The 57671-nt window shown below is 53.9% G+C and carries 52 protein-coding genes, 1 tRNA gene and 2 rRNA genes (1 of these 55 running past the window's edge); 28 read left to right on the top strand and 27 right to left on the bottom strand.

Features of this window, described 5'->3' with window-relative positions; all coding sequences use genetic code 11:
• Window positions 1–1300, top strand: the 3' portion of a protein-coding gene (gene gltD / locus EQV24_RS12170) for a glutamate synthase subunit GltD (RefSeq protein WP_013098959.1). The gene continues 119 nt to the left of window position 1, outside the view; only the last 1300 of its 1419 coding nucleotides appear in the window; the start codon falls outside the window, past its left edge; the stop codon is at window positions 1298–1300.
• Window positions 1301–1330: 30 nt separating this feature from the next.
• On the opposite strand, the gene EQV24_RS12165 is transcribed toward gltD, so the two are convergent.
• From EQV24_RS12165 to zapE, 9 genes are all read right to left on the bottom strand, one after another.
• A complete protein-coding gene (locus EQV24_RS12165; RefSeq protein ID WP_013098960.1) occupies window positions 1331–1882 on the bottom strand; it encodes a membrane protein in 552 nt (183 codons plus the stop codon).
• Window positions 1879–4305 carry a fimbrial biogenesis outer membrane usher protein gene (locus EQV24_RS12160; protein ID WP_130626644.1) on the bottom strand — a complete coding sequence of 809 codons (2427 nt, stop codon included), beginning with the start codon at window positions 4303–4305 and terminating at the stop codon, window positions 1879–1881. The genes EQV24_RS12165 and EQV24_RS12160 overlap by 4 nt, the downstream gene beginning before the upstream one ends.
• A 6-nt stretch (window positions 4306–4311) precedes the next feature.
• The gene (locus EQV24_RS12155; protein WP_038420707.1) at window positions 4312–5019 is read right to left on the bottom strand and encodes a fimbria/pilus chaperone family protein; all 708 of its coding nucleotides are present in this window, start codon (window positions 5017–5019) and stop codon (window positions 4312–4314) included.
• Between the two features lie 110 nt (window positions 5020–5129).
• Window positions 5130–5801 (bottom strand): DUF1120 domain-containing protein, encoded by a 672-nt coding sequence (locus tag EQV24_RS12150; protein WP_038983653.1) that lies wholly within the window; start codon window positions 5799–5801, stop codon window positions 5130–5132.
• A 421-nt stretch (window positions 5802–6222) separates the two neighbouring features.
• Window positions 6223–6720 (bottom strand): ClpXP protease specificity-enhancing factor, encoded by a 498-nt coding sequence (gene sspB, locus EQV24_RS12145; RefSeq protein ID WP_130626643.1) that lies wholly within the window; start codon window positions 6718–6720, stop codon window positions 6223–6225.
• 5 nt (window positions 6721–6725) lie between these two features.
• On the bottom strand, window positions 6726–7364 hold the full coding sequence (gene sspA, locus EQV24_RS12140) for a stringent starvation protein SspA (protein WP_013098965.1): 639 nt from the start codon (window positions 7362–7364) through the stop codon (window positions 6726–6728).
• A 308-nt stretch (window positions 7365–7672) separates the two neighbouring features.
• Window positions 7673–8065: a 30S ribosomal protein S9 gene (rpsI, locus tag EQV24_RS12130; protein ID WP_000829818.1), complete on the bottom strand. Its 393-nt coding sequence runs from the start codon at window positions 8063–8065 to the stop codon at window positions 7673–7675.
• 15 nt (window positions 8066–8080) lie between these two features.
• Window positions 8081–8509 (bottom strand): 50S ribosomal protein L13, encoded by a 429-nt coding sequence (gene rplM, locus EQV24_RS12125; protein ID WP_013098967.1) that lies wholly within the window; start codon window positions 8507–8509, stop codon window positions 8081–8083.
• A 289-nt stretch (window positions 8510–8798) separates the two neighbouring features.
• Complete coding sequence (gene zapE / locus EQV24_RS12120; RefSeq protein ID WP_045902598.1) at window positions 8799–9923, bottom strand: cell division protein ZapE; 1125 nt, start codon at window positions 9921–9923, stop codon at window positions 8799–8801.
• 189 nt (window positions 9924–10112) lie between these two features.
• Between zapE and zapG the strand changes: the two genes are divergently transcribed.
• The 3 genes from zapG (at window position 10113) to degS (ending at window position 13212) form a co-directional block, all read left to right on the top strand.
• Complete coding sequence (gene zapG / locus EQV24_RS12115) at window positions 10113–10511, top strand: Z-ring associated protein ZapG (RefSeq protein WP_008502832.1); 399 nt, start codon at window positions 10113–10115, stop codon at window positions 10509–10511.
• A gap of 172 nt (window positions 10512–10683) precedes the next feature.
• Window positions 10684–12051: a serine endoprotease DegQ gene (gene degQ, locus EQV24_RS12110; protein WP_130626642.1), complete on the top strand. Its 1368-nt coding sequence runs from the start codon at window positions 10684–10686 to the stop codon at window positions 12049–12051.
• 93 nt (window positions 12052–12144) lie between these two features.
• A complete protein-coding gene (gene degS, locus EQV24_RS12105; protein ID WP_013098970.1) occupies window positions 12145–13212 on the top strand; it encodes an outer membrane-stress sensor serine endopeptidase DegS in 1068 nt (355 codons plus the stop codon).
• Window positions 13213–13263: 51 nt separating this feature from the next.
• On the opposite strand, the gene mdh is transcribed toward degS, so the two are convergent.
• Window positions 13264–14202, bottom strand: a complete 939-nt coding sequence (mdh, locus tag EQV24_RS12100; protein ID WP_130626641.1) for a malate dehydrogenase — start codon at window positions 14200–14202, stop codon at window positions 13264–13266.
• Between the two features lie 397 nt (window positions 14203–14599).
• Between mdh and argR the strand changes: the two genes are divergently transcribed.
• From argR to yhcN (EQV24_RS12085), 3 genes are all read left to right on the top strand, one after another.
• On the top strand, window positions 14600–15070 hold the full coding sequence (gene argR, locus EQV24_RS12095; protein WP_013098972.1) for a transcriptional regulator ArgR: 471 nt from the start codon (window positions 14600–14602) through the stop codon (window positions 15068–15070).
• Between the two features lie 375 nt (window positions 15071–15445).
• Window positions 15446–15709 (top strand): peroxide/acid stress response protein YhcN, encoded by a 264-nt coding sequence (gene yhcN, locus EQV24_RS12090; protein WP_013098973.1) that lies wholly within the window; start codon window positions 15446–15448, stop codon window positions 15707–15709.
• Between the two features lie 109 nt (window positions 15710–15818).
• Window positions 15819–16085 carry a peroxide/acid stress response protein YhcN gene (gene yhcN, locus EQV24_RS12085; protein WP_130626640.1) on the top strand — a complete coding sequence of 89 codons (267 nt, stop codon included), beginning with the start codon at window positions 15819–15821 and terminating at the stop codon, window positions 16083–16085.
• Window positions 16086–16152: 67 nt separating this feature from the next.
• On the opposite strand, the gene EQV24_RS12080 is transcribed toward yhcN (EQV24_RS12085), so the two are convergent.
• From EQV24_RS12080 to aaeX, 5 genes are all read right to left on the bottom strand, one after another.
• Window positions 16153–16425: a barstar family protein gene (locus EQV24_RS12080; protein ID WP_130626639.1), complete on the bottom strand. Its 273-nt coding sequence runs from the start codon at window positions 16423–16425 to the stop codon at window positions 16153–16155.
• Between the two features lie 45 nt (window positions 16426–16470).
• The gene (locus tag EQV24_RS12075; protein WP_130626638.1) at window positions 16471–17925 is read right to left on the bottom strand and encodes an NAD-dependent succinate-semialdehyde dehydrogenase; all 1455 of its coding nucleotides are present in this window, start codon (window positions 17923–17925) and stop codon (window positions 16471–16473) included.
• A gap of 88 nt (window positions 17926–18013) precedes the next feature.
• Complete coding sequence (gene aaeB, locus EQV24_RS12070) at window positions 18014–19981, bottom strand: p-hydroxybenzoic acid efflux pump subunit AaeB (RefSeq protein WP_013098977.1); 1968 nt, start codon at window positions 19979–19981, stop codon at window positions 18014–18016.
• Between the two features lie 5 nt (window positions 19982–19986).
• Window positions 19987–20919, bottom strand: a complete 933-nt coding sequence (aaeA, locus tag EQV24_RS12065) for a p-hydroxybenzoic acid efflux pump subunit AaeA (RefSeq protein ID WP_013098978.1) — start codon at window positions 20917–20919, stop codon at window positions 19987–19989.
• Window positions 20920–20926: 7 nt separating this feature from the next.
• The gene (gene aaeX / locus EQV24_RS12060) at window positions 20927–21130 is read right to left on the bottom strand and encodes a p-hydroxybenzoic acid efflux pump operon protein AaeX (protein WP_003860416.1); all 204 of its coding nucleotides are present in this window, start codon (window positions 21128–21130) and stop codon (window positions 20927–20929) included.
• A 178-nt stretch (window positions 21131–21308) separates the two neighbouring features.
• On the opposite strand from aaeX, the gene aaeR reads away from it, so the two are divergent.
• Window positions 21309–22235, top strand: a complete 927-nt coding sequence (aaeR, locus tag EQV24_RS12055) for an HTH-type transcriptional activator AaeR (protein ID WP_013098979.1) — start codon at window positions 21309–21311, stop codon at window positions 22233–22235.
• A gap of 49 nt (window positions 22236–22284) precedes the next feature.
• On the opposite strand, the gene tldD is transcribed toward aaeR, so the two are convergent.
• The 8 genes from tldD to csrD form a co-directional block, all read right to left on the bottom strand.
• Window positions 22285–23730, bottom strand: a complete 1446-nt coding sequence (gene tldD, locus EQV24_RS12050; protein WP_130626637.1) for a metalloprotease TldD — start codon at window positions 23728–23730, stop codon at window positions 22285–22287.
• Between the two features lie 84 nt (window positions 23731–23814).
• Window positions 23815–27615 carry an AsmA2 domain-containing protein YhdP gene (gene yhdP / locus EQV24_RS12045; protein WP_058684304.1) on the bottom strand — a complete coding sequence of 1267 codons (3801 nt, stop codon included), beginning with the start codon at window positions 27613–27615 and terminating at the stop codon, window positions 23815–23817.
• Between the two features lie 41 nt (window positions 27616–27656).
• Complete coding sequence (gene rng / locus EQV24_RS12040) at window positions 27657–29126, bottom strand: ribonuclease G (RefSeq protein WP_014833490.1); 1470 nt, start codon at window positions 29124–29126, stop codon at window positions 27657–27659.
• Window positions 29116–29709: a nucleoside triphosphate pyrophosphatase gene (locus EQV24_RS12035; protein WP_038420713.1), complete on the bottom strand. Its 594-nt coding sequence runs from the start codon at window positions 29707–29709 to the stop codon at window positions 29116–29118. The genes rng and EQV24_RS12035 overlap by 11 nt, the downstream gene beginning before the upstream one ends.
• 9 nt (window positions 29710–29718) lie before the next feature.
• Entirely contained in the window at window positions 29719–30207 is a 489-nt protein-coding gene (gene mreD / locus EQV24_RS12030) for a rod shape-determining protein MreD (RefSeq protein ID WP_013098985.1), read from the bottom strand.
• Complete coding sequence (mreC, locus tag EQV24_RS12025) at window positions 30207–31211, bottom strand: rod shape-determining protein MreC (protein ID WP_013098986.1); 1005 nt, start codon at window positions 31209–31211, stop codon at window positions 30207–30209. Before mreC ends, mreD begins: the two co-directional genes overlap by 1 nt.
• Before the next feature lie 61 nt (window positions 31212–31272).
• Entirely contained in the window at window positions 31273–32316 is a 1044-nt protein-coding gene (gene mreB, locus EQV24_RS12020; protein WP_000913396.1) for a rod shape-determining protein MreB, read from the bottom strand.
• Window positions 32317–32598: 282 nt separating this feature from the next.
• On the bottom strand, window positions 32599–34539 hold the full coding sequence (csrD, locus tag EQV24_RS12015) for an RNase E specificity factor CsrD (RefSeq protein ID WP_023620882.1): 1941 nt from the start codon (window positions 34537–34539) through the stop codon (window positions 32599–32601).
• A 181-nt stretch (window positions 34540–34720) separates the two neighbouring features.
• Here csrD and EQV24_RS12010 point away from each other — a divergent pair, with 181 nt between their 5' ends.
• The 13 genes from EQV24_RS12010 to EQV24_RS11950 all read left to right on the top strand — a co-directional run bounded on the left by EQV24_RS12010 (window position 34721) and on the right by EQV24_RS11950 (window position 46772).
• Window positions 34721–35695 (top strand): MDR family oxidoreductase, encoded by a 975-nt coding sequence (locus EQV24_RS12010; RefSeq protein WP_023620881.1) that lies wholly within the window; start codon window positions 34721–34723, stop codon window positions 35693–35695.
• Between the two features lie 77 nt (window positions 35696–35772).
• On the top strand, window positions 35773–36774 hold the full coding sequence (msrP, locus tag EQV24_RS12005; RefSeq protein ID WP_040021899.1) for a protein-methionine-sulfoxide reductase catalytic subunit MsrP: 1002 nt from the start codon (window positions 35773–35775) through the stop codon (window positions 36772–36774).
• A complete protein-coding gene (gene msrQ, locus EQV24_RS12000; RefSeq protein ID WP_130626636.1) occupies window positions 36775–37374 on the top strand; it encodes a protein-methionine-sulfoxide reductase heme-binding subunit MsrQ in 600 nt (199 codons plus the stop codon). It abuts the gene before it with no gap.
• 233 nt (window positions 37375–37607) lie between these two features.
• Entirely contained in the window at window positions 37608–38060 is a 453-nt protein-coding gene (aroQ, locus tag EQV24_RS11995) for a type II 3-dehydroquinate dehydratase (protein WP_013098991.1), read from the top strand.
• 21 nt (window positions 38061–38081) lie between these two features.
• Complete coding sequence (gene accB / locus EQV24_RS11990; RefSeq protein WP_013098992.1) at window positions 38082–38546, top strand: acetyl-CoA carboxylase biotin carboxyl carrier protein; 465 nt, start codon at window positions 38082–38084, stop codon at window positions 38544–38546.
• Between the two features lie 10 nt (window positions 38547–38556).
• Window positions 38557–39906, top strand: a complete 1350-nt coding sequence (gene accC / locus EQV24_RS11985; protein ID WP_003860388.1) for an acetyl-CoA carboxylase biotin carboxylase subunit — start codon at window positions 38557–38559, stop codon at window positions 39904–39906.
• A 108-nt stretch (window positions 39907–40014) separates the two neighbouring features.
• On the top strand, window positions 40015–40257 hold the full coding sequence (locus EQV24_RS11980; protein WP_013098993.1) for a YhdT family protein: 243 nt from the start codon (window positions 40015–40017) through the stop codon (window positions 40255–40257).
• The gene (panF, locus tag EQV24_RS11975; RefSeq protein ID WP_020687390.1) at window positions 40247–41698 is read left to right on the top strand and encodes a sodium/pantothenate symporter; all 1452 of its coding nucleotides are present in this window, start codon (window positions 40247–40249) and stop codon (window positions 41696–41698) included. Before EQV24_RS11980 ends, panF begins: the two co-directional genes overlap by 11 nt.
• A gap of 11 nt (window positions 41699–41709) precedes the next feature.
• Window positions 41710–42591, top strand: a complete 882-nt coding sequence (prmA, locus tag EQV24_RS11970) for a 50S ribosomal protein L11 methyltransferase (protein WP_014833498.1) — start codon at window positions 41710–41712, stop codon at window positions 42589–42591.
• A gap of 329 nt (window positions 42592–42920) precedes the next feature.
• On the top strand, window positions 42921–43886 hold the full coding sequence (dusB, locus tag EQV24_RS11965) for a tRNA dihydrouridine synthase DusB (protein ID WP_130626635.1): 966 nt from the start codon (window positions 42921–42923) through the stop codon (window positions 43884–43886).
• Between the two features lie 23 nt (window positions 43887–43909).
• Window positions 43910–44206 carry a DNA-binding transcriptional regulator Fis gene (fis, locus tag EQV24_RS11960; RefSeq protein ID WP_000462905.1) on the top strand — a complete coding sequence of 99 codons (297 nt, stop codon included), beginning with the start codon at window positions 43910–43912 and terminating at the stop codon, window positions 44204–44206.
• 180 nt (window positions 44207–44386) lie between these two features.
• Window positions 44387–44551: a DUF2556 family protein gene (locus EQV24_RS11955; protein ID WP_013098997.1), complete on the top strand. Its 165-nt coding sequence runs from the start codon at window positions 44387–44389 to the stop codon at window positions 44549–44551.
• A 139-nt stretch (window positions 44552–44690) separates the two neighbouring features.
• Window positions 44691–46772, top strand: a complete 2082-nt coding sequence (locus tag EQV24_RS11950) for a bifunctional diguanylate cyclase/phosphodiesterase (RefSeq protein ID WP_045902593.1) — start codon at window positions 44691–44693, stop codon at window positions 46770–46772.
• On the opposite strand, the gene envR is transcribed toward EQV24_RS11950, so the two are convergent.
• Window positions 46688–47407, bottom strand: coding sequence for an acrEF/envCD operon transcriptional regulator (gene envR, locus EQV24_RS11945; RefSeq protein WP_130626634.1), 720 nt, complete (start codon window positions 47405–47407; stop codon window positions 46688–46690). The genes EQV24_RS11950 and envR overlap by 85 nt on opposite strands.
• Before the next feature lie 386 nt (window positions 47408–47793).
• Between envR and EQV24_RS11940 the strand changes: the two genes are divergently transcribed.
• From EQV24_RS11940 to EQV24_RS11910, 7 genes are all read left to right on the top strand, one after another.
• Entirely contained in the window at window positions 47794–48933 is a 1140-nt protein-coding gene (locus EQV24_RS11940) for an efflux RND transporter periplasmic adaptor subunit (protein ID WP_013098999.1), read from the top strand.
• 11 nt (window positions 48934–48944) lie between these two features.
• A complete protein-coding gene (locus EQV24_RS11935) occupies window positions 48945–52058 on the top strand; it encodes an efflux RND transporter permease subunit (protein WP_130626633.1) in 3114 nt (1037 codons plus the stop codon).
• A gap of 293 nt (window positions 52059–52351) precedes the next feature.
• Window positions 52352–52573, top strand: a complete 222-nt coding sequence (locus tag EQV24_RS11930; protein WP_013099001.1) for a lipoprotein — start codon at window positions 52352–52354, stop codon at window positions 52571–52573.
• Between the two features lie 470 nt (window positions 52574–53043).
• On the top strand, window positions 53044–54069 hold the full coding sequence (locus tag EQV24_RS11925) for an amino acid ABC transporter substrate-binding protein (protein WP_013099002.1): 1026 nt from the start codon (window positions 53044–53046) through the stop codon (window positions 54067–54069).
• A gap of 67 nt (window positions 54070–54136) precedes the next feature.
• Window positions 54137–55318 carry an amino acid ABC transporter permease gene (locus EQV24_RS11920; protein ID WP_013099003.1) on the top strand — a complete coding sequence of 394 codons (1182 nt, stop codon included), beginning with the start codon at window positions 54137–54139 and terminating at the stop codon, window positions 55316–55318.
• 9 nt (window positions 55319–55327) lie between these two features.
• Window positions 55328–56431: an amino acid ABC transporter permease gene (locus EQV24_RS11915; protein ID WP_130626774.1), complete on the top strand. Its 1104-nt coding sequence runs from the start codon at window positions 55328–55330 to the stop codon at window positions 56429–56431.
• Window positions 56432–56438: 7 nt separating this feature from the next.
• Entirely contained in the window at window positions 56439–57197 is a 759-nt protein-coding gene (locus EQV24_RS11910; RefSeq protein ID WP_013099005.1) for an amino acid ABC transporter ATP-binding protein, read from the top strand.
• A 106-nt stretch (window positions 57198–57303) separates the two neighbouring features.
• Here EQV24_RS11910 and rrf (EQV24_RS11905) read toward each other — a convergent pair.
• From rrf (EQV24_RS11905) to rrf (EQV24_RS11895), 3 genes are all read right to left on the bottom strand, one after another.
• Window positions 57304–57419: ribosomal RNA gene (gene rrf, locus EQV24_RS11905) — 5S ribosomal RNA — on the bottom strand.
• A 43-nt stretch (window positions 57420–57462) separates the two neighbouring features.
• A tRNA-Thr gene (locus EQV24_RS11900) sits at window positions 57463–57538 on the bottom strand.
• A 14-nt stretch (window positions 57539–57552) separates the two neighbouring features.
• A 5S ribosomal RNA gene (gene rrf / locus EQV24_RS11895) occupies window positions 57553–57668 on the bottom strand.
• Window positions 57669–57671: the final 3 nt, after the last annotated feature.

Below are 57671 nucleotides of genomic sequence, written 5' to 3'. Positions count from 1 at the left end.
CAAAGCACAGGCAGACCGCTGCCTGTCCTGCGGTAACCCTTACTGTGAGTGGAAATGTCCGGTCCATAACTACATCCCTAACTGGCTGAAGCTGGCCAACGAAGGGCGTATTTTTGAAGCCGCCGAGCTTTCTCACCAGACCAACACCCTGCCAGAAGTGTGCGGCCGCGTGTGTCCGCAGGACCGTCTGTGTGAAGGCTCCTGTACGCTGAACGACGAGTTTGGCGCGGTGACCATCGGTAACATTGAGCGCTACATCAACGATAAAGCGTTTGAGATGGGCTGGCGTCCGGATATGACTGGCGTGAAGCAAACCGACAAGCGCGTGGCGATCATCGGCGCGGGTCCGGCGGGCCTGGCCTGTGCAGATGTCCTGACCCGTAACGGCGTGAAGGCGGTGGTCTTTGACCGTCATCCGGAAATCGGCGGCCTGCTGACCTTCGGTATCCCGGCCTTCAAGCTGGAGAAAGAGGTTATGACCCGCCGCCGTGAAATCTTCACCGGCATGGGCATTGAGTTCAAACTGAATGTAGAAGTGGGCCGCGACGTGCAGCTCGACGATCTGCTGAAGGATTACGACGCCGTGTTCCTGGGCGTGGGTACCTATCAGTCCATGCGTGGCGGGCTCGAGAACGAAGACGCGCCAGGCGTGTACGACGCGCTGCCGTTCCTGATAGCCAACACCAAGCAGATCATGGGATATGGCGAAACGGCCGATGAGCCTTACGTCAGCATGGAAGGCAAACGCGTGGTGGTGCTGGGCGGTGGTGACACCGCGATGGACTGCGTGCGTACCTCCATTCGTCAGAACGCGGCGCACGTAATCTGTGCTTACCGTCGTGACGAAGAGAACATGCCGGGCTCAAAACGCGAAGTGAAAAACGCGCGTGAAGAGGGCGTGGAGTTCCAGTTCAACATCCAGCCTCTGGGTATTGAAGTGAATGCCAACGGTAAAGTGAGCGGCGTGAAGATGGCGCGCACCGAGATGGGTGCCCCGGATGCCAAAGGCCGCCGTCGCGCGGAGATCGTGGCTGGTTCTGAGCACGTGATCCCGGCTGACGCGGTCGTCATGGCGTTCGGTTTCCGTCCTCACAGCATGGAGTGGCTGGCGAAGCACAGCGTTGAGCTGGATTCGCAGGGTCGTATTATCGCGCCAGAAGGCAGCGACAATGCGTTCCAGACCAGCAACCCGAAAATCTTCGCCGGTGGTGATATCGTTCGTGGTTCTGACCTGGTGGTGACGGCAATTGCCGAAGGCCGTAAGGCGGCAGACGGTATACTGAACTATCTGGAAGTGTAAAAAATGGCCCGGCGATTGCCGGGCCAACTTTTATTTTTTAAGCAGTTGCCAGGTTAAATCGGTCTCCAGCGCGGTTTGATCCGAAATATGGTTAAACGCGCTGTCATTGAGCACCGGGAAAATGGTGACGGTAAAGTTCATCTGCTGGCCGCTGGGTACCCTGCCGTTTTCAACCGCCACGACAGCCTCGTTATTGCGGATATAGAGCGATGACCCATTATCAGTATCCGGCGTAAAATTCACCTGATCCGTTGTTTTCCCTACGTTGTAGCTTTTACCATCCAGCGTCAGGTTGCTGACCTTTATCGCCACACCACCGTTCTGACCAAACTGAAAACGCCCTTTCTGACCAGAAGCCCCCTGTAACAGCGTCGCCATCTGCTGTTTTTCCGGGCAATAGACGCTGACATTTATGTCTTTTTCCGGCATTTTGTTCCAGCTCTGCTGGCTGGTGACAATGCTGTCACGCCGCATCTGATGATAATCCACAACCGGCTGAGAGAGCGTTAGCTGACAATCGTCAGCATAAGAAAGGCACGGTAAAGCAAGCAGCAATAGCGCAGCCAGACGTTGAATGTTCATCGACATACTCCGTTAACTTCTTCGTAAAACGCGTCTTCGTCGTGCTTTTCAGGAAGCGTAAAATCAAGTTTGCACAGACGGTTATTGTCATCATCAACGGCATAAAGCGCGCTAATCTGATCGGCATCGTTCAGGAAGACATGTCCGTCATCAACCACCGTCACCACGTAGTTATTTTTATCATCCACCACCGACAGACCTTTCGTCAGCGGCTTCCCGTCGGCCTGCTTAATACGTAACATCACGCGGCGACTGTTCAATACTTTAAAGCTCACTTCGCTTACCGAGCCATGTGCAGCAGCAATATATTTGGTCCCGTTCGCCAGGGTCATGCTCTGCGGTAGCTTGTTCGCATCCACTTCGATACGTGAGTTACGCCATTCAGTCAGGCCGGGAATGACAGCCTGGCCCCAGCGGTCGGTCCAGACGGTGCCCTGCGGCGTAGTGATCTCAACGCCCGCTTTCGGTTCGCTGAGTCTGGCGATGGCAAACGTGTCCTTGATGGAATACGGCGAGAAGGTCACACCGTCTTTGTGCATCGCAATGCCGCCAGACAGGGTCGCATTGTAGTTACGCTGATGATCGCCGCTGGTACCGCCCCCGACGCTAAGCTGGGTGTAGTGAAGATTAGTGTTGATGTTGCCGTTGAAGCTGTTTTCCTGTGATTCGTCATCACGATCGGCAGAAATATAGTAGTTGGTGTTCTCCCCCAGCGACCCGCTGTTCGCCAGACCATAGCTGGTGCTGTCGCCCTGCTTACGCATATACGAACTCAGGCTCTGCGAACCGCCTAATGGAATGCTGAGGTTGATATAGAGCAGATCGTCGTCCTGGTCGTCATCCGTGCTGCCCACTGCGCTTTGCCAGTTCACGTTGATTGAAGCGTATTTGAAGGTTTTCCCCCACGACAGAAGCAAGTAGCGGGAATCTTCGCCGTCTCCTGCGGCTTGGTTGTAGCTCAGGCCCGCGCTAAATGCCCCGGCCAATTCTGTGGACCAACGTACGTTGGCCGAATAACTGTTGTCATAGCCCTGATAATCATCATCCATGGCATCTGCGAGTTCACGATAATCACCGCTGTAATGCGCCACGCTGGCAGACAGGCCGACATTCTCAGTCAACGAGTAATCGCTCTGGAGTTCGTTTTTGATACCGTTATTACTGTCGCCAAATTGCGCGTTGCTGGCGGCCATACTGGTAGAGACGTTCCAGCCATCGGTAACCATAAATTCTGTGCGCGCCCCCGCGGCCTGGTAATCTTCGGCCACCACGCCGGAGGCAAGCAGGTTCATCCAGGGGAAAATTCGCCAGCCATCGGATACGTTGAACACCAGCGGATCGCTGTAGTCACTGTCTATACCACGCACCTGGCCCGCCGAAACGGTCAGGCCGTTTGGTTTTGAAAGATTTCGGGCTTTTACGGATGCGGCGGGAACAATGTAGCGGTTGGTCGAACCGTCGGACTCCACAACGGTGACGTCAAGATCGACGTTGTTACGGACCATCGGGACGTCATCCAGCGTGAACGGGCCCGCCGGGACTAACGTGTTAAAAATGAGTCTTCCGTTTTGACGCACTTCAACGCGCGCCTGCGAGGTTCGGGCAATACCGGATACGCTCACCCCCGAACTGTCTTTCTGCAGACCGCTGGTCGGCATTAACTGCACACCGGTAATCGGGACGCCGCTTAACACATCTGACATGGCGTTAATTTCCCCCACCTGCATGGTCAGGCGTTGAGGAACAAACACATGCTCTGCGTAGGTATAAATACTCTCTGCGTTTCGGTTGCCGTTGTCATCCGTCAGGATATAGCGGCTGCGTAGCGACCAGTCCATCGCGTTGAAGCCCGCCTCCAGGCTTGCCTGTGAGTAACGGTTACTGCTGCTGTCACTTCCGCTGTATTCGTTTTTGGTGCTGAAGAGCGAGTAGTTAAGCATGCCTGCCGTGCCGCCATGCTGGAAATTTTTGACATCAGCGCTCAGGCTGTTAAGTGCTTCCGCTGGCAGATAAAGCTCGACCGCTTCCTGGTTTGGCAAGGGATTGATCACCGCCTGAGCGTAATCGCTACGCAGATCATGGCAGGTCTCATTCGCCTTTATGGGCACCGGCATGAGACCTGCAAATTCCATGAAGTCGTTATCAACGCACATCGTTCCGTCTTCACTGAAGCGTACGGCCGCTGTTCCGCGATCGTTACCGTTCACTTTGACAGAAACGGAATGCGTCCCCGGTAAAAAGCGCGGCGCTTGTGCAAAATAGCGGTTTAGATCGGCCCCAAGACCACGTGATTTCAGGATATCAGTATCAAACGTCACCTCCCTCGCGTGGAGGGAGGGAGCATCAAGCAACATCAGAGGTATTGCGCTATAAATCACAGCGCGCACAAAAAGTGCAAGTTGGCTTTTTTTACGCACCGCCATAATCCTTTATTTTTTATTGAGATCCGAGATAAAGCTGGGCACTTCGACCCCATAGCGGCTGGCCGGGAAAAACTTAACTTTCGTGTTTCCACTGACGGATTTGCCCATAGAAACCGTCATGGTTTCACCGGGTAAAATGTAGGTTTTGGCAAGCGATCCGCTGATGCCTGAAGGCTGCAGCACCACGTTCTGTGCCAGACGCACAACATATTTGCTTGGGTTTTTTACCGTGACGGACGTGCCTGACGCGGTCCATTCGAGGAATTTCCACGCATCGGTTACCACGGCCAGCTTCGCAGGGCGAATCAGTACGGGCAGGTCCTGACGAATATTGATGCCAATTTTCACTTTATTGTCATCGCTCTTCGGCGGGATCCCTTCAAAGGTCACACGCTTGTAGTGCTCAACGTCCAGCGGTTTGCTGGTTTGCAGGATGAAGCGCAATTGCTGAGTCTGACCGGGCTCGAGTCGTACCACAGGCTGAGTCGTGACGAGTTTCAGGCCTTTATCATCCGGCAGATCCACCACGTCGGTGTACAGTAGCGACGGATGGCTATCGGTATTTTTGACGTTGATGGTGCCACTGTGGGTCGCTTCATCAATCACCAGCAGACTGGTTTCTGGCACCATACCGGCTGCATGTACGCCAAACTGTGCAGAGAATAAAGCTGCGGCAGCGAGTGTTTTAAATAAAACCTTTTTAGAGCATGTCATATGTATATTCCTTGAAAGCACTACTTAACATTCCGTGTTGATGGCGCTTATTTTTGAGAGAAAGCGTATTCCCTCTGCATTAAATTTAACTCACTTTAAATTTGAAAGAATTACAGATACTTTAGGCTGATCGTCAACTGACCATCCAGCCGGGTATCATCGGTAATGGCAAGCGTTGTGGTATTCTGAATAGCCAGAGACGTTACCAGCGGAAATGTTGCTGTCTGGAAAGCAAGCGGGTCAATACTTCCCGCTAATGCGACGGTAATATTACGATTATTTTCACCCTGACTTGAACCATCAGTACTCTTAGCCCAGGTCGTTGAGCCATTCTGCTGATATATTGGATCGACAGATTTTCCGTCTGCAGTAACGCTATTCACCTTCATAAACATGGCATAAGAGCCAATATTTACCGTGCCTGCTTTGCCAACGCCATAGGTCTGGTTAGTCGCACTCTGTGCCCCACCCGTAAATGTACCGGCAGAAACGGTTAATCCTGCGTTAGAGTCGGCGCGATCGTCTATCATATTCCAGGCCACTTTTGTTGCTGCCGTGCAGGTGATGGTGAGATCGATATTCCGTTGCCCTAACTGGTTCACCGCCGTAGAGGACAATTCACCTAAGCGGATATTTCCATAGTCAACCACGCCGCCATTGCTAAATTCAGGAGTACAGGCCGAGGCTGTCAGCGTCCCTTTAATTTTCAATATCGCGGTTTCAGCGGCAAACGTAGAGTTTACGCAAAGGAATAATGCTGTAGCCAATAGAATTTTTTTCACGAGTTAATCCATAACTTATGATTTAAAGAAAATAAAATTCGACTGAATTCATCCTTGATAGTCGCTATTACCTCCGTTTGCAAAATGCATGGTGCGATAATATAGAAATCATAAATACATGCAACTTAGGTTTATTAACTTTTCTTTTTAGATTTACTCAAACAATAGGCAGGGTTTATAAAACAGAGGTTTCCAGTTCTTTTTAGACCATTTGTATTCAGAATAATTATTGCTTGCGATGATTTATTTTCGCTGGCTTTGTATTCCAAAATTTCTGTCATATAGAATAAAGCATTGCACTGTCTTAATTTTGTACAAATCTATACATAGAAAAAATATTCGTTCAACAGGCGCTTAATCTTTACATCGACAAAAAAAATCCAGCCGACTGAGGAGGGCTGGATTTTATAATGGATGACGCTTATTTTACCACTCTGAGAGCCGGACGCCCGCCGCGTGGTGGCGGATCGTCATCAGGATCGTTTTCATCCTGGCGGTCAGGTTTGTCGCCGTCAATAACCGACATCACCGTGTCGCTGTCTCGCTCCCCGGTTGCATCGTCTTCATTCAGGCTGGCAACGTCTTCATCGTAAGCCGCTTCCGGCTCGAACATCGTACCCGCGCCGTTTTCCCGCGCGTAGATAGCCAGCACCGCGGCCAGCGGCACGGAAACCTGACGCGGTACGCCGCCGAAACGCGCGTTAAAACGCACTTCGTCGTTCGCCAGTTCAAGATTACCCACCGCACGGGGGGCAATGTTCAAAACGATCTGTCCGTCACGCGCGTATTCCATCGGAACCAGCACGCCCGGCAACGTCACATCCACAACCAGGTGCGGCGTGAGCTGGTTATCCAGCAGCCATTCATAGAAGGCGCGCAGCAGATACGGACGGCGTGGTGAAAGTTGTGGCATTTCCACAGTCATTAGCCTCGGCCGAGACGCATTTCACGTTCCGGTTCAGTTAAGGATGCCAGGAAGGAGTCGCGTTCAAAGACGCGGGTCATATAGCCTTTCAGCTCTTTTGCGCCCGGGCCGCTGAATTCAACGCCAAGTGTCGGCAGGCGCCACAGCAGCGGTGCCAGGTAGCAGTCCACCAGGCTGAACTCATCGCTCAGGAAGAACGGTTTCTGGCCGAACACAGGGGCAATCGCCAGCAGCTCTTCACGCAGTTGTTTACGTGCAGCGTCTGCTTCTGAAGCAGAGCCGTTTTCGATCACGTTCATCAGCGTGTACCAGTCTTTCTCGATACGCTGCATGTACAGGCGGCTTTCGCCACGCGCCACAGGGTAAACAGGCATCAGCGGTGGATGCGGGAAACGCTCATCCAGGTATTCCATAATGATACGGGATTCCCACAGGGTCAGCTCGCGATCCACCAGCGTTGGTACACTTTGGCTCGGGTTGAGATCGATCAGATCCTGAGGTGGGTTATCCTTTTCCACATGCTCGATCTCAAAACTGACACCCTTCTCGGCCAGCACGATACGAACCTGATGGCTATAAATGTCAGTAGGACCAGAAAACAGCGTCATTACCGAACGTTTGTTGGCAGCGACAGCCATGAAAACCTCCAGGTATATTCAGAATTTTTACTGCTACCGGCCCGGTGGGGCCAGCCAGATGATGTAGCGCCCATCCCAGAGAAGACACATTGTTCAAGAATCGAACAAAAATCGAGTATTCACCGATATTTGGGCAGAAAATTGGATGATAGTTTACCAGATTTTGATGGCTTTGTGGTGAGGGGATTCTGGAAATGCGGAAAAAGAGGAGATATATGCATTGATAATGTGGATAACCTGAGCATTACCCATAAAAAAACCCGCCGAAGCGGGTTTTTCGCCAATCGTTCTGCGTGAGCAGAAAATGATTAACGTTTGGAGAACTGTGGACGACGACGTGCTTTACGCAGACCCACTTTCTTACGTTCAACCTGACGAGCATCACGAGTAACGAAGCCAGCTTTACGCAGTTCAGAACGCAGGGATTCGTCGTACTCCATCAGAGCGCGGGTGATACCGTGACGGATCGCACCTGCCTGACCGGAGATACCACCACCTTTAACGGTGATGTACAGATCCAGTTTTTCTACCATATCAACCAGTTCCAGCGGCTGGCGAACTACCATGCGGGCAGTTTCGCGACCGAAGTACTGTTCCAGAGAACGCTGGTTGATTACGATTTTACCGTTGCCCGGTTTGATGAACACGCGAGCTGCGGAACTTTTGCGGCGACCAGTGCCGTAGTATTGATTTTCAGCCATTGCCTATAATCCCGATTAGATGTCAAGAACTTGCGGTTGCTGTGCCGCGTGGTTGTGCTCGTTACCTGCGTAAACTTTCAGTTTACGGAACATAGCACGACCCAGCGGGCCTTTTGGCAGCATGCCTTTAACCGCGATTTCAATCACACGCTCAGGACGGCGAGCAATCATCTCTTCAAAGGTCGCTTCTTTGATACCACCGATGTGGCCAGTGTGGTGGTAGTACATTTTGTCTTCGCGCTTGTTGCCGGTTACAGCAACTTTTTCTGCGTTCAGAACGATGATGTAGTCACCAGTATCAACGTGCGGAGTGTATTCCGCTTTGTGCTTACCGCGCAGGCGACGAGCCAGTTCAGTAGCCAGACGGCCCAGAGTTTTACCGGTCGCGTCAACAACATACCAGTCGCGTTGTACGGTTTCTGGTTTAGCTGTAAAAGTTTTCATTAAAAGCTTACCCAAATAATAAGTTACACGTTGGTGAACACCCAAACGTTTAGTCAGTTGAGGTTCACACGACAAAGTCCGGCAAACCTACCCCTTCGAATAGCTCATGCCGACACATAGAAAGTTTCGGGAAAAAAACCTTCTCGTAACGTGGGGTCGCAAGATTATAGAGAAGTTGAGGTCAAAGATCGACCCTTAAATGTGATTTGGAATGGGTTTTTCGGGGGGCGAGTTTTTGCGGTCCGGTGCCCTCACCCCCAGCCCCTCTCCCACGGGGAGAGGGTAGCATTTAAGGCATATGCTCCAGCTTCAGGTATTCCTCGCTTTGCATCTCCTGCAGGCGCGACAGGCAGCGCTGGAACTCAAACTTCAAACGTTCCCCCTGATACACCTCATATAAAGGCACCTCGGCGCTCACCACCAGCTTGACGTGGCGTTCGTAAAACTCGTCCACCAGCGCAATGAAGCGTCGCGCTTCGCTTTCCATCAGCCGTGTCATGACGGGTACATCCAGCAGCATCACCGTGTGGAACAGGCGCGAAAGGGCGATGTAGTCGTGCTGACTGCGGGCATCCACGCACAGCGTTGCAAAAGAGACCGCCAGCGTTTGGTTTTCAACACCGAGCGTAGGCAACGGACGATGGTTAATCTCCAGCGTCGGGGCGTTTTCGCGCTTTGCTCCCGCCAGCGCCAGCCACAGTTTATCCATCTGGCGGGTGGTCTCGGCATTCAGCGGTGAGAGCCACAGGTGCGCCTGAGTCAGCGTGCGCAAACGGTAATCCACGCCCGCATCAACATTCATAATGTCACAATACTGTTTGATGGCATCAATGGCAGGCAGGAAACGCGCCCGCTGGAGGCCGTTACGATACAGCTCATCCGGCGGAATATTCGAGGTGGCGACCAGCGTGATGCCGCGGGCAAACAGCGCTTTCATCAGGCCGCCCAACAGCATGGCATCGGTGATATCCGAAACAAAAAACTCATCGAAACAGAGGACGTCCGTTTCGGCCTTAAACCTGTCAGCCACAATCTCCAGCGGATCGCTTTTGCCCTGCAGCGCCGTTAACTCTTCATGCACCCGCAGCATAAAGCGGTGGAAGTGCAGGCGTTGTTTACGCTCACCCGGCAGGCTCTGATAAAACAGATCCATCAACCAGGTTTTCCCGCGACCGACACCGCCCCACATATATAAACCGCGTGCCGGAGCGTTAGCCTGTGGCTCTTTTTTTCCGAGCAGCCGGCTCAATGCCGCCTTCAGCCCACCGCTCTGCCCTGCTTCCGCAGGTTTTGCCGTAAGCTCATGGAAAAGGGTATCCAGACGGTTAACCGCTTCACGTTGAACGTCATCCGGCTGATGTGAGCCCTCGTCCAGGGCCAGTTGATATCGCGATGCGGGGGACAGGTTTTGCATAATCTTGTTGTTATTCCTTCAATTAAACCTCATCAGCAGGCGTGACTGATGAAAAAAAGGCCGTTCTACACTACGCGATGATACGTCAGGATTCCACTTCTGCAGAAATAGCGGTTATAGTGGCAATATCAGGCACAGGCAGGAGCCGAGCCAACACCCTACGGAACAACAAGACAACGGGAGAAGTTCATGACCTGGGAATATGCGCTAATCGGTTTAGTCGTCGGCATCGTGATCGGTGCTGTGGCCATGCGTTTCGGTAATCGCAAATTGCGTCAGCAGCAGTCACTGCAATACGAACTGGAAAAGAACAAAGCCGAGCTGGAAGAGTACCGCGAAGAGCTGGTCAGCCACTTTGCCCGTAGCGCTGAGCTGCTGGACAACATGGCGACCGACTACCGCCAGCTGTATCAGCACATGGCAAAAAGCTCCAGCAGCCTGCTGCCGGAAATGACCGCGGAAACCAACCCGTTCCGCAACCGTCTGGCAGACTCTGAGGCCGGTAACGATCAGGCCCCTGTTCAGATGCCTCGCGACTATTCTGATGGCGCGTCCGGCCTGCTGCGCGGCGGTGTTAAGCGCGATTAATCACACAACCTGAAATTATTTTACGGGCGCAACGATTGCGCCCGTCTTTTCTTCCTGACCCCAGCTATTATTTAGTTAAACACCTCATTGTTCAGCGGTTTAAAATTCAATAACATCAACGTGTTTTTGGGCCCGTTTTTTCCTTTACTCCAGGTTACGAGAGTCAGCATCGATGAAGAAAAAGAACCAGCTGTTGAGCGCGTTAGCGTTAAGTGTCGGGTTATCTCTCTCGGCGTCCTTCCCTGCCTTTGCCGCCCTTCCCTCGCAGGTGCCGGGCCAGACGGCGATTCCGAGCCTCGCACCCATGCTGGAAAAAGTGTTGCCTGCAGTAGTCAGCGTGAAGGTAGAAGGCACTGCCGTGCAAAGCCAGCGCGTACCTGAAGAACTGAAAAAATATTTTGGCGATGAGTCGCCCGACCAGCAGGCTCAGCCTTTTGAAGGGCTGGGCTCAGGCGTCATCATTGATGCGGCCAAAGGCTATATTCTGACCAACAACCACGTTATCAGCCAGGCCGATAAAATCAGCGTGCAGTTGAATGATGGTCGGGAATTTGATGCCAAACTGATCGGCGGCGATGACCAGAGCGACATCGCGCTGTTGCAGGTGCAAAACCCAAGTAATCTGACCCAGATTGCCATCGCGGACTCCGACAAACTGCGCGTCGGCGACTTTGCTGTTGCCGTGGGCAACCCCTTTGGTTTAGGACAAACGGCGACCTCCGGGATCATTTCCGCGCTGGGGCGCAGCGGCCTGAATCTTGAAGGCCTGGAAAACTTTATCCAGACCGATGCCTCCATTAACCGCGGGAACTCCGGCGGGGCGCTGCTGAACCTTAACGGCGAGCTGATTGGTATTAACACAGCAATCCTCGCGCCAGGTGGCGGCAGTATCGGGATCGGGTTTGCGATTCCCAGCAATATGGCCAAAACGCTGGCACAGCAGCTTATCCAGTTTGGAGAAGTCAAACGCGGCCTGTTGGGCATCAAAGGGATGGAGATGAGCGCCGATATCGCAAAAGCGTTCAACATCAACGTGCAGCGCGGTGCGTTCGTCAGTGAAGTGCTGCCCAATTCCGGCTCGGCAAAAGCGGGCATTAAATCAGGTGATGTGATCGTCAGCCTGAATGATAAGCCGCTGAGCAGCTTTGCAGAGCTGCGCTCACGTATCGCCACCACCGAACCGGGCGCCAAAGTGAAGCTGGGCCTGATTCGTGACGGCAAACCGCTGAATGTGGAAGTGACGCTGGACAAGAGCACCTCTTCCTCCGCCAGTGCGGAGCTTATCGCCCCGGCACTGCAGGGCGCGACGCTCAGCGACGGGCAGCTGAAAGACGGCACCAAAGGCATCAGCATCGATACCGTAGAGAAGAGCAGCCCTGCCGCGCAGGCGGGATTGCATCAGGATGATGTGATCATCGGCGTGAATCGCACCCGCGTGCAGTCTATCGCTGAGCTGCGCAAGGTGCTGGAAAGTAAACCAACGGTCATTGCCCTGCAAATTATGCGCGGCAACGAATCTATCTATATTCTGTTGCGCTAAGCATTTGCTATCCCGGGTATCACCGCCGCGTGTGATGTCCGGGATAACTCATGTTATGCTGCAAACCGTTCCTTTTTTAACGACACGCGCATCATGCTTTTAAAGCTCTTTCGTTCCATTGCCATCGGTTTGATTGTTGCGGGCCTGCTGTTAGCGGCCATGCCGTCTTTACGCCAGTTCAACAAGCTGTCGGCTCCCCAGTTTGACAGCGCGGATGAAACGCCTGCCACCTATAATCAGGCCGTTCGCCGTGCCGCACCCGCAGTGGTGAACGTCTACAACCGTGGTCTTAACAGTTCAGCCCATAACCAGCTGGAGATCCGTACCCTCGGCTCCGGCGTGATTATGGACGATCGCGGATACATCATTACCAACAAGCACGTGATCAACGATGCTGATCAGATCATCGTCGCACTTCAGGATGGCCGCGTGTTTGAGGCCTTACTTGTCGGCTCTGACAGCCTGACCGATCTGGCCGTGCTGAAAATCAACGCCACCGGCGGGCTGCCCGTGATTCCGATCAACCGAAAACGCACTCCGCACATTGGCGATGTGGTTCTGGCTATCGGTAACCCATACAACCTGGGGCAGACCATCACCCAGGGGATCATCAGCGCCACGGGTCGCATCGGTCTGAACCCATCGGGACGGCAGAACTTCCTGCAAACCGATGCCTCCATCAACCACGGGAACTCCGGCGGCGCGCTGGTCAACTCGCTGGGCGAGCTTATGGGTATCAACACCCTCTCCTTCGATAAAAGCAACGATGGCGAGACGCCGGAAGGAATCGGCTTTGCCATTCCGTTCCAGCTGGCAACCAAAATTATGGACAAGCTGATCCGGGACGGTCGCGTGATCCGCGGTTACATCGGGATTGGTGGTCGCGAAATTGCCCCTATGCATACACAGGGTGGCGGGATCGATCAGATTCAGGGGATTGTGGTTAACGAAGTGGCGCCTGGTGGACCGGCTGCCAATGCGGGCATTCAGGTTAATGATGTCATTCTGTCGGTCAACGGCACACCGGCGGTCTCTGCGCTTGAGACGATGGACCAGGTGGCAGAAATTCGCCCGGGTTCCATCATCCCGGTTGAAGTCATGCGCAACGATAAGAAACTGACGCTGCATGTGACCATTCAGGAATACCCGGCCACCAACTGACGGGCATAAAAAAACGGAGCGTAGCGCTCCGTTTTTTTTACCGGGACAAGATCACTTGTTAACGAACTCTTCGCCCAGCGTGATATCTTTTTTCAGCGTGTCCAGCATGCCTTCCATCGCGTTTTGTTCAAACGCGCTCAGCGAGCCAATTGGCTTACGCTCTTCGATACCGTTTTTACCGAGCAGCAGCGGCTGGGAGAAGAAGCGCGCCTGTTCGCCATCGCCTTCAACATAAGCGCATTCAACCACGCCCTTCTCGCCCTGCAGCGCGCGAACCAGTGACAGACCGAAACGTGCAGCCGCCTGGCCCATAGACAGCGTTGCAGAACCGCCACCCGCCTTCGCTTCCACCACTTCGGTGCCTGCGTTCTGAATACGTTTGGTCAGGTCAGCCACTTCCTGCTCGGTGAAGCTCACGCCTGGGATCTGCGACAGCAGAGGCAGAATTGTCACACCAGAGTGACCACCGATGACCGGCACTTCAACTTCCGTAGGCTGCTTGCCTTTCAGCTCAGCCACGAAGGTGTTAGAACGGATGATATCCAGCGTGGTCACACCGAACAGTTTGTTCTTGTCGTAAACGCCTGCTTTCTTCAGTACTTCTGCCGCAATAGCGACCGTGGTGTTCACCGGGTTAGTGATGATACCGATGCACGCTTTCGGACACACTTCAGCGATCTGCTGCACCAGGTTTTTCACGATGCCTGCGTTGACGTTGAACAGGTCGGAACGATCCATACCAGGCTTACGCGCCACACCGGCGGAGATCAGCACAACGTCAGCACCCTGCAGCGCAGGACGCGCGTCTTCGCCGGAGAAGCCTTTGATGTTAACAGCGGTCGGGATGTGGCTCAGGTCAACCGCCACACCTGGGGTTACCGGAGCAATGTCGTACAGGGAGAGTTCTGAGCCTGAAGGCAGTTGGGTTTTCAGTAGTAGGGCAAGCGCCTGGCCGATACCACCAGCAGCGCCGAGGACTGCGACTTTCATCCTAAACTCCTTATTATGGTTAACTTAAGTATCTGTAAATCCGTTGCGGCGACCTTAATTCAGCAGGTAATTAATTACAATTTTCGTAGCTAAAGAATTTGAGGTCACGCGACTTTCTCTCTTCCCAGAAGACTTTCTGACAACAGACGGCAACGAATTAAGAGGTGGTTACAATACACCCTGCCACGCCACCAAAACAACATCATTTTGATAACATTTAATTTACTTTTAAGCTTATTTGCGTGGCGTGACCCAGGCATGTTTTCCGATAACGAAATCTGATAATATCACTCCCTTTCATAACATTATTTCAGGCTACTGCCTGGTAGATAATTTGCATAAAAATTCATCCACATGCATAATAATGTTGTTTCTATCGTCATATTCCGGGTGACTTATGCGAAGCTCGTCTAAGCAAGAAGAATTAGTAAAGGCGTTTAAAGCGCTACTCAAAGAAGAGAAATTCAGTTCTCAGGGAGAAATTGTTCAGGCGCTGCAGGAACAAGGCTTCGACAATATCAACCAGTCGAAAGTCTCCCGTATGTTGACCAAATTTGGCGCGGTGCGTACCCGTAACGCCAAAATGGAGATGGTCTATTGCCTGCCAGCTGAACTTGGCGTGCCGACAACCTCCAGCCCGCTGAAGAATCTGGTTCTGGATATCGACCACAACGATGCCGTTGTGGTGATCCACACAAGCCCTGGTGCCGCACAGCTGATTGCCCGCATGCTGGACTCTCTGGGTAAAACGGAAGGGATTCTCGGTACCATCGCCGGTGATGACACCATCTTTACCACGCCAGCCAACGGCTTTTCGGTGAAAGATCTCCACGAGGCGATCCTGGTTCTGTTCGAACAGGAGCTGTAATCCTCTCTCCCCGTAGCGTCGCTACGGGGTTCATTCTGCCCCCGCTGCGTTATCCCCTGTTTTCTCCTGTCCTCAATTTAACAAATAGTGCTTTTTACCACTCATTAACATTCAGCCAGTGAATGATAAATCAAAGAATCGCACAAAATATCAAAATCATTTATCCATATGATTTACTTAGATATAACACGCCAGGGTGAACAGAAAACGACCAACATTATGCCATTAGGTTATAAAAATTGCGCTGTTTAACACGTAATTACCCATGAAACAATTAGCCTGGTATTAATTTTTACCGTTATTAGTGTATACTTGATTTTGTGATGAGGGTCACGAAACAAAGACCCCACTAAAAAATTCGACGAGGTAAAAATCATGAAAATCAAAACAACTGTAGCGGCGCTGAGCGTCCTGTCTGTCCTGTCATTCGGTGCTTTCGCAGCAGACTCCATTAATGCCGATCAGGCGCAATCCCGTGAGGCTATCGGTACGGTTTCTGTCGGCGCAATCGGCACGTCTCCAATGGACATGCATGAGATGCTGAACAAAAAAGCGGAAGAACAAGGTGCATCATCCTATCGCATCATTGAAGCGCGTTCCGGTGACCACTGGCACGCTACCGCTGAGCTGTATAAATAAGTTTTAGTAATAACAGAAGACGACTATCTCCACTCAACGGCACCAGGCATAAAAATAGCAGTTCAACCCTTCTCGCCGTTGAGCAAAAACCTCTTCAGGAGCAAAGACTATGAAAACCAAATTAATCATCGCAACCCTCGGTCTGGCATCGGTTCTCTCTTTCGGCGCAAGCGCAGCCGTCCAGCAGGTGAATACCGAGCAGGCGCAAAATCTGCAGTCTATGGGTAGTGTTTCCGTAACGTCCGTCACCGGCTCTCCGATGGATATCCGTCAGGAGCTGGCCGCAAAAGCTGAAAAAGCAGGCGCCAGCAGCTACCGCGTCAACGAACTGAATCAGGGTGACCACTGGCACGCTACGGCAGAACTGTATAAATAAACCCTCGTCGTATCTCATCATACGACTTGCCCCTGGCCTCGCTGATCAGGGGCTTTTTTTCGCGTAATCAATGGCGCGCGTTGAAACGCAACTGCCCTTCCAGCTCTTCTTCTGCTTCATCAAACAATAAAATCAGCGCCCCAAATCGTCTGCGCAGCTTATCGGGCAGATGAATAAACTCTATTTCCAGCGGTAACGGCAGCTGACTGCCGGTCACCACATCCCACAGCTTATCCAGATTCGTGACGCTTTCCCGTTCCAGATCAAACGCCCGGATAAATTCACGATAGAAGTCTTCCTGACTGTCGATCTCGTCAAAATCAAAGGTATAGGTTTTCATTGCCAGCCACCCAGTCCAGGCGAGCGGCAGATGCCGCCCTGTCTATTATAATCCCCCGATATGCAGGGTTTTGACTTCCAGATACTCTTCCAGCCCCAGCACGGACCCTTCTCGACCCAGGCCAGACTCTTTTATCCCACCAAAAGGTCCAAGCTCCGTGGAAACGGCGCACTCATTAATCCCAATCATCCCGCTTTCGATTGCCTGCGAGACACGGAAAACGCGCGACAGATTCTGAGTATAAAAGTAAGCCGCCAGACCATAAGGCGTGTTGTTGGCGCGCTGGATGACTTCATCTTCAGAAGTGAAACGGAAGCAGGCGGCAACGGGACCAAACGTCTCTTCTTCCGCCAGTTTCATGCCTTCATGACAGTCGCCCAGCACGGTGGGCATCCAGAAATTGCCACCAAGCGGATGTGGTTTACCGCCCGCCAGGACAGTCGCCCCCCGGGCAACAGCGTCTTCCACATGCTCGTGCACTTTGTTCACCGCGGAGGGTTCAATCAGCGGGCCAACTACCACACCGTCTTCCAGACCATTTCCCACCTTCAGCGCGTTCACCGCATCGGCCAGTTTGTTCACAAACTTGTCGTAGACGGTTTCCTGAATATAGAAGCGGTTAACGCTGACGCAGACCTGTCCGGCATTACGGAATTTGTTGGCGATTGCCCCTTTGACGGCAGCATCGATGTCCGCATCTTCAAACACGATATACGGGGCATTCCCCCCCAGCTCCATCGAAACTTTTTTCATGGTGTCCGCGGCGTTACGCACCAGCGTTTTGCCGACGGAAGTGGAGCCGGTAAACGAGATTTTCCGCACCTCGTGACTCGCCATAATCGCGTCGCTGATCTCATGCGTATTACCGGCCACGGCGTTGAGGACGCCATCCGGCACACCGGCCTGTTTCGCCAGCGTGAGCAGCGCAAACGCGCTGAGCGGGGTGTTGTTTGCCGGTTTGATGACCCCGGTACACCCCGCGGCCAGCGCCGGGCCGAGCTTACGGGTGAGCATCGCCATCGGGAAGTTCCACGGCGTAATTGCCGCCACCACCCCCACAGGCTCACGGGTAGCCAGAATGCGGGAACCCGGTTTGATCGGCGGAATAATTTCACCGTTAGCGCGCTTGGCCTCTTCGGCAAACCACTGAATAAAACTGGCGGCGTACTCCACCTCGCCTTCAGCTTCTTTCAGGGGTTTGCCCTGTTCGGTGGTCATTAACCGACCAAGCCAGCTTTTATTCTCGATAATCAGTTCATACCAGCGATAGAGAATGGTCGAGCGCTCTTTCGCGGTTTTGGCCCGCCAGGCCGGGAAAGCTTTCGCGGCGGCGGCAATCGCCTCTTCGGTTTCTGCTTTACCGGCTTTCGCCACTTTGGCGATAACATCACCGGTGGCCGGGTTCAACACATCAAACGTCGTGTCCAGCGGTTTCCATATGCCGTTAACCAGATAACCGGTCTGAAAAAGAATGTGGTCCTGAAGCGCCTGGGTAGTCATGTGTCCTCCCTTTCTGAATGTAAGAGCCTGCAGAAATAAGTATAGCCACAAAAAAACCGACGCTTTTGGCGTCGGTTTTTTACTTCAGTCAGTTATCCGTCAGGACATTCTGGTAGCGGTGCAGCATAAACACCAGCCGCGCTACCGGCTCGGTCACCTGAGGAGGCGCTTCCCAGACCCTGAGCTTCTCCTGGTAGACATCCAGCTCTTCCAGCAACTGCTTAAAGTAACGGCGTCGTTTGTCATCACTGGAGGCGGAAAGCACATGGTCCGCGGTGCGGCGCAACTGGCGGTGGAATGCCGACAGGTCGTCGTTGATGGGCACCGGTGCGTTACGCAGACGCTGATGCGCAATGATCATGGTTAACGCCAGACGAAAGCGGGCAATGTCGCCAGGGAACTTATTCAACAGTAAAAACAGCTGCTGATAGAGCGCAGGCAAATGGTTCTCTTTACGGCGCGCAGTGTTGGTGGTCATGGAGGAGACCGCAGCCGAAACGAACTGGTTCAACAGCACGCGACCTGTTCGCGCCTGGGAATTGTCGCGCACCAGCAAAATCACCATCATCGCCAGGAAACAGCCCACCAGCTGACCCAGGGCGCTGTCGAGGAACTGGCTGAAATGGAACGTCATGGGGTTATCCAGCACCAGAATGTTAATAGTACTGGCGAGGGCACCGAGCGATCCCAGACGGCGCTTCTGCACTTCTATCCCGATAAAGAATGCCATCACCGCAAGACTGATACAGAGCAGCAACATGCTCTGCTGCGTGGACGGGAGGATCACCAGGAAATAGAGCGCGCCAAGCGGTAACGCGGCAATCGTGCCGTACAGGAAATCGATAGCGACCATACGCGGGTTGGGCAGACGCATTGCCAGCGCCGTGACGACGGCAATCATGACCATCGCGCCGCTGCCGGAGGTCCAGCCAGTCCACAGCCAGAACAGCGTGCCGAGCATACAGGCAAGCGTGGTACGCCAGAAGTTGACCATCGCGTGGTGGCGCTCGGCCGACTCCGCCTTGATCACCACTTCACCCTGCAGGACTTCCTCTTCCGCCGCGCTGATTTTCGTATTGCCGATCACGCCCCGTTTCAGCAGCAGGTAGCGCGTCGCGGCGCCAACCCACGTATAAATGGTCACCGGTGTGTCGCGCTCTCCGGTCCAGGCAATGACCCGCCGCATGCGTTTGAGCTGCTTATGTACGTCCTGCACCGTTTCCACCGGCTCGGCAAACAGTTCGCGAAAGGTATCGGTAACCGATTCCGGGCGGGTGTTCTGAATAAGGTAGGTTTCGCACGCCTGGGTAATCAGCGTTAAGGAGACGGTATTGATCGCTTTAAGACGACGGTTGGCACGCGCCCAGCGCGAGGACTCCATATTAAGGTTACTGCGCATCCCTTCCAGCGCCTGCGTGCGGCGAACCAGTCCACTCCAGGCTTTGTCCACCTCTTCGCTGTCACCGTGCTTGATGCAGAGCTGCATCAGCTGATACTGGGAGACGATCAGCGCATCCAGTTCGCGATCCACCTCCTGTTTGATGGAGCGAGGGGAGAAAAGCAGGTCAGCAACAATTGCGCAGACGATACCAATCACGATCTCACTGCAGCGTTCCACGGCAAACTGCGGCGCGAGCAGCGGTTCGGTTTGAATGGTGATGACAATAATCAGTGCGGTATAACCCGCCAGCCCCCAGGCGTAAGAGTTTTCGACCTTCACCAGAGAGGAGAGCCAGGTGCAGAAGCCCGCCCAGATACAGCACACCAATACCATCAACAGTGGCGTGCGGATCATCAAAATGATAATGGTGAGCGCGGCGATACAGCCGATAAACGTCCCGATGATACGCAGCATCCCGCGATAGCGGATCGCCCCGGAGTAAGGCTCCCCACCTGCCGCGAATGCCGGGCCAGCCGCGACAATCGCCGCCGTTAACACCGCCCAGCGGGGGGTTTCCAGCTGGAAGTGAAAGCCGACAAACAGCGCCAGCACAATGGCACTCGCCAGCTTCACGGCGAAGCGAATGTGCTGGCTGGCGATAGTAAAGATCCCCATAGCGATTAACCAAACTCGCGCAGACGATGGGCGATTTTACGGAAAATAGAGTCCTGGCTGGCGTCCCGGTCTTTCTCACCGGTGATTACCACCGTCGCGGTTGTGCCCGCAGGCCACAGGTTGCCCTGCTGTTCGTCCAGATGAATACGTACCGGCACACGCTGGGCCAGGCGCACCCATTCCAGGTTGGAATCAACCGTCGCCATCCCTTTCGCATCATTGGAGCTGCTGGAGTTGGTGACGCCAGCCGCAACGCTATCTACGGTACCTTTAAAGACGCGGTTGCTGCCAAGCGGCGTGATCTCTGCGCGGTAGCCCGGACGAACGCCTTCCAGTTTGGTCTCTTCCATATAGGCAAGCACATAGAATGAGTTTTGTTTCACCAGCGCCACGGCGGTTGAACCGCGGGTGATAAACTCCCCGGCATAGACATTCAGGTTGGTGACCCAGCCATCGGCAGGTGCGCGGATCACGGTACGCTCCAGATCGAGCTTCGCCAGGTCGCGCGTCGCCTGCGCCTTTGCCAGCTGATGCAGCACGGTTTGCAGCACGTTGTTAGACTGATCGATCTCTTCCCGGGACATCGCCTGAACCCCCAGCTGGTTACGGCGGCCCGCCTCGCGGCGTTTCTCCGCAGCCAGCGCCTGGTAATAGGCGACATCCGCTTCCGCTTCTTCCAGTGCTTTCTGGTAACGCGGCTGGTCAATGGTGAACAGCACCTGGTCTTTCTTCACCAGCTGGTTATCGTGGACGTTAACCGCCGTGATAAGACCGGCCACGTCGGGGGCGATCGCCACGACATCGGCGCTAAAACGCGCGTCACGCGTCCACGGTGATTCGGTGTAATAGACCCAGGCGCGAAAAATAGCGATGAACGCGAGGATAACCAGCGCCATGGTGATGGCGGTGCGGGAGATTTTTCTTGTTAGCGTTTTCACATCAACCTCAGACAAACATGCGCGATATCAGGTAGAACAGGCAGCAATACAGCGCGGTATTGAACAATGCAGGGTGCCAGACGAAATCGTAGATCCCGGTAGGAACCAGCACCTTGCGCACCAGCCAGAAGATCGCCAGTGATAAAAGAAGCTCGAAAAATATCGGTGGGAACGACAGACCGAACACCACGATAACGGGAAACAGACTCATGTTGACCTTGATAAGAGAGAGTGCAGGCTTCAGAATTTTTAGCGCACGCCACCGCGGGAGAGCAAGAAACGCCGGGCGAGAATGGCGCAGCCGTTATGTAATTAATAATATATTAACGTAACTGTTATGCTGTTATCTATAATATGTGATCTAAATCACTTTTAAGCCAGAGTGAACAATGGAACGTTTAAAACGCATGTCGGTCTTCGCCAAAGTGGTTGAACTTGGCTCATTTACTGCTGCTGCCCGGCAGTTGCAGATGAGCGTCTCCTCCATCAGTCAGACGGTGTCAAAACTGGAAGATGAGCTGCAGGTGAAGCTGCTCAACCGCAGCACCCGCAGTATTGGTCTGACGGAGGCGGGTAAAATTTACTATCAGGGCTGTCGCCGCATGATGCATGAAGTGCAGGATGTTCACGAGCAGCTCTATGCCTTTAACAACACGCCCATCGGGACACTGCGGATTGGCTGTTCTTCAACTATGGCACAAAATGTTCTCGCCGCCATGACCGCAGAGATGCTGAAAGAATATCCGGGATTAACTGTCAATCTGGTTACCGGTATTCCCGCCCCGGACCTGATCGCAGACGGGCTGGATGTGGTGATCCGCGTTGGCGCGCTGCAGGACTCCAGCCTCTTCTCCCGTCGACTCGGGAGTATGCCGATGGTGGTCTGTGCCTCGAAGAGCTATCTGGCGCAGTACGGCGTGCCGGAGAAACCAGCCGATCTCGCCAACCACTCCTGGCTGGAGTACAGCGTCCGCCCCGATAATGAATTTGAACTGATTGCCCCGGAAGGCATTTCTACCCGACTGCTGCCGGAAGGACGTTTTGTCACCAACGACCCGATGACCATCTCGCGCTGGCTGGTGGCGGGCGCCGGGATCGCTTACGTCCCGTTAATGTGGGTGATCAATGAGATCAACAGCGGGGTGCTGGAGATCCTGTTCCCTCGCTACCAGTCCGATCCGCGTCCGGTGTATGCCCTGTATACCGAAAAAGACAAACTGCCGCTTAAGGTGCAGGTGTGCATTAACTATCTGACCGAGTATTTTGTGGAGGTCGCAGAACTGTTTCAGGGCATGCGGGGAAGAAGGAAAGAGTAGGTATTTCCCCTCTCCCCGTTGGGGAGAGGGTTAGGGTGAGGGGAGAAAATTACGCCGTGCCGCCCACCGTGAGGTTATCGACCTTCAGTGTCGGCTGGCCCACGCCCACTGGCAGGCTCTGGCCCTCTTTACCGCAGACGCCCACGCCGTTGTCCAGCTTGAGATCGTTACCGACCATGGAGATCTGCTGCATGGCTTCGATACCGGAACCAATCAGCGTCGCGCCTTTCACCGCTTTGGTCACTTTGCCTTTGTCGATCAGATACGCTTCTGACGTAGAGAAGACGAATTTACCGGAGGTGATGTCCACCTGACCACCGCCAAAGTTTGGGGCGAAGATCCCGTAATCAACAGACTCGATGATCTCCTGCGGTGTGGACTGGCCTGGCTGCATGTAGGTATTGGTCATACGCGGCATCGGCAGATGCGCATAAGATTCACGACGGCCGTTACCCGTTGGCGCCACGCCCATCAGGCGCGCGTTCAGTTTGTCCTGCATATAGCCTTTCAGCACACCGTTTTCGATCAGCACGTTGTACTGACCCGGCGTACCTTCATCATCGATGGAGATAGAGCCACGGCGATCAACCATGGTACCGTCATCCACCACCGTGCACAGTTCAGAGGAGACAAGCTGTCCTATCTGACCGCTAAATACGGAGGTGCCGCGGCGGTTAAAGTCCCCTTCCAGACCATGCCCCACGGCTTCATGCAGCAGCACACCCGGCCAGCCAGCGCCCAGTACCACCGGGAATGTCCCCGCAGGTGCCGCCACGGCAGAAAGATTGACCATCGCCATACGCACGGCTTCTTTTGCCCACGCGTCGGCACGGGCTTCACCGTCGACATCACCCAGGAACCAGTCATAACCAAAACGACCACCGCCGCCGCTTGAGCCACGCTCGCGCTTGCCGTCCTCTTCCACCTGCACGCTGATGGAGAGACGCACCAGCGGACGGACATCCGCCGCCAGGGTGCCGTCCGTCGCCGCGACCAGAATCAGTTCATAGACACCGCTCAGGCTGGCAGACACTTCCTGTACGCGTTTATCAGCAGCACGCGCCACTTTGTCCACGCGGCGCAGGATATCCAGCTTCTCTTCACGGCTCATGCTCTGCAGCGGGTCGATGCTGGTGTAGAGCGCAGAATGCTGCACCTCACCCAGCGTTTTAACACGGCCATCGCCTGCGTCACGCACGATGGTACGTGCCGCCTGCGCGCTCTGCTCCAGCGCAGCCAGGCTTATCTGGTCCGCATAGGCAAAACCGGTTTTCTCGCCGCTGATGGCGCGCACGCCAACGCCCTGGTCAATGTTGTAAGAACCATCTTTGATGATGCTGTCTTCTAAAACCCAGGATTCGTGATAGCTCGACTGGAAATAGAGATCGCCGTAGTCGAGACGGCGTTCGGTCAGTTGACCAAGAATGGAGAACAGGTCCTGATGGCTCAGGCCGTTCGCTGCGAGCAAATGTTCACTTACCAGGTTCAGACTCATCGTATTGCTACTCGTTCGTTGCCGCCGGTGGCGGTATAAAGATCGTATTTATTGAGAGTGAGGCAATTACCTGCCCACGTCAAATCATTGCTGTGCATCTTTGCGCGGCTGGCGCAGCACTTCATTAATCTGCGGTTTATCCACCGGACCGGTGATGCGGTAGCGCAGAATAGAGACTTTGCTCCACAGCGGCCCCAGCACTTTACTGGCGGCAAACACCGCAGCACCAACAATCGGGTTCACCACAAAGGCGGCTGCCACCCCCACGCTCGCGGAGATTTCTGGCGCCACCACGGCTTCCATATCAAGCTCGCGACGTACAAGGTTAACCGAGCCCTTCATGGCGATATCCGCTTCCAGGCCGTCCACCAGCGTGTCGTCCGTATGCATAACGCCGTCCTTGATCCATGCCGTACTGCGGATGGAATCGTAGTAGAACCCTTCACTGAAGGTATCGCTGAAATCAAAACGCAGCTTACGCAGCAGTGCATCAAAGCTCAGGAGACGCAGGATCTGCCCGGCGCGTCCCGTGCTCACATCGGCAATTTCACCTTTTCCGAAGCGGGTTTTCAGTATGCCGTTAAGCGAGGCTTCATCCGGCTTCCACGGCGCGTCACGCCAGTGAAGATCGTAATCGACGTCAAATGACGAGCCGCGCAGCGGCGTGCTGATACCAAAGAAATTGGCTGCTGCATCCAGTTTGTTACCCTTAATGTCGCCTTTCAGCGAGGTGCGCTGTTCGCCTGGGTTATTCACCCACTCGCCCGCGGCCGTCAGACGACCAAAGCCGGTATCCACCAGCCCACCGGTGAGGCTCAGCGTGTTGCCCTGAATCGCGAAGTCACCGTCAATGCGGCCATATTTTTGTCCCCACAGCCAGCACTCAGCACAGCGCAGTTGCAGATCCGGCCAGCCGCTGAAGTCCACGCGGGAAGTGTTACTCAACGGCGATGCCGGAGTCGATTGATCTTTCCCGCCCGCCGTTGCCGGGTTGTAGTAGAGATAGCGGATTGCCGCCTGCCACGGGGCGTTATCGCGCATGGTCAGGGTGGCGTTGATCTCCCTGCCCTGAGCCTCTACTTTCGAGCCGTTAGCCGTGGGCTGAGAGACGATACTCAGGTTGTTCCACTGTTGCCCACCCAGCGTGAGCGACGGTGTGCGCACGGTGACGGTTTGCGGGAACTGCGCCGCCTCATCCACGTTTTGCCCGACACCTTTCTGGAACAGCGCCAGCCACTGCGCGCCATCCATCGGCGGGAGATTCAGCTCAATGCCCTGGTGATCCGGGAGCGGAGGCGTGGTTCGGCTGTCCGTCGTCCAGATGGCTTTGTCCAGGGTCAGCTTACGGTTGAGCAGCCAGCGGCTGTTGAAATGATTCGTGCCACCCGCGCTGCCGGTTAACTCGAAGCTGTTCAGGTTGCCCACGACGTTAAGCGTCACGGGCAGCGCCTGTCCGGCCTGTTTATCCAGCGGTGCAGGCAGCTGGCTGCTGAGATTTTTCAGATCGCCAGTAAGGTCGACCTTATACTTCGTACCGGCGTGGTAGGGCAGTTCAATATCCACCTTCCCCTTCCAGGCGGCTGCACCATCAACCGACTCCTGAATGGGTTTCGGCAGTACATCCATCCGCGAGGGTTGCCAGTTACCGTCCAGATTGACAGCCACCTGGTAGGCCTTCTCCCCCTCGGTGGTCGAGAAGTCGATGTTGACGGGCTGATTGAACCAGTTGGCTGTGAGCGGCTCACTCTTCAGGTTGCCGTTCACAAAGCTGAACTGTCCGCTGAGGTTCTTCAGCGTACTTTCCAGCGGTTTGATATACAGGCTGTTGTTGTTCAGGCGGACGTCACCTTTGGCGGTGGTCATTTCGCCGTCCAGCGGGATATCCAGATGTAAGCGAGCATTCACATCGCCATCAAGCTGAAGTTGCTCAAGCGTGGCAGCCAGCGAAGCTTTCAGCGGCGTCTCTTCAAAATAGGGACCGACCGCCTTGCCCGGCCCGTTGATATCGGCATCAATCAGCAGTTTCTCTTTTGAGTAATCGGGGATATTTGCCGTCAGGTTGGTGGCCGTCACGCCGCCCAGCGCGACGCTGTCTGACTTCATCCACAACCCGTCATTGAGAAAATTAAGCTCGATATCGAGGTTTTTCAGTGCAGGCCAGCCCGGCTGGAACGCAAAGGTAGCGTTGTGCAACGGCACCAGCACCTGGAACTGACCTTCGTTATGTTTGTATGGGAAAAGATGCGGATTGCCGCCATAGGCCAGGGTGGCGTTATCCGCCTGACCGCCCTGGATCGCCCCGCTCAGGTAGTCCACAAGCGCTTTGCCCATCAGGTTTTCCGGGAAGTAACGCCAGGCCTGAGAACCGTCGCTGGTGCTGATCCCCGCCAGAATACCCAGCCACGGCTCTTCACCTTCAGGCTTTAAATAGCGGAAATCCCCGCGGGCATGAACCGCTTTGGCTTTCACATCGATATGGCGGCCATCAAGCTGGAAGCCCTTATCGTTGCGCAGCCAGTTAAGCACCGCGTTGCCTTTTTCAATTTCCAGCGGTGCCCTGAAGACCGTTTCATAAGGCATTTTGGCGTCATGCATCTCAACGGTCAGCCTGCCGTTCTCAACGCTGCCCTCCAGCTTGCCGCTGAAGTTCTCAGCCCCCGGCAGCAGTTTCCACTGTTTCCAGGCCAGATCTTTCCACGTCGCCTGGAAGCGGGTTTTCTCGGTTGCCTGCAGCGGGACATCCAGCGCGAGGGCGTCAATTTCCCCACTTGGCTGCGTTGCCAGCCAAACGTCACCCAAATCCGGAGAGAGCTTCGCTGCCATGGAGCGCAGCCCTTCAATGGCCGCCAAATCGAGATGCGTGGCGCGGATACGCAGCTCATCGCTACGCTTATTATTCGTGCCGCCGACATCCTGCTCAGGCATCCATGCCAGCGTCAGCGCGCCGCGCGGCCAGGGTTTGCCGTCCATGGTGATGCGCGTATCCGGGATGGCAAACTGCCAGCCCCCTTTCTCTTTCGTCACATGTGCGGTGAGGTTATCTACGGAGAGTTGATGCTGCTTGCTTTCGCCTTGCCAGCTTGCACCGCCCTGCTTCAGCCAGATATCGCCGCTGGCGAAAACGCCTTTCGTCAGGGTCATCCAGCCTTCCAGGCTAAAACGGGCCGTTTCCAGCTGCATGTTTTGCTGCAGCCAGTCGCCGAGCCACGGCTTCACATCCACGTCGTCAGCCTGTAGCCACACCTTGCCGTTGTTGAGCAAGCCGTCGTCGTCACGCAGATCCATACGGACCTGCATGACCCCGTGCTGGTCGTTCAGGCTGGAGAGGTTCACCTGCCCCTCGGCACGGTGACGCTCTTTGCCGTTAAGCCAGGTCAGTTGGGGGATCTTCAGTTCGGCGCGTTGGCCGGAAAGGGTAATAAAGCTCACTTCGCTGTCGCGCAGGTCGAAATGATCGAACTGACGCAGGAAGAGATCGCTCAGGCGGTTGGCTTCAAGGCTCTGCGTGTTATCCCCGCCGGAGAGCGGCGTGTTGGTCAAAAACTGAAGCTGATAAAAGGTGAGATCGCGGAACTGCCAGCGCATGTGCAGCAGGCTTTGCCAGACATCCAGTGCCAGGGTCACGCGTTTGATTTTCAGATAGCCGCCATCTTTCAGACTGGCACTGATGTCCCGGGCATCCAGCGTCGGGCCAAAGTTTTGCCAACTGGCGCTGACCTGGCTTACGTCAACCGGCACACCGGTGGCGGATTCGATCTTCGCCAGCACCTGCGGACGCCAGCTGTCCAGATGCGGTAAAACGAGGCGCAGCCCACTCACGAGCAGCGCGACAATCACGACAAGCGTTGCCCCTGTAAGCAGTAAAATCCCCGGCAATCGCCTCACGCATCTCTCCTTGTCAGCTTTTTCACGCAGCGAACTGCGTCTTACATCATGACGACGTCAAACTGCTCCTGGTTATAGAGCGGCTCAATTTGTACTTTTACCTGTTTGCCGACAAAGATTTCCACTTCCGCCAGCGCGTGCGACTCTTCACCTTTCAGCGCTTCAGCCACCGCAGGGGAAGCATAGACCAGAAAACGATCGGAGTCGTAGGCATGATGAACGCGGACAATTTCACGCATGATCTCATAGCAGACGGTCTCTACCGTCTTTACGGTGCCGCGTCCGTGGCAGGTTGGACACTCGTTACACAGCACATGTTCCACACTTTCACGGGTCCGTTTACGCGTCATTTCCACCAGCCCCAGCTGTGAGAAGCCGTTAATGCTGGTTTTTACGCGATCTTTACTCAGCGCCTGCTCAAGCGAGTGCAGTACACGACGACGATGGTCTTCATTATTCATATCGATAAAGTCGATGATGATAATGCCACCCAGGTTGCGCAGACGAAGCTGGCGCGCAATGGCCTGTGTCGCTTCAATGTTGGTATTGAAGATGGTGTCATCCAGGTTGCGATGACCGACAAACGCACCGGTGTTGATGTCCACGGTGGTCATTGCTTCGGTCTGATCGATGATCAGATAACCGCCGGACTTCAGTTCAACCTTGCGCTCCAGCGCACGCTGGATCTCATTTTCGACATCATAGAGATCGAAGATTGGCTGACGCCCGGTGTAATGTTCCAGCAGGCCAGGCATTTCCGGAATGTACTCAGCGGTAAATTCGAGCAGCGCTTCGTAGGTGAGGCGCGAGTCCACGCGGATTCGGTCGAGCTGAGCATCAGCAAAATCACGCAGCACGCGCTGGGCAAGCGCCAGCTCACCGTACAGCTGATAGCGGGTCTGGTTGCGTTTTTTACGCTCCATCACCTTGGTCCAGACGCGCTTCAGGTAAGCCGCATCGGATGCCAGATCCTCTTCGCTAACCCCTTCGGCGGCGGTTCGGATGATAAACCCGCCCTGTTCGTCGCAGTAGGCGCTGACCACTTTCTTAAGGCGCTCGCGCTCGCTTTCACTTTCAATACGCTGGGAAACCCCCACGTGCGACGCGCCGGGCATAAAGACCAGGTAACGGGAAGGTAACGTGATGTCGGTTGTCAGACGGGCGCCTTTGGTGCCAAGGGGGTCTTTCACCACCTGCACCATCAGATCCTGCCCCTGACGCACCAGCTCTGAAATGTCGCGTACGGCAAACTGCTTTTGCTCTTCGCCTGCGACACACTCGGTATGCGGCATGATATCGGAGGCATGTAAAAATGCCGCCTTATCCAGTCCAATATCTACAAAAGCCGCCTGCATACCCGGCAGTACGCGGCTGACACGACCTTTGTAGATATTGCCTACTATTCCGCGTCGCGCTTCACGCTCAATATGAATTTCCTGAAGAATGCCACCATCAATGTAGGCCACACGGGTTTCCGATGGCGTTACGTTTACCAACAATTCAGCCGTCATAATTATCCCTTCCCTCACGCAGTGAGTTAAAATTGCTCAGCAACTCATACGTTTCCACCAGCGGTAAGCCGACTACGGCGTGATAGCTGCCATTTATCTTCCTGACAAAACAGCCACCCAGCCCTTGAATACCGTATGCACCTGCTTTATCCATCGGTTCACCGCTGGCAATATACGCGGCGATCTCGTCGTTGGTCAGTACTCTGAAGGTCACGTCCGTCACCACCAGACAATCCAGCACGTGCTTGCTGTCCGCCAGCGCCACCGCGGTCATCACCTGATGCGTTTGCCCGGACATTTTGTGCAGCATATGTGCTGCATGCTCAGCGTCTCGCGGTTTCTCAAGCACTTCACCGTTAAGGATAACGATGGTATCCGCCCCCAGCACCGGCAGGTCGCGTGGCACGCACGCAACGCCAGCCTGCGCTTTCTCACGCGCCAGGCGAGAAACATACTGCTGAGCACTTTCGCCCTCAGCACGTTTTTCTTCGATGCCGGTAACGATACGTTCAAAAGCGATGCCCAACTGCGTGAGCAACTCCTGACGACGTGGAGAACCGGAGGCAAGATAGATAGACGTCATAGAAACCTTTTACTGCACAGCAAACTGCTGGCGAACCTTACGCATCAGCAGGAACAGCCACGGCCAGAGCACACCGTTGACTACACTACTCCAGAATACTTCGGGTCGGAAAGAGACGTTGATCACTAAAAACTCTGCCCAGAAAACAACGATATCCGCGGCAAGCGACAACAACATCACGACCAGCGCCTGTTGCCAGAGCGCGAGGTTACGAAAGAGCTGGAATTTGAGTGCAACGAGATATGCAATGATGCTCATGGATAACGCGCGAACACCCAGCGTTGAGCCACTAATGAGATCCAGTATGGCACCCATTACAAAGCCTGTGCCAACATTTACGCGGTGCGGCAGGGCAAGGATCCAGTAGAGCAAAATGAGCAATACCCAGTTTGGCCGGTAAACAAGAATGTCGTCCGGCCAGGGCATTATCTGCAGCAACAGCGCGATGAGAAACGAGAGCCAGATAACCCAGCGTCCCTGGCTACGATAACTGGCCACTACTGCCCTCCGGATGAGAGTTTAGGCGGTGGCGGCGCATCCGTTATCCCGGTCGCCGGCGCGGGTACTGGCGCAGGTGGCCCCATCGCATCCGGAGCAGGAAGAACCTGCGGCATCATCTGCATCAGGCGCTCATTGGCAACGCGATGCACCTCTTCAGGCGTCATTGGGTTGGCACCGTTACGATCGGCTCCCCACAGCAGCAGCAGGTAGCGAAGACGCTGTAAACCCGCCGTTGGACGCGCCTGAATCACGGTGTAGGCACGCTGCGTATCAAGCTTCACAGAAGAGACAACCGCAACCGGATACCCTTCAGGGAAACGTCCACCCAGACCGGAGGTGACCAGCACGTCGCCCACACGGATATCCGTGTTGGCTGGCAGGTGCTCCAGCTGCAGATCGTCCGTGCAGCCGTTACCCGCCGCAATGACGCGAATATCGTTACGCAGAACCTGAATAGGCAGCGCATGGGTGGCATCACAGATCAGCAGTACACGGCTGGTCAGTTTGGCGACGGCGACCACCTGGCCCACCACACCTTTATCACTGATAACAGGCTGACCTTCATACACACCATTCACGCTACCTTTGTCGATCACCACCTGATCGCTGTAAGGATCGTTTACGGTGGAGATCACCTGCGTCACCATCTTCTGCTCATCCTGACGCAGCGGCGATCCAAGCAGCTCACGCAGACGCGCATTTTCCTGCTTATATTGCCCTAACATCAGCAGTTCGCTGTTTTTCAACAGCAGTTCCTGGCGCAATGCCCGGTTTTCAAGTTCGAGTTGGTCACGTGAGGACAGCGTTTGAGAAACGGAGTCGAGCAGTTCACGGGGACCATTGGATATAAAGTAGAAAGGACTGACGGCGGTATCCATGTACGTTCTAATCTGGCTGAACGTACCGAGGCGGCTATCGGCAATAATGACACCAAGCGCAACCAGAACCGCCAGGATCAGGCGAAACTGTAGCGAGGGGCCACGGCTAAAAATTGGCTTCATAGGCTATGCGTATTCTCGTGTCAGAGAGAAAGGGTAGCGATTCGCTACCCTTTCACCATGACTACTCTTCGCTGAACAAGTCGCCGCCGTGCATGTCGATCATTTCCAGCGCCTTGCCACCACCACGGGCGACGCAAGTCAGTGGATCTTCTGCAACTACGACAGGAATACCTGTCTCTTCCATTAACAGGCGGTCGAGGTTACGCAGCAGCGCACCACCACCGGTCAGAACCATACCGCGCTCAGAGATATCGGACGCCAGTTCAGGTGGGCACTGTTCCAGCGCAACCATCACCGCGCTCACGATACCGGTCAGCGGCTCTTGCAGCGCTTCCAGAATTTCGTTGGAGTTCAGGGTAAAGCCGCGTGGCACACCTTCCGCCAGGTTACGGCCGCGCACTTCGATTTCGCGAACTTCATCACCCGGATAAGCAGAACCGATCTCGTGCTTGATGCGCTCAGCGGTCGCTTCACCGATCAGGGAGCCGTAGTTACGGCGCACGTAGTTAATGATCGCTTCATCGAAACGGTCACCACCGATACGCACAGAAGAGGAGTAAACCACGCCGTTCAGGGAAATAACGGCCACTTCAGTGGTACCACCACCGATATCAACCACCATCGAACCGGTGGCTTCAGAAACAGGCAGGCCTGCACCGATAGCCGCAGCCATTGGCTCTTCAATCAGGAACACTTCACGCGCGCCTGCACCCTGAGCAGATTCGCGAATTGCGCGACGTTCTACCTGGGTCGCACCGACCGGCACACAAACCAGCACACGTGGGCTTGGACGCATGAAGCTGTTGCTGTGAACCTGCTTGATGAAGTGCTGAAGCATTTTTTCAGTCACGAAGAAGTCAGCGATAACGCCGTCTTTCATTGGGCGGATCGCGGCGATGTTACCTGGGGTACGACCCAGCATCTGCTTCGCGTCATGACCCACTGCGGCTACGCTTTTCGGCGAGCCGGCACGATCCTGACGAATGGCCACAACAGAAGGCTCATTCAATACGATGCCTTGTCCTTTTACATAAATAAGGGTATTCGCGGTACCCAGGTCAATGGACAGGTCATTGGAAAACATGCCACGAAATTTTTTCAACATACTAAGGGATAATCCTGAAAGCTGGGGCGGAAAACAAAATCCGCTTACTTTACCAACCACACGCAGCAGCGACAAGGCGCAAAAATCACCTGCTGCGGTGAAAATTTGTGCAGTACGTTTCCTTCTGTTACAAATTCATCCCCTGACTCCCTCAGGGCTGAGTACACAGTAGCGTTCCTCACTTTCATTTGTAACCCGCTAAAGGTCGTTCACTGGCTTTTTGCTCGTCATACTCAAAGCTACAGGCGCGATATTCTACGTGAAAACAGCGTAAACGGCAGGTCAAACAGAGTATCTTTGCAAATATTTTTTCACATTGGTGTCAAGCGGCTGAGAGGCGGCAAAAAAATCCCCCTGACCACCCATCACACCACGCTCTGTCAACATCTGCCATTCGCCTCTGGAGCGCACGCCCGTGGCAAATACTTGTGTTCGCGTTCCCTTACACGCTTCCACCAGACTCTGCACCAGCAGCTGGTTTTCCGTGCGCTTTTCAATATTCCTGACCAGCCCCGGATGTAGCTTTAATAATTCCACATCCAGCTCCTTGATCCAGCTGGTACTGACCAGCGTCAGGCCCGCCTGTGTCACCGCCACACGCGCACCCAGCGCATTGATCAAACGTACCACCGGACGTAACCGGCTGATGTGTTGACCAACATCCGCCTCTGCAAGTTCAAAAATAATGTGTTTGCGTTGCGATTTTTCGCATTGCATTAATGTATCGCGCAGCCAGCGTTGAAAACGCGGGCGAATTAACGACTCGACGGTCACCTGTAATGCCAGACTTTCTTCAGGCCAAAAAGATAAAAACGGAATCAGTCGGCTAATTTGCTGACGGTCATACTCTTCGGAGAGTCCAAATTGCAGGACCATCGGCAGATATTCCGCCGAAATAACCTCTTCCGTGCCGTCGAAAATGCGACACATTAATTCACGGTGGTGAACATGGCCGTTTTTCATCACCGCTGGTTTTTGATAAAGGCGGGGGCCACCGCGGCTCAACATTTGTTCAATCAGGGTACGCCAGCGCACATTGCCACGCCCTTTCTCAGGCAGGGAATCGTCATATACCGCCCAACCGTTCGCCCCTTGCAGCACTGCGTTACGGGTTGCCGCTTCCGCATGCTCCATCACCTGTTCAGTTGACTGCCCGCCGCGCCAGGCGCAAATCCCCATATGCACCATATCATCCCGGTCAAGCATTTTGCTCTGCGGCAGCGCATCCACCGCCTTCAGCAACTGGCTGGCGATGCTCTCCGACTCCTTAAGTGTGCGATGGGGTAACAACACCGCAAAGTCGCTGCGGTGATAGCGCGCCAGCAGCGCGCCGGGATAGCGCATAATAAAAGTCGACAGCAAGTTGATGAGCGTAAAGAGGTTCTCTTCCGCCACGCGGCGTCCCCAGGTATCGCGCAGGAGATCGAAATCCGGCAGACGAACCATCATGACGACCCCGTGCGTTCCCACTTTTTCCGGGTCGTCCAGCAGCGTGGCCAGTTGATTATCAAAGAACAGGCGGTTATTCAGACCGGTTTTGTTATCCTGCGCGGCATAGGAACGGATCAGCGTATCCATGCGGCTGCGCTGATCGCTGGCGAACTGAATTTCTGAAAGCAGCGTATCCAGCGCGCTGCTGGTGCTGGACGGCCACTCATAGACCGACCCCCGCACCTGCGGGCCGCGCTCCCCGTTGAGTATTCGCACGGAGCGGTTTTCCAGCAGCTCCTGACCGGAGAGCTGACGGCGTAGCCAGCGCACCGCAAGAAAAATCAGCAGGACAATAAAGGCGACGGCAACGGTGAGTGGCGCGGTGGTCATCATCGAGCGGAAATAGCTGGCCATGGGATCGAGGTAGACCAGGCGTATCGTCATCCCCGGATTTTTAAGGGAATGGACATTCACTTCCCGATACTGGCTCACGACGCCCGCAGGCCGATAGCTGCCCTGACGCTGATGGCTTAGCACCGGATGCTTTCCCTGGGTGATGTCGACCTGCACAATATCAACCGGTACCATCAATTCATCCAGCTCGCGGGAGAGTTCCGATAGCGGAGTGGTAATCAGACGCGTATCAATAACTGACGCAACAGACTCAACCCGGTTGACCAGCTTATCCTGAATGGCGTTATAAAAGCTCAGGGAGCAGCCAAGGAGCGTGACAAAAATGGTTAACCCCGTCAGCAACGTGATAAAAGCTGAGAACTTCGTCGTTAATCGCATCCTTGAGATTACTCCGTGGGTTGATGGGTAGCGAGTAAGCGCTAACTTGCATTTCAAATGCGCCATACTACCAAACCTGGTGTATCTGGCAATTTATTGCGTTAAATCGGCATAGCGTTTCATTGAGCGAGTATAGTCTTCAGAACGAATTTTCCAATCATCAGAATAGTGAGGATCCTGTATGCAGGCTTTGATCTTAGAACAGCAGGACGGCAATACCGTTGCCTCGGTGCAAGCCCTTGATGAGAGCCGTCTGCCCGAAGGCGACGTCACCGTCGACATCGACTGGTCCAGTCTGAATTACAAGGATGCCCTGGCCATCACCGGCAAAGGTAAAATCATCCGAAATTTCCCGATGGTGCCAGGGATTGATTTTGCAGGCCACGTTCATTCCAGCGAAGATCCGCGGTTTCATGCCGGCCAGCAGGTGCTGCTCACCGGTTGGGGCGTCGGCGAAAATCACTGGGGCGGGCTGGCAACGCAGGCGCGGGTGAAAGGCGAGTGGCTGGTGCCCATGCCTGCTGGGCTGGATGGCCGCAAAGCGATGATTATCGGCACCGCAGGCTTTACCGCCATGCTGTGCGTCATGGCCCTTGAAGATGCCGGTATCCGCCCTGAGTCAGGCGAGATAGTCGTGACCGGGGCCAGCGGTGGCGTTGGCAGCACGGCGGTGGCTTTACTGCACAAACTGGGGTATCAGGTCGTCGCGGTCTCAGGCCGTGAAAGCACCCATGACTACCTGCGTCAGCTTGGTGCCAGCCGCATTCTTGGCCGCGACGAATTTGCCGAAACCCGTCCGCTGGAAAAACAGCTCTGGGCCGGAGCGGTGGATACCGTCGGAAATAACGTGCTGGCAAAAGTGCTGGCGCAGATGAACTACGGTGGCTGCGTGGCGGCCTGCGGTCTGGCGGGCGGTTTTGCGCTGCCAACCACCGTTATGCCCTTTATCCTGCGTAACGTGCGCCTGCAGGGTGTGGATTCCGTCATGACTCCGGCGGCCCGTCGTGCAGAAGCCTGGGAGCGTCTGGTACGCGACCTGCCTGAGTCCTTCTTCACGCAGAGTGCAACCGAAATCGCCCTCAGCCAGGCGCCGGAATATGCCGGTAAGATCATGGATAATCAGTTCCATGGCCGCGCGCTGGTAAAAATTGCCTAATCTTCAAATTTTCGTGACATATTCGCGCTAATCCTTCTCCTCCGTCATGCTTAGAAAAACGCATGACGGAGGATGCCATGAAAACCCGAAAACTGACGGAAGCCGACGTAACGTCCGAATCTGTCTTTATGTTACAGCGCCGCCAGATCCTGAAAATGCTTGGCATCAGTGCCACCGCGTTGACGCTCACACCTGCGGCTCACGCTGATTTGCTCGACTGGTTTAAAGGCAACGATCGGCCAAAAGCCCCTTCAGGTGCCCCGCTCACCTTTACGAAACCTGCCGAGTGGCAAAACAAACTGACGCTCACGCCAGAAGATAAGGTCACCGGTTATAACAACTTCTACGAATTTGGGCTTGATAAAGCCGATCCTGCGGCCAATGCAGGCAGCATGAAAACCGATCCGTGGACGTTGAAAATTGACGGCGAAGTGGCAAAACCCTTAACGCTGGATCATCACGATCTCACCACCCGTTTCCCGTTAGAGGAACGCATTTATCGTATGCGCTGCGTGGAAGCCTGGTCGATGGTGGTACCGTGGGTAGGTTTTCCGCTGCATAAGCTGCTGGCAATGGTTGAACCCACCAGCAATGCGAAATATGTCGCATTCCAGACGCGTTACGCCCCGGACGAGATGCCAGGCCAGAAGGACCGGTTCATCGGCGGTGGGCTTGCATATCCTTATGTAGAAGGATTACGCCTTGACGAAGCCATGCATCCTCTTACCCTTCTGACCGTCGGCGTTTACGGTAAAGCGCTCCCGCCGCAGAACGGCGCCCCCATCCGGCTAACGGTACCGTGGAAATATGGCTTCAAGGGCATTAAATCGATCGTCAGTATTAAGCTCACCCGTGAGCGTCCGCCCACAACATGGAATCTCGCCGCGCCGGACGAATACGGTTTCTTCGCCAACGTGAACCCACATGTCGATCACCCACGCTGGTCGCAGGCGACGGAACGGTTTATCGGTTCTGGCGGTGCGCTGGATGTGAAGCGTCAGCCCACGCTGCTTTTTAACGGCTATGCGGATGAAGTGGCGTCGCTCTACCGTGGCCTCAATTTACGGGAGAACTTCTGAGTGCGTTTAACGGCAAAACATGTAACCTGGCTGAAAGTGCTGCTGCATTTAGCCGGGTTGCTCCCTTTTATCTGGTTGTTCTGGGCCGCCAGCCAGGGGCTCTTTAGTGCCGATCCGGCCAAAGATATCCAGCACTTTACCGGTCGGATGGCTCTGAAATTTTTACTGGCGACCTTGCTGGTTTCGCCGCTGGCGCGCTACGCTAAACAGCCATTATTGATACGCACACGTCGGCTTTTAGGGCTATGGTGTTTTGCCTGGGCCACGTTGCACCTGACCAGCTACGCGCTGCTGGAACTGGGGATTAACAACCTGGCACTGCTGGGCCGCGAACTGGTCACGCGTCCTTATCTGACGCTGGGCATTGTCAGTTGGCTGGTGTTACTGGCATTAGCGCTGACCTCCACGCAATATGCGCAGCGAAAACTGGGTAAGCGCTGGCAGTTGCTGCACAACTTCGTCTATCTTGTCGCGATCCTCGCACCCATCCATTATTTGTGGTCCGTGAAGATCCTCTCGCCTCAGCCCATCCTCTACGCGCTGCTGGCTTTGGCGCTTTTAGCATGGCGTTACAAGAAGTTCCGCCAGTGGTTGCGATAGTTCGCGAAACTGTGCGTTTTCCCGCAGATTACTTATCAACCGCCATTCTTTTTCGGATAGCGGTTGATAATCTTCCCTGATAAGACCAGTATTTAGCTGCCAAATGCTACGAAATCGTTATAATGTGCGACTTTGGTTTTCCTGAATGCATTTTAGGAAAGTCATCAGGTGACTTTCGCGTTTCAAAGGTATATTTTGGTTTTTACCCGAGATTCGCAGGAGATAGCGACACAATGGCAGAAAAATTCCGAATCTTAGTTTTAAACGGACCGAACCTGAACATGCTCGGCACCCGTGAGCCAGAGAAGTATGGCACGCTGACATTGAGTGAAATTGTTAACCGTTTGGGCACGGAAGCAGCGTCACTGAATGTGGATTTGGATCATTTTCAGTCAAACGCGGAGTACGCACTCATCGACCGTATTCATCAGGCTAAAGACACTGTGGACTATATCCTGATCAATCCGGCCGCGTTTACGCACACCAGTGTTGCTATCCGCGACGCACTGCTGGCGGTGAGTATCCCGTTTATCGAGATCCACCTCAGCAACGTGCACGCCCGAGAGCCGTTCCGCCACCATTCGTATCTGTCGGATATCGCCGCTGGCGTTATCTGCGGACTGGGCGCAGACGGTTATTCATACGCTTTACAGACAGCGGTAAAACGCCTGTCACAATCACACTAAACAAGAGTACGGAACCCACTCATGGATATTCGTAAGATTAAAAAACTGATCGAGCTGGTTGAAGAATCAGGCATCTCCGAACTGGAAATTTCTGAAGGCGAAGAGTCTGTACGTATCAGCCGTGCAGCCCCAGCCGCTAGCTTCCCGGTAATGCAGCAAGCTTATGCTGCGCCAGTGCAGCAGCCTGCGCTCTCTGCAGCCGTTGCACCAGCAGCAACTGAAGCCGCACCTGCCGCTGCAGCAGAAATCAGTGGTCACATCGTACGTTCCCCAATGGTTGGTACTTTCTACCGCACCCCGAGCCCGGACGCGAAGGCGTTCATCGAAGTGGGTCAGAAAGTCAACGTAGGCGATACCCTGTGTATCGTTGAAGCCATGAAAATGATGAACCAGATCGAAGCAGACAAATCAGGTACTGTGAAGGCGATTCTGGTCGAAAGTGGTCAGCCGGTAGAATTTGACGAGCCGCTGGTCGTCATCGAGTAACGAGGCGAACATGCTGGATAAAATTGTTATCGCCAACCGCGGCGAGATCGCACTGCGTATTCTTCGTGCCTGTAAAGAACTGGGCATCAAGACTGTCGCTGTGCACTCAAGCGCGGACCGCGATTTAAAACACGTATTGCTGGCGGATGAGACGGTCTGTATCGGCCCGGCTCCGTCCGTAAAAAGCTATCTGAACATCCCGGCAATCATCAGCGCCGCTGAAATCACTGGCGCGGTGGCAATTCACCCGGGTTATGGCTTCCTCTCCGAGAACGCCAACTTTGCTGAGCAAGTTGAACGCTCTGGCTTTATCTTCATCGGCCCGAAAGCTGACACCATCCGCCTGATGGGTGACAAAGTGTCTGCAATCACCGCGATGAAAAAAGCCGGTGTTCCAACCGTTCCAGGTTCTGACGGCCCGCTGACTGACGACATGGATGCAAACCGTGCACATGCTAAACGCATTGGCTACCCGGTGATCATCAAGGCGTCCGGCGGCGGCGGCGGTCGCGGTATGCGCGTAGTGCGCAGCGACGCTGAACTGGCACAATCCATCTCCATGACCAAAGCGGAAGCGAAAGCAGCGTTCAGCAATGACATGGTGTACATGGAAAAATACCTGGAAAACCCACGCCACATCGAAATTCAGGTGCTGGCTGACGGTCAGGGTAACGCTATCTATCTGGCAGAACGTGACTGCTCCATGCAGCGTCGTCACCAGAAAGTGGTCGAAGAAGCACCAGCACCGGGCATTACCCCGGAACTGCGTCGCTACATCGGCGAGCGTTGTGCCAAAGCGTGTGTCGACATCGGCTATCGCGGGGCGGGTACCTTCGAATTCCTGTTCGAAAATGGTGAGTTCTACTTCATTGAGATGAACACCCGTATTCAGGTTGAACACCCGGTTACCGAAATGATCACCGGCGTTGACCTGATCAAAGAGCAGCTGCGTATCGCTGCCGGCCAGCCTCTGTCCATCAAACAGGAAGAAGTAGTGGTCAAAGGCCATGCGGTCGAGTGCCGTATCAACGCCGAAGACCCGAACACCTTCCTGCCAAGCCCGGGTAAAATCACGCGTTTCCACGCGCCGGGTGGCTTTGGCGTGCGTTGGGAGTCTCATATCTACGCCGGTTACACCGTACCGCCGTACTATGACTCAATGATCGGTAAGCTTATCTGCTACGGCGAAAACCGTGACGTGGCGATTGCCCGCATGAAGAACGCCCTGCAGGAGCTAATCATCGACGGTATCAAAACCAACGTTGATCTGCAGATGCGCATCATGAGCGACGAGCACTTCCAGAATGGTGGGACGAACATCCACTATCTGGAGAAAAAACTCGGTCTCAACGAGAAGTAAGAAAGCATCTATGCTAAAAGGCCGGTTTAACCGGCCTTTTTTATTTCTGGGGATCGTCAAGGCCCATCATGTACAATCCCCGCTTTCTTCATCCACAAGGGACAAAAAATGGACAAACGTTTTGTTCAGGCCCATAAAGAAGCGCGCTGGGCGCTGTGGCTGACCCTTCTCTATCTTGCCGCATGGTTGGTAACCGCTTACTTACCTGATTCTGCAATTGGCATCACCGGCCTGCCTCACTGGTTTGAAATGGCCTGTCTGCTGGTACCGCTGATTTTTATCCTGCTGTGCTGGGCAATGGTGAAATTCATTTATCGCGATATCCCGCTGGAGGACGACGATGCAGCTTGAAGTCATTCTGCCGCTTATCGCGTATTTGTTGGTCGTGTTTGGCGTGTCCGTGTATGCCATGCGCAAAAGGGCAACCGGCACCTTCCTGAACGAATATTTCCTCGGCAGCCGTTCAATGGGCGGCATTGTGTTAGCGATGACGCTCACCGCCACCTATATCAGCGCCAGCTCATTTATTGGCGGTCCCGGGGCAGCCTATAAATATGGGTTAGGCTGGGTGCTGCTGGCGATGATCCAGCTCCCGGCTATCTGGCTTTCGCTGGGTATACTCGGCAAGAAGTTCGCTATTCTGGCGCGTCGCTATAATGCCGTGACGCTGAACGACATGCTGTTTGCCCGCTACCGCAGCCGTTTACTGGTATGGCTGGCAAGTCTAAGCCTGCTGGTCGCCTTTGTGGGTGCGATGACGGTGCAGTTTATTGGCGGTGCACGTCTGCTTGAAACCGCAGCAGGGATCCCTTACGAGACTGGCCTGCTTATCTTTGGGATCAGTATCGCGCTTTATACGGCGTTTGGTGGATTCCGCGCCAGCGTACTGAACGACACCCTGCAGGGCATGGTGATGCTCATTGGAACCATTGTGCTGCTGGTGGGGATTGTCCATGCGGCAGGCGGCCTGAGCCATGCTGTTGAAACCCTGGAGGCGATTGACCCGAAACTGGTCACTCCAGAGGGCGCAGATGACATTCTTTCACCCACCTTTATGACCTCCTTCTGGGTGCTGGTCTGCTTCGGCGTCATTGGACTGCCGCATACCGCTGTACGGTGTATCTCCTATAAGGACAGTAAAGCGGTTCATCGCGGCATTATTATCGGGACCATTGTGGTGGCGATACTGATGCTGGGAATGCATCTGGCGGGTGCATTAGGTCGTGCGGTGATCCCAGATCTTACCGTGCCCGACCTGGTGATCCCTACCCTGATGGTTAAAGTCCTCCCCCCCTTTGCTGCCGGGATTTTCCTTGCCGCACCGATGGCCGCCATTATGTCGACGATCAACGCTCAGTTGCTGCAAAGTTCCGCTACGATTATCAAAGATCTCTATCTGAATTTGCGTCCCGAGCAGTTGAAAAACGAACGACGCTTAAAGCGGATGTCTGCAGTGATTACGCTGTTATTAGGGGCACTGCTGCTGCTGGCCGCCTGGCGTCCACCGGAGATGATCATCTGGCTGAACCTGCTTGCGTTTGGCGGCCTTGAAGCTGTTTTCCTGTGGCCGCTGGTGCTTGGCCTGTACTGGGAACGCGCGAATGCTGCGGGCGCGCTAAGCGGCATGATTGTTGGCGGTGTCGTGTACGCCGTGCTCGCTACCTTTAAGATCCAGTACCTGGGCTTCCATCCAATTGTGCCTTCGTTACTGTTAAGTTTACTGGCGTTTGTGGTGGGGAACCGTTTCGGTCAACCCGTCCCACAACCCGCTATGATGTCTACTGATAAATAAAGAGTTTTGCCATGCCGTGGATCCAACTAAAACTGAACACAACCGGTGCTCACGCCGAAGAGCTGAGCGATGCGCTGATGGAGGCCGGCTCGGTCTCTATCACCTTCCAGGACACGCATGACACGCCGGTCTTTGAGCCGCTGCCGGGCGAAACGCGCCTGTGGGGCGATACCGACGTGATTGGCCTGTTTGATGCCGAAACCGACATGAAAGAAGTGGTCGCGATTCTGGAACATCATCCTCTGCTGGGCGCGGGTTTTGCGCACAAAATCGAACAACTGGAAGACAAAGACTGGGAACGCGAGTGGATGGATAACTTCCACCCCATGCAGTTTGGCAAGCGTCTGTGGATCTGCCCAAGCTGGCGCGAAGTTCCCGATGAAAACGCGGTCAACGTGATGCTCGACCCGGGTCTGGCATTCGGTACCGGCACCCACCCGACCACCTCACTGTGCCTGCAGTGGCTGGATGGCCTGGATCTGGAAGGGAAAACCGTGATCGACTTCGGCTGTGGATCCGGGATCCTCGCCATTGCCGCCCTGAAGCTGGGCGCCGCAAAAGCCATCGGGATCGATATCGATCCGCAGGCCATTCAGGCCAGTCGTGATAACGCCGAGCGTAACGGCGTTTCCGATCGCCTTGAGCTGTATCTGCCGGACGCGCAGCCAGAGGCCATGAAAGCCGATGTGGTGGTCGCTAACATCCTGGCAGGCCCATTACGCGAGCTTGCACCGTTAATCAGCGTGCTGCCCGTTGAGGGCGGTCTGCTGGGGCTTTCCGGGATCCTGGCAAGCCAGGCTGACAGCGTCTGCGAAGCCTACGCCGATCTCTTCACCCTCGATCCGGTGGTGGAAAAAGAAGAGTGGTGCCGCATCACGGGCCGTAAAAAATAAGAACATTTTTCGTACTGAGATGATGTTCTAAAATGCGACGCAGATCGCATAGAAGCGGGAGAGTCTGCTGCTAAAAACAGCAGAATATCCCGCTCAACGGATTCATTTTTTGAGAAATGATGAGAAGTTACGGGAAATTGTAAGCGGTCATAAAATCGCCGTTAATACATAACATAATGATTTAAATAAAAAATAATTTTCATCATTGTGACTGGGTGGCGATTCCTTGATCTACAACAGTGGATTGTTCAAAGTTTGGCCTTTCATCTCGTGCAAAAAATGCGTAATATACGCCGCCTTGCAGTCACAGTATGGTCATTTCTTAACTCATGCGCATCGGACACCACCAGCTCAGAAATCGCCTGATCGCAGCCCCAATGGCAGGTATTACCGACCGGCCGTTCAGGACGCTGTGTTATGAGATGGGAGCCGGTTTAACCGTTTCCGAGATGATGTCGTCTAACCCGCAGGTCTGGGAAAGCGATAAATCCCGCCTTCGGATGGTGCACATTGATGAACCAGGTATTCGCACCGTGCAAATCGCCGGAAGTATGCCTGAAGAGATGGCAGATGCCGCGCGGATTAACGTGGAAAGTGGCGCCCAGATTATTGATATCAACATGGGTTGCCCGGCCAAAAAAGTGAATCGCAAGCTTGCAGGTTCAGCCCTTCTGCAATACCCCGACCAGGTGAAGTCAATCCTGACGGCGGTTGTCAGCGCAGTGGACGTTCCTGTTACGTTGAAGATTCGCACGGGTTGGTCGCCGGAACACCGTAACTGTGTAGAGATTGCCCAACTGGCCGAAGACTGTGGCATTCAGGCCCTGACCATTCATGGACGCACTCGCGCCTGTTTGTTCAACGGTGAAGCTGAATACGACAGCATTCGGGCAGTTAAGCAGAAAGTTTCCATTCCGATTATCGCGAATGGCGACATTACTGACCCGCTTAAAGCCAGAGCTGTGCTCGACTATACGGGAGCTGATGCTCTGATGATAGGACGTGCAGCTCAGGGAAGACCCTGGATCTTTCGGGAAATCCAGCATTATCTGGACACTGGGGAGCTGCTTGCCCCGCTGCCACTGGCAGAGGTTAAGCGCTTGCTTTGTTCGCATGTTCGGGAACTGCATGACCACTACGGCCAGGCAAAAGGGTACCGAATTGCGCGTAAACACGTCTCCTGGTATCTCCAGGAGCACGCTCCAAATGACCAGTTTCGGCGCACATTCAACGCCATAGAGGATGCCAGCGAACAGCTGGAGGCGTTGGAGGCATACTTCGAAAATCTTGCGTAATGAAATAAAGAGCTGACAGAACTATGTTCGAACAACGCGTAAATTCTGACGTACTGACCGTTTCTACCGTTAACTCTCAGGATCAGGTAACTCAAAAACCCCTGCGTGACTCGGTTAAACAGGCACTGAAGAACTATTTTGCTCAACTGAATGGTCAGGATGTTAATGACCTGTATGAGCTGGTACTGGCTGAAGTTGAACAGCCACTGTTGGACATGGTGATGCAATACACCCGCGGTAACCAAACCCGCGCTGCGCTGATGATGGGTATCAACCGTGGTACTCTGCGTAAGAAACTGAAAAAATACGGCATGAACTAATTTCGGTTAGCGAAATGCTTGTTTAAAAAGGCGCTACCTGGCATGGGGATGCGCCTTTTTTATTGCTCCACATTTGCCACCGTCAACGCTTTGTAAACCTTCGCTTTCCCCACTTTTCAACCGCCGCTTTTCGTGTATATTTCCACCACCTTACTGGCTCTCTTCTCCCGGAATGTCATAATGATTCGTAAATACTGGTGGCTGGTTGTCTTTGCTGTCTCAGTTTTTCTCTTTGATGCGCTGCTGATGCAGTGGATTGAACTGATGAGCACCGAAACCGATAAGTGTCGCAATATGGATTCCGTGAACCCGCTTAAACTCGTCAATTGTTCAGAGCTGGACTGAGCCGCCAACGTCGTCAAAAACCCCGAAATCACTTAATAAAAACGGGGATTTAAATCCCTTTGAGTCATTACCTTACGATGATAATGTCTCGCCCTTCACCACCGCCCTTGCGTAACCTCACACTCGAGTTGAACCGATCATGCTGGTTAGCCAATACAACCATATCCTTGTCGTCCTCTCCTTTGTTGTCGCTATCCTTGCTGCCTATACCGCGCTGAATATGGCCGCGCGTGTGGCGGGAAGTCAGGGCGTGGCAGCGCGCATCTGGCTGGCCGGTGGTGGTGTTGCAATGGGTATTGGCGTATGGGCGATGCATTTTATCGGCATGCTGGCGATGGATCTCTCCATGAGCATGAGCTACAACGCCACCCTGACGGGGTTATCGATGGTTATCGCCGTGGGTTCATCCTTGTTTGCGCTGTGGCTTGTCAGCTGCGAGCAGCTGCGTTTGCGCCGTCTGCTGCCCGGTGCACTAGTCATGGGAACCGGTATCGTGGCCATGCATTACACCGGCATGGCGGCCCTGGAGGTTACGCCCGGTATTATCTGGGATAAAACATGGGTGGCGATATCAGTCGCTATTGCGCTTGCTGCGTCGCTCGCGGCACTGTGGCTGACGTTCCGCCTGCGTCATGATGCCGCTCAGGTCGCGCTGATGCGCATGGGTGCTGCAATCACGATGGGGATTGCGATTGCCGGAATGCATTATGCGGGGATGAAAGCCGCACAGTTTCCAGTGTCGACCATGGCTCACCATGAGGGGATTAACGGCAGCTGGCTGGCCGTGCTGGTGAGCGTTGTCGCACTCGCCATCCTTGGTATCACCCTGCTGGTGTCGATGCTGGATGCGCGCCTGCAGGCACGCACCTCTCTCCTCGCCTCGTCTCTGGCGGAAGCAAACCGGGAGCTGGCCCAGCTGGCGCTACAGGATACGCTGACGCGCCTGCCCAATCGTATCCTGCTGGAAGATCGACTCGATCAGGCCATCAACAAAGCAGATCGTGAAGGCACGCATTTCGCATTGATGTTTATGGATCTCGACGGCTTTAAAACCGTCAATGACGCCTACGGGCATGATGTCGGCGATAAACTGCTGGTTGCCGTTACGCAACGCCTGCTGCTCCCCCTGAAAGGCCAGTTCACTCTTGCACGTATTGGCGGTGATGAATTTGTTCTGCTGGCAGAAGTTGGGGGGCCGGACGATGCAGCCTCCCTTGCCAATGCCCTGGTGCGCACTATCGATAGTCCATTCAATGTGGATCCGTATGAACTGGTGGTGACCCTCAGTATTGGCATTGCGCTTTATCCTCACGATGGCAAAACCGAACGCGAGCTGATGTTTAACGCCGATGCGGCGATGTACCACACCAAGCATATGGGCCGTAACGGTTATCACTTTTTCCAGCCCTCCATGAACACGCTGGCGCAAACCCATTTGCAACTGATGAACGATCTGTGGCTGGCCATCGATCGTAATGAGCTACAGCTGCATTATCAGCCCAAATTCCACGCGCCGGCAGGCCCCGTACTCGGGTTTGAGGCACTCCTGCGCTGGCAACACCCGAAGCTGGGATTGCTTACGCCAGACCTGTTCCTGCCGCTGGCGGAAAAAACGGGACAGATCATTCCCATTGGCAACTGGGTTATCAACGAAGCCTGCCGCCAGTTGCGGGAATGGCACCTTAAAGGGCATCAAAACTGGTCAATGGCGGTGAACCTGTCGACACTTCAGTTTGAACAACCTTCTCTGGTGAGTACGGTGCTTGATTGTCTGACACGTCATCAGGTACCGCCGGAAATGCTGATCCTTGAAGTGACGGAAACCACTGCGATGAGTAACCCGGATGAGAGCGTGCGGGTGCTGACAGAGCTGACGAATGCGGGTGTGAAAGCCTCTATTGATGACTTTGGTACCGGCTACTCGAGCCTGCTGTATCTTAAACGCTTACCCGCCTGTGAATTGAAAATCGACAGGGCGTTTGTAAAAGAGCTCAGTGGAGAAAGCGAAGATGCGACCATTGTCTCCGCGATTGTCGCCCTGGCGAAAACGCTGAATCTGAAAGTGGTGGCTGAAGGGGTGGAAACCGAAGCACAGCAAGCCTTTTTGACGGAACTGGGCTGTAATACCCTTCAGGGCTATTTGTTAGGAAAGCCTGTCAGTGCGCAGACCATTGAAACGCTTTGCGAGCAGGGAGAGATCTTGCCCGACACCGAGTCGTAAGACTCTTCACGTGGCGACACGCGCATCACCGGGAGTGTCGCCAGAATGTTATCGACCAGAGCAGGTGCCTGTTGATAGAGGTTGAAGCTGTCGTTATTCATTAACCAGTTTTTAATTATTCCGCTAAAAAATCCGTGGAACACTATCAACGTTAAATCCACATTCACCTGCGAAGAAATGATGTTTCGTGAAATACAGCGCTCCAGTGTCGCACGTAGAAAATCATTGTTGAAACCAATACGTTTCCTGATTTCATACTCGGAAACCATATCACTGGTAAATTCACACTTATGATACAAAATCTGTAACAGCGCGCACTGGCGAGGCTCATGCGCAATATATTGCAACGCAGTGATAAATTGCTCACGAAGCATTAACAAGGGATCATCTTTTTCGGAAAGAGAAAGTCTGTCGCGAATGAGATCGCGAAGCGGCAATTGCTGTTCCCAGATAGCATTAAATATCTCTGTTTTACTGGTGAAATGCCAATAGACGGCCCCACGCGTCACCTTTGCCGCATCGGCGATATCCGTCAGCGTTGTGTTGGTTACGCCACGTGTCGCAAACTGCCCAATAGCCGCTTCAATCAGCTGTTGACGGGTTTGTTGAGCCTCTGCTTTCTTTTTACGCGCCATGGACGACTACTCGTTACTCACAAGAATTAAGCTGTTTAGTAGGGTTTTGTAATCGGAAGTATTCATGAAAGACAAGGTGAATTCTGCACAAAAAAAGTCAACTCGCTTTATTTATAACTGAGGTAAATACATACCAATAATTAAATTCACAAAACAGATGAATGCCCTCTATGAAACATCACTCTCCTGATTACTTTTGTTAAAGTATATTGCTGTAAACGCAAAGCCTTCTTCTGATTTTCTTTCCTGCCGCATTTATCCGCACTTATAAATTAAAAAACATTAAATACCCTCATTATTATACGCAGCTACATTTTTTGTTTTTGTCCCCTACCCTGTCACCGATCCACGGAAATATCGGTTAATGGGTATTTAAAGGAACAGTAATGACGAATCATTTCAGACGCTTGCCCTTAACCGGTTTTATTGTCTGCGCCGCACTGCTTGCCGGATGCGATGGGCAGGAAAATCAGCAACATCAACCGCAGCCGCCTCAGGTGAGTGTACACATTGTCAAAAGTGCCCCCCTCACTGTGACAACAGAGCTGCCGGGCAGAACAGATGCGTTTCGCGTTGCGGAAGTGCGTCCTCAGGTTAGCGGCATTATCCTGCGTCGCAATTTCACCGAAGGCAGCGATGTCAAAGCTGGTCAGTCACTTTATCAGATCGATCCCGCCAGCTATCAGGCGGCGTATGACAGCGCAAAAGGAGAGCTGGCGAAAGCCCAGGCGGCAGCCAATATTGCGCACCTGACGGTGAAACGTTATCTCCCGCTGGTGGGCACACAGTATGTCAGTAAGCAGGAGTACGACCAGGCCGTTGCAACGGCTCAGCAGGCGGATGCCAGCGTCGTTGCTGCAAAAGCAGGAGTTGAAAGCGCACGCATCAACCTTGCCTATACCAAAGTCACCTCTCCCGTCGATGGTCGCATTGGTAAATCCAGCGTGACCGAGGGAGCTCTCGTCACCAACGGCCAGGCAAACGCCCTGGCAACGGTACAGCAACTGGATCCGATGTATGTCGATGTCACCCAGTCCAGCAATGATTTTATGCGTCTGAAGCAGACAAGCCTGCAAAAAGGGGAGACCACCAGCACCGTCGAGCTGTTGATGGAGAATGGTCAGCCCTATCCGCTAAAAGGCACGCTGCAGTTTTCTGATGTGACGGTTGATGAAAGCACTGGCTCCATCACTCTGCGGGCGATTTTCCCGAATCCGCAACACCTGCTGTTACCGGGAATGTTTGTACGCGCCCGCATTAATGAGGGTACGCAGCCGAATGCGATTCTGATCCCACAGCAAGGCGTCACCCGCACGCCGCGTGGGGATGCAACCGTCCTGATTGTTAACGACAAAAACCAGGTTGAGTCACGCACCGTCGTTGCCTCTCAGGCCATTGGCGATCGCTGGCTGGTCACAGAGGGGCTGAAAAACGGTGACCGCGTGATTGTCAGTGGGTTACAAAAAGCCAAACCTGGGGCTACCGTCGTCGCCACACCCGATACCTCTACGACTCCAGCCGGTTAAGGAACGACGTCATGGCTAATTTCTTTATCCAGAGGCCGGTTTTCGCCTGGGTACTCGCCATCATTTTGATGATTGCAGGTGGGCTGGCGATCCTCAAACTGCCCGTAGCGCAGTATCCAACTATCGCCCCACCCGCGGTTGCTATAACCGCAACCTACCCTGGCGCAGATGCGCAGACGGTGCAGGATACCGTGACGCAGGTTATCGAACAGAATATGAACGGCATCGATAACCTGATGTATATGTCATCCACCAGCGATTCTGCAGGTAATGTCACCATCACCCTGACCTTTGAGTCTGGTACAGACCCGGATATCGCCCAGGTTCAGGTTCAGAATAAACTTCAGCTCGCCATGCCGCTGCTGCCGCAGGAAGTGCAGCAACAAGGGATCGGCGTTGAGAAGTCCAGCAGCAGCTTCCTGCTGGTGGCTGGCTTTGTTTCAGACAATAAAAGCCTCTCGCAGGATGACATTTCCGACTACGTCGCCTCGAATGTGAAAGATGCCATTAGTCGAACCACTGGGGTGGGTGATGTTCAGCTGTTTGGTGCCCAGTATGCAATGCGCATCTGGCTCGACAGTAACGCGATGAATAAATACCAGCTGACGCCGCTGGACATTATTAATCAACTGAAAACCCAGAATGACCAGATAGCGGCAGGCCAGCTAGGCGGAACGCCGTCCGTGCCGGGCCAGCAATTGAACGCCTCGATCATTGCGCAAACCCGCCTGAAATCACCGGAAGAGTTTGGCCGCGTGACGCTGAAGGTGAACCAGGACGGCTCGATGGTGCACCTGAAGGATGTCGCACGCATTGAACTGGGCGGTGAAAACTACAATATGGTGACCAAAATCAACGGGCAGGCCGCAACCGGCCTGGGGATTAAGCTGGCGACCGGTGCAAATGCGCTGGATACGGCGGCGGCCATCAAGCGCAAGCTGGCGCAACTGCAGCAATTCTTCCCACAGGGTCTGAAGGTGGTTTATCCGTACGACACCACGCCGTTTGTGAAGATCTCTATTCACGAAGTGGTAAAAACCCTGTTTGAAGCGATCATCCTCGTCTTCCTGGTGATGTATCTGTTCCTGCAAAACCTGCGCGCGACACTTATCCCCACTATCGCGGTGCCGGTTGTTTTGCTGGGTACCTTCGCGGTGCTGGCGGCGTTCGGATTCTCCATCAATACCCTGACGATGTTCGGGATGGTACTGGCAATAGGCTTGCTGGTTGATGATGCCATCGTGGTCGTTGAGAACGTCGAACGCGTGATGGTAGAAGACAAACTGCCGCCGAAAGAGGCGACGCAGAAGTCGATGGAACAGATTCAGGGCGCACTGGTGGGTATAGCCATGGTGCTGTCGGCAGTCTTTATCCCGATGGCATTTTTCGGTGGCTCGACCGGGGCCATCTATCGCCAGTTTTCACTGACCATCGTTTCGGCAATGGCGCTCTCCGTATTGGTCGCCCTGATCCTGACCCCCGCGTTGTGCGCAACCCTGCTTAAACCGGTATCCGGCGATCACCATGAAAAGAAAGGCGGTTTCTTTGGCTGGTTTAATGCGCTTTTTGACCGCAGCGTGGAGCACTACAGCAACAGCGTGAGCGGCATTTTACGCAAGACCGGCCGCTACCTGGTGGTGTACATCATCATTGTGGGTGGCATGGCGGTGCTGTTCCTGCGCTTGCCCACCTCCTTCCTGCCCGAAGAGGACCAGGGGGTATTTATGACGATGGTGCAACTTCCGGCCGGTGCGACCCAGACGCGTACACAGCAGGTCCTCGATCAGGTCCAGAACTATTATCTGAAAAACGAGAAGGCCAATGTTGAATCTGTCTTTACCGTTAATGGCTTTAGTTTTAGCGGCCAGGGCCAGAACGCCGGTATTGCCTTTATCAGCCTGAAGCCCTGGGAAGCACGACCGGGAGCGGAAAATAGCGTTGAGGCGATTGTTGGCCGCGCGACAAAAGCCTTCAGTCAGATAAAAGATGGGCTCGTATTTCCATTTAACCTGCCTGCGATTATCGAACTGGGAACCGCAACGGGCTTCGACTTCGAACTGATTGATCAGGCAAACCTGGGGCATACCTCGCTGACGCAGGCGCGGAATGAGCTGCTCGGAATGGTGAAAGCGCACCCTGACATGCTGGTGCGCGTGCGGCCAAATGGTCTGGAAGATACCCCGCAGTTTAAACTGGATGTCGACCAGGAGAAGGCTCAGGCGCTGGGCATCAGTCTTTCTGACGTCAACCAGACCATCTCGACGGCCCTGGGTGGAACTTATGTAAATGACTTTATCGATCATGGCCGCGTGAAAAAGGTCTATGTCCAGGCTGATGCGCACTTCCGTATGCTGCCTGGTGACATCAGCAACCTGTATGTACGCAGCGCAAATGGTGAGATGGTACCTTTCTCCGCCTTTAGCACCTCGCACTGGGTGTACGGTTCACCTCGCCTGGAGCGCTATAACGGGATGCCATCCATGGAGATCATCGGTGAGTCCGCACCCGGGAAAAGTACCGGTGAGGCCATGGCGCTGATGGAAAGTCTTGCTGCAAAACTGCCTTCCGGCATCGGGTATGACTGGACAGGAATGTCTTATCAGGAACGACTTTCCGGAAATCAGGCGCCTGCGTTGTACGCTATTTCACTGATTGTGGTGTTCCTTTGTCTGGCTGCTCTTTACGAAAGCTGGTCCATTCCCTTCTCAGTGATGCTGGTGGTTCCGCTGGGAGTCATTGGGGCGCTGGTTGCAGCAGCGTTACGTGGCTTAAACAATGACGTCTATTTCCAGGTGGGTTTGCTGACAACGATTGGTTTGTCGGCTAAAAACGCCATTCTGATCGTTGAGTTTGCCAAAGATCTGATGGAAAAAGAGGGTAAAGGCATCATTGAAGCCACGCTGGAAGCATCAAGAATGCGCCTTCGACCGATCCTGATGACCTCGCTCGCCTTTATTCTTGGCGTCATGCCGCTGGTGATCAGCCATGGCGCCGGGAGCGGTGCGCAAAACGCGGTCGGGACAGGGGTCATGGGGGGCATGCTTTCCGCAACGCTTCTGGCTATCTTCTTCGTGCCCGTTTTCTTTGTGGTCGTCCGGCGACGCTTTACGCGCCATAAAGAGTAATGAATACCTGAAAGGCACCTCTGGTGCCTTTTTTATTTTAAGATAAACAGTGTATTAAGATCGCAGTGTTAAAAAGAGTCAGTTTGCATTAAGTAAGAACGCCACGTTGTTACTCCATAATTTCTCCATTAATTCGTTCTGACGAAACACTTTTCTCCACGATGTTTACAAACAACATAATTTGAGATTATTCCTCGTGTAACGTGGGCTTATCCCGGTGGTAAAATAACCTCCAGTTCGTTAATAGCCCTCCTGGCTTTATAGCGGACGCGAAATAATACTGAGGTAACATCATGAAAAGATTCATTTCCGTTGCACTACTCGCTGCGCTGCTGGCTGGATGCGCGCACGACTCTCCATGTGTACCGGTATACGACGATCAGGGCCGACTGGTTCATACCAATACCTGTATGAAAGGTACCACTCAGGATAACTGGGAAACAGCAGGTGCTATCGCTGGTGGTGCTGCCGCGGTGGCGGGGTTGACGCTGGGTATTGTTGCCCTGACCCGATAACATCTGTTCAGAAAGCGCGGCTCTGGCCGCGCTTTTGCTTTGAATGAGTGCAGTAATATCAAATCAGTAAAAGACCCGTATTTATTCACACCATTAATTTTAGCCAGAAGCCTGTCACCTCTTTTTCACTTCCCCTTTTTAATTTTGTATTCAGTTTTAATGATTTTCACCCATTCATATTATTGAATACCCGGCCAATATTCACTCCGGAAACTATCTCTTCTTTTTCTCTGACCCTCCTTAAAAGTTTTGCTCCGATTTGTGGCACAGGTTGTAATTTCGCACCGTTTCGGGGCGCTCCTTTTATTTAAGCCTGTCTACACTCAGCATTAAGCGTTCACTTATCGCTTATTTCATCGAGCGCGAAACCTGGCATTACGTTTGCTATATAAACGTCGGCCAACGCCACAGATGGGTAAAAGTGTTTAAAACACCTAAATAACGATAAATTTAGCCACACAGGATGCATTATGAAAAAGACGATGATAGCCAGCCTGGCCGCTGCGGGTATGTTGTTTGCTGTTGCGGGTCAGGCCCATGCGGGCACAACGCTGGATGCCGTGAAAAAGAAAGGTTTTGTTCAGTGCGGTATCAGCGACGGTTTGCCTGGCTTCTCTTATGCCGATGCTAACGGCAAATTTACCGGTATCGATGTTGACGTCTGCCGGGGCGTCGCCGCTGCCGTTTTCGGCGATGACAGCAAAGTAAAATATACCCCGCTGACGGCCAAAGAACGTTTCACCGCGCTGCAGTCCGGCGAAGTGGACATGCTCTCCCGTAATACCACCTGGACCTCCTCCCGTGATGCAGGCATGGGGATGTCATTCACCGGTGTCACCTATTATGACGGCATCGGTTTCCTGACCCACAATAAAGCGGGTCTGAAAAGCGCCAAAGAGCTGGACGGTGCGACCGTGTGTATTCAGGCCGGTACCGATACCGAGCTTAACGTCGCCGATTATTTCAAAGCGAATAATATGAAGTACACCCCGGTGACATTCGATCGCTCTGATGAATCAGCCAAAGCGCTGGAATCTGGCCGTTGCGATACGCTGGCGTCTGACCAGTCACAGCTCTACGCGCTGCGTATTAAGCTGAGTAACCCGGCAGAGTGGATCGTCCTGCCTGAAGTCATCTCTAAAGAGCCCCTTGGTCCCGTCGTTCGCCGTGGCGACGAAGACTGGTTCTCTATCGTTCGCTGGACCCTGTTCGCCATGTTAAATGCAGAAGAGATGGGCATCAGCTCGAAAAACGTCGATGAGAAAGCTGCCAAACCGTCTACCCCGGATATGGCACACCTGCTGGGCACAGAAGGCGATTTTGGCAAGGATCTGAAGCTGGATAACAAGTGGGCGTACCACATCATTAAACAGGTGGGCAACTACGCTGAGATCTTTGAGCGCAACGTGGGATCGGAAAGCCCGCTGAAGATCAAACGCGGCCAGAACAATCTCTGGAATAACGGCGGTATTCAGTACGCACCGCCAGTACGTTAAGTCTTTGCTGTAACGGGCACTGTGAACGCAGTGCCCACTCCAGAGTCATGGTTACCGAGGTTTCTTTATGTTCCATCGCCGCTCCCCCGTAAAAGGATCGCTATCCTTTTCTCATCCCGCGGTCCGCGCCTGGCTATTCCAGATTATTGCCATTCTTGCGGTTGTTCTTATCGCCATTTATTTAATTCATAACACGGTTACCAACCTGAATAATCGCGGTATTACCTCCGGCTTTGCTTTTCTGGATCGCAGTGCGGGTTTTGGCATTGTTCAGCATCTTATTGACTATCAGGAAGGCGATACCTACGGCCGCGTGTTCCTCGTCGGTTTACTCAATACACTGCTGGTCTCCGCGCTGTGTATTGTTTTCGCCTCCATACTGGGCTTTTTTATTGGCCTCGCTCGCCTGTCAGATAACTGGCTGCTGCGAAAGCTGTCCACCATTTACATTGAGACGTTCCGTAATATCCCGCCGCTGCTGCAGATTTTTTTCTGGTATTTCGCCGTACTGCGTAACCTTCCGGGCCCACGTCAGGCTGTCGATGCCTTCGATCTGTTTTTCCTGAGCAACCGTGGACTCTATATTCCTTCTCCTGAACTCGCAGAAGGGATATATGCTTTTATCGCCGCGATTATCATCGCGCTCGCCCTCTCTGCCGGGCTATTTCGCTATAACCGCAAACATCAGATCAAAACCGGGCAGCTTCGCAAGACATGGCCAATTGCGGCGCTTTTGATTATCGGTCTGCCGCTCCTGACACACTGGCTTTTTGGTGCCGCGTTACACTGGGATGTCCCACATTTGCGGGGCTTTAACTTCCAGGGCGGGATGGTGTTAATTCCTGAACTGGCGGCCCTGACCCTGGCCCTTTCCATTTATACGTCTGCGTTTATTGCCGAAATCATTCGGGCGGGGATCCAGGCAGTCCCGCATGGACAGCACGAGGCAGCACGCTCTCTGGGGTTACCTCATACGGTAACGCTTCGACAGGTCATTATTCCACAGGCGTTACGGGTCATCATTCCGCCCCTGACCAGCCAGTACCTCAATATTGTCAAAAACTCGTCGCTGGCAGCCGCTATTGGCTACCCGGATATGGTGTCACTGTTCGCCGGCACCGTGCTTAACCAGACAGGGCAGGCCATTGAAACCATTGCCATCACTATGTCCGTCTATCTGATTATCAGCCTGGCGATCTCGTTGCTGATGAACCTGTATAACCGCCGTATCGCACTGGTCGAGCGCTAAGGAACTATGATGACAAAAGCGATACTGTCGCACTCTTCGCGTCCTGCCAACCCGACAGGTGGACGTTTTATTCTCTGGGCGCGTAAGAATCTGTTCTCCAGTTGGGGTAACAGTCTGCTGACAATAATTTGTCTGTGGCTGATGTGGGAGTTGATCCCGCCACTCATTAACTGGGCTTTCTTGCAGGCTAACTGGGTCGGTTCAACCCGGGCAGATTGTACAAAAGCTGGCGCTTGCTGGGTGTTTATCCACGAGCGTTTTGGTCAGTTCATGTATGGATTGTATCCGCACGAACAACGCTGGCGAATCAATCTGGCGCTGGTTATTGGGCTGCTCTCCATCGCCGTGATGTTCTGGAAAAGGCTGCCGCAACGCGGACGGTACATCGCCTGCTGGGCGGTGGTGTATCCGATTGTTGTGTGGGTGCTGTTGTACGGTGGTTTCCTGGGGCTGGAACGCGTGGAAACCCGACAATGGGGCGGCTTAACGCTGACGCTGATTATTGCTTCTGTTGGGATCGCAGGCGCACTGCCGTGGGGCATTTTACTGGCGCTTGGCCGTCGCTCAAAAATGCCCGTTGTCCGTGTGCTCTCGGTTATTTTCATTGAGTTCTGGCGCGGTGTACCGCTTATTACCGTCCTTTTTATGTCTTCGGTCATGCTGCCATTGTTTATGGCAGAAGGCACGACGATAGACAAACTGATCCGTGCCCTGGTAGGAGTCATTCTGTTCCAGTCAGCCTACGTTGCGGAAGTGGTGCGTGGCGGTCTGCAGGCATTGCCTAAAGGGCAGTATGAGGCTGCGGAATCACTGGCGCTCGGTTACTGGAAAACACAGGGGCTGGTGATACTTCCGCAGGCACTCAAGCTGGTTATCCCCGGGCTGGTGAACACGATCATCGCCCTCTTCAAAGATACCAGCCTCGTGATCATTATCGGATTGTTCGATCTCTTTAGCAGCGTGCAACAGGCAACGGTTGACCCTGTCTGGCTTGGCATGTCCACCGAAGGATATGTCTTTGCTGCTCTGATCTACTGGATCTTTTGTTTTAGCATGTCGCGCTATAGCCAGTATCTGGAAAAGCGCTTTAACACCGGGCGTACACCGCACTGAGGAAATTATGAGCCAAATAACTATGACACCCGCCGACGCGATGATTACGCTGGAAAACGTGAATAAATGGTACGGGCAATTTCACGTCCTGAAAGATATCAATCTTAAGGTCAAGCAGGGCGAACGCATTGTCCTTTGCGGCCCTTCCGGGTCCGGGAAATCGACAACCATTCGCTGCATCAATCACCTTGAGGAGCATCAGCAGGGGCGTATTGTTGTTGATGGTATCGAACTGAATGAAGACATTCGCAACATCGAACGCGTGCGTCAGGAAGTCGGGATGGTGTTTCAGCACTTTAACCTGTTCCCCCATCTGACGGTGCTGCAGAACTGTACGCTTGCGCCGATTTGGGTGCGCAAAATGCCAAAAAAGGAAGCTGAAGCGTTAGCGATGCACTATCTGGAACGTGTACGTATTGCTGAGCACGCCAATAAATTTCCAGGCCAGATATCGGGTGGCCAGCAGCAGCGTGTGGCTATCGCCCGTTCACTGTGCATGAAGCCCAAAATTATGCTTTTTGATGAGCCAACTTCAGCGCTGGATCCTGAAATGGTGAAAGAAGTTCTGGATACCATGATTGGACTGGCGCAATCCGGAATGACTATGCTGTGCGTGACACATGAAATGGGGTTCGCCAGAACCGTGGCTGACCGGGTGATCTTTATGGATCGCGGAGAGATTGTTGAACAGGCGCCACCGGATGAGTTCTTTGCGCATCCGAAGTCAGAACGCACGCAAGCATTCCTGTCACAGGTGATTCACTAATCGTTTGTTATGCCGGGTGGCGGCTTCGCCGTACCCGGCCTACGCTGTGTGCCGTGTAGAAATGCAAAAAGGCCATCCTTTCGGATGGCCTTTTCACTTATTTGATGTCTGGCAGTTCCCTAATCTCACATGGGGAGACCCCACACTACCATCGGCGCTACGGCGTTTCACTTCTGAGTTCGGCATGGGGTCAGGTGGGACCACCGCGCTAAAGCCGCCAGACAAATTCTTTTACTTCTTGCCGAACTTTAACCTAAGTATAAAGTGGTGCTGATACCCAGAGTCGAACTGGGGACCTCACCCTTACCAAGGGTGCGCTCTACCAACTGAGCCATATCAGCACACTAAATTTGATGCCTGGCAGTTCCCTACTCTCACATGGGGAGACCCCACACTACCATCGGCGCTACGGCGTTTCACTTCTGAGTTCGGCATGGGGTCAGGTGGGACCACCGCGCTAAAGCCGCCAGGCAA

It is taken from the genome of Enterobacter sp. A8, assembly GCF_004296595.1.
Taxonomy (GTDB): domain Bacteria; phylum Pseudomonadota; class Gammaproteobacteria; order Enterobacterales; family Enterobacteriaceae; genus Enterobacter; species Enterobacter cloacae.
The sequence above is the reverse complement of the archived record's forward strand: the minus strand, read 5'-3'. Positions and strand labels throughout refer to the sequence as shown.

Bases quoted from the DNA above. Each gene is read 5' to 3' on its own strand.
- yhcN (WP_130626640.1), top strand. From the start codon at position 15,819: ATGAAAACCAAATTAATCATCGCAACCCTCGGTCTGGCATCGGTTCTC.
- envR (WP_130626634.1), bottom strand. From the start codon at position 47,407: ATGGCGCGTAAAAAGAAAGCAGAGGCTCAACAAACCCGTCAACAGCTG.
- mreC (WP_013098986.1), bottom strand. From the start codon at position 31,211: ATGAAGCCAATTTTTAGCCGTGGCCCCTCGCTACAGTTTCGCCTGATC.
- EQV24_RS11930 (WP_013099001.1), top strand. From the start codon at position 52,352: ATGAAAAGATTCATTTCCGTTGCACTACTCGCTGCGCTGCTGGCTGGA.
- EQV24_RS11950 (WP_045902593.1), top strand. From the start codon at position 44,691: ATGCTGGTTAGCCAATACAACCATATCCTTGTCGTCCTCTCCTTTGTT.
- EQV24_RS12160 (WP_130626644.1), bottom strand. From the start codon at position 4,305: ATGGCGGTGCGTAAAAAAAGCCAACTTGCACTTTTTGTGCGCGCTGTG.
- EQV24_RS11955 (WP_013098997.1), top strand. From the start codon at position 44,387: ATGATTCGTAAATACTGGTGGCTGGTTGTCTTTGCTGTCTCAGTTTTT.
- accB (WP_013098992.1), top strand. From the start codon at position 38,082: ATGGATATTCGTAAGATTAAAAAACTGATCGAGCTGGTTGAAGAATCA.
- rng (WP_014833490.1), bottom strand. From the start codon at position 29,126: ATGACGGCTGAATTGTTGGTAAACGTAACGCCATCGGAAACCCGTGTG.
- dusB (WP_130626635.1), top strand. From the start codon at position 42,921: ATGCGCATCGGACACCACCAGCTCAGAAATCGCCTGATCGCAGCCCCA.
- argR (WP_013098972.1), top strand. From the start codon at position 14,600: ATGCGAAGCTCGTCTAAGCAAGAAGAATTAGTAAAGGCGTTTAAAGCG.
- prmA (WP_014833498.1), top strand. From the start codon at position 41,710: ATGCCGTGGATCCAACTAAAACTGAACACAACCGGTGCTCACGCCGAA.
- accC (WP_003860388.1), top strand. From the start codon at position 38,557: ATGCTGGATAAAATTGTTATCGCCAACCGCGGCGAGATCGCACTGCGT.
- EQV24_RS11910 (WP_013099005.1), top strand. From the start codon at position 56,439: ATGAGCCAAATAACTATGACACCCGCCGACGCGATGATTACGCTGGAA.
- fis (WP_000462905.1), top strand. From the start codon at position 43,910: ATGTTCGAACAACGCGTAAATTCTGACGTACTGACCGTTTCTACCGTT.
- sspA (WP_013098965.1), bottom strand. From the start codon at position 7,364: ATGGCTGTCGCTGCCAACAAACGTTCGGTAATGACGCTGTTTTCTGGT.
- csrD (WP_023620882.1), bottom strand. From the start codon at position 34,539: ATGCGATTAACGACGAAGTTCTCAGCTTTTATCACGTTGCTGACGGGG.
- EQV24_RS12155 (WP_038420707.1), bottom strand. From the start codon at position 5,019: ATGACATGCTCTAAAAAGGTTTTATTTAAAACACTCGCTGCCGCAGCT.
- EQV24_RS11915 (WP_130626774.1), top strand. From the start codon at position 55,328: ATGACAAAAGCGATACTGTCGCACTCTTCGCGTCCTGCCAACCCGACA.
- zapG (WP_008502832.1), top strand. From the start codon at position 10,113: ATGACCTGGGAATATGCGCTAATCGGTTTAGTCGTCGGCATCGTGATC.
- EQV24_RS11920 (WP_013099003.1), top strand. From the start codon at position 54,137: ATGTTCCATCGCCGCTCCCCCGTAAAAGGATCGCTATCCTTTTCTCAT.
- EQV24_RS11925 (WP_013099002.1), top strand. From the start codon at position 53,044: ATGAAAAAGACGATGATAGCCAGCCTGGCCGCTGCGGGTATGTTGTTT.
- EQV24_RS12035 (WP_038420713.1), bottom strand. From the start codon at position 29,709: ATGACGTCTATCTATCTTGCCTCCGGTTCTCCACGTCGTCAGGAGTTG.
- EQV24_RS12165 (WP_013098960.1), bottom strand. From the start codon at position 1,882: ATGAACATTCAACGTCTGGCTGCGCTATTGCTGCTTGCTTTACCGTGC.
- EQV24_RS12080 (WP_130626639.1), bottom strand. From the start codon at position 16,425: ATGAAAACCTATACCTTTGATTTTGACGAGATCGACAGTCAGGAAGAC.
- EQV24_RS11980 (WP_013098993.1), top strand. From the start codon at position 40,015: ATGGACAAACGTTTTGTTCAGGCCCATAAAGAAGCGCGCTGGGCGCTG.
- EQV24_RS12075 (WP_130626638.1), bottom strand. From the start codon at position 17,925: ATGACTACCCAGGCGCTTCAGGACCACATTCTTTTTCAGACCGGTTAT.
- rpsI (WP_000829818.1), bottom strand. From the start codon at position 8,065: ATGGCTGAAAATCAATACTACGGCACTGGTCGCCGCAAAAGTTCCGCA.
- aaeX (WP_003860416.1), bottom strand. From the start codon at position 21,130: ATGAGTCTGTTTCCCGTTATCGTGGTGTTCGGTCTGTCGTTCCCACCG.
- panF (WP_020687390.1), top strand. From the start codon at position 40,247: ATGCAGCTTGAAGTCATTCTGCCGCTTATCGCGTATTTGTTGGTCGTG.
- degS (WP_013098970.1), top strand. From the start codon at position 12,145: ATGCTTTTAAAGCTCTTTCGTTCCATTGCCATCGGTTTGATTGTTGCG.
- mreB (WP_000913396.1), bottom strand. From the start codon at position 32,316: ATGTTGAAAAAATTTCGTGGCATGTTTTCCAATGACCTGTCCATTGAC.
- rplM (WP_013098967.1), bottom strand. From the start codon at position 8,509: ATGAAAACTTTTACAGCTAAACCAGAAACCGTACAACGCGACTGGTAT.
- aroQ (WP_013098991.1), top strand. From the start codon at position 37,608: ATGGCAGAAAAATTCCGAATCTTAGTTTTAAACGGACCGAACCTGAAC.
- aaeR (WP_013098979.1), top strand. From the start codon at position 21,309: ATGGAACGTTTAAAACGCATGTCGGTCTTCGCCAAAGTGGTTGAACTT.
- EQV24_RS12010 (WP_023620881.1), top strand. From the start codon at position 34,721: ATGCAGGCTTTGATCTTAGAACAGCAGGACGGCAATACCGTTGCCTCG.
- msrP (WP_040021899.1), top strand. From the start codon at position 35,773: ATGAAAACCCGAAAACTGACGGAAGCCGACGTAACGTCCGAATCTGTC.
- degQ (WP_130626642.1), top strand. From the start codon at position 10,684: ATGAAGAAAAAGAACCAGCTGTTGAGCGCGTTAGCGTTAAGTGTCGGG.
- tldD (WP_130626637.1), bottom strand. From the start codon at position 23,730: ATGAGTCTGAACCTGGTAAGTGAACATTTGCTCGCAGCGAACGGCCTG.
- EQV24_RS11935 (WP_130626633.1), top strand. From the start codon at position 48,945: ATGGCTAATTTCTTTATCCAGAGGCCGGTTTTCGCCTGGGTACTCGCC.
- aaeB (WP_013098977.1), bottom strand. From the start codon at position 19,981: ATGGGGATCTTTACTATCGCCAGCCAGCACATTCGCTTCGCCGTGAAG.
- EQV24_RS11940 (WP_013098999.1), top strand. From the start codon at position 47,794: ATGACGAATCATTTCAGACGCTTGCCCTTAACCGGTTTTATTGTCTGC.
- mdh (WP_130626641.1), bottom strand. From the start codon at position 14,202: ATGAAAGTCGCAGTCCTCGGCGCTGCTGGTGGTATCGGCCAGGCGCTT.
- zapE (WP_045902598.1), bottom strand. From the start codon at position 9,923: ATGCAAAACCTGTCCCCCGCATCGCGATATCAACTGGCCCTGGACGAG.
- yhcN (WP_013098973.1), top strand. From the start codon at position 15,446: ATGAAAATCAAAACAACTGTAGCGGCGCTGAGCGTCCTGTCTGTCCTG.